This is a genomic window from Pseudomonas sp. F1_0610 (assembly GCF_047470865.1).
Lineage (GTDB): Bacteria > Pseudomonadota > Gammaproteobacteria > Pseudomonadales > Pseudomonadaceae > JAZDRH01.
The window spans coordinates 1-42,172 of record NZ_JAZDRH010000015.1; the positions used below are offsets into that span (position 1 = coordinate 1).

Consider the following 42,172-nt stretch of genomic DNA (forward strand, 5'->3'; position numbering starts at 1 on the left):
TCTAAAGGCTTCAAATAATTTTGTTGTTATTATTTCAACTAACTCCTTTATATGAAATTCATAAGTATAATAATCACGATCACGAAATTCATCCGATCCGTAATTTGGTAAACTGTCAGAATATGCTTCTAAGACAGTTGGTACATCTAACGCCCCTAAATTATTTTCAAAGTCATTCCACATTGACTCAACTGGCGATGAAGACACCGAAGGATTCAAATCATCAAAACCAAAAAACTCCTGCAAATGTTCAAAGACATCATTGTACTCATCTCTTAGAAATATGCCGAAATCTGTATATCTGGTTTTTAACCCATGGTGCAAATCAAATCCATTTCCGATTATATACAATCTCATGTTATACACCCCGTAAAAGCTTTCAAATAAAATGCATATTCGCATATTATTTGTTTATAACAAGCTCCACTGGAATTGGACCATGGGCGATGGGCTGGTAGTAACGAATTGCTTGAGCACGAGCAGTGCCTAGTTGTTGTGTTGGGTTATCCCCTTCAATTGACCACCATTTTGGCTCAATGCTAGGTAGCGTTCCCGCTTGCGTTATTTTGTACAGCCAGCCAAGCATTTCACTCGGCCGAATAGTGTCACCTATTTCAACCGCTAAATTGGCTTGAAAAGGCTTGCCGAAGTCATCAATAGCAAAGGCATACACATCACCTCCCGTCACCTTTAATTCAACGATGCCTTCTTTATCAACCGCTGAGCTTCCAGCATATCGCCACCGGTCATCTGTTGTGTTCTCAACAGCAATCACAGTGCGTTTTGAAAAGTCGCCATCAACTTTAATGACTGCATCTAGTGTTGCTTCGTTTGTTTGCTCAGCACCACCTGAACCAGCACCATCATTTAAATCAATAGAAAAATGAGTATCTTGCTGAATATAAACAGAGCGTATAGCTACATTACGTGGCGTCTGATAATCGAAAAATATCAGCGCTCTGTGACCGTCTAATTCTTGTGCTGCAGCTTTTATAGCCGCATTAATCCCATCTTTAAAAATAAAAAAAACTAATGAATTTCTGGTTAGTAGGTCATCAAAGACAACACCTACTTTTTCTGTATTCGTTATTTTTCCATTTTCAGTAATTGCAGCAGAAATATTGCGAGCAGTTGGAAGCTGGTAGCCAATGGTTTTATAACTGTAGGCGCGCTTAAACATTACCAATAATCCTCATCATCAGTGACAAAACATCCACCCCAATAACCACGATTAAATGCAATATTTATACCAACATTATGGAAATCTAAAATGTCATTAAACTGTGGATTAGTTACACCTAAATTTAACAAGCTTGTTTTCCAGCCATATCCCAAAAGCATATCGCTGTATAACAAACCTCTTAAGCGTCCGCACATACCGTTATCAAAGTGTACAAGAGCCTTTGATAGCTCTGTCTCTTCACTAAAATAGTCAAGATTTTTTGTTTCTACGACTTGTGATCTACGAGAATAAGGATAAATTTTCAAAAAAGGATTAGCTTGATCAACAACGCCCGTTTTCGGATTTCTTAAGTAACTCACCGCGTCTAAGTTATTATCAGTTGCAGAATTAATAGTATTAATAATGCCGCCTGCACAAATGAAAGCAGCTTCATCTTTAAAGTAGTCAGATGCAAACTGACCGAAATAAAGACTGCAGACCGGCTGTGAATACCCATCTGCTGCATTGATCAAAAAAATAGCAGTTTTATCATCAGCAACAACACACCATCTCACATTTTTTAAAGTTCTCAACGTTCCGTTGAACGCTAAAAGATGACGAGTTGTGATTGAATTAAAATCAGCTTTAAACTGTCCTGAACTTAAGTTGATTCCTTTAATGACAGCTGAGCTCACATCAGTAGCAGTCTCTGCAAGATAAACCACAGCAGTGGTTTGTGACTGCCCAGCTTGATTCGATGCAAAGTTAATAATGCCAATGCCGTTGGTCATAGAGAACCCTTCTGGATGCTCATGTATCATTTTCCAACCAGCAGCAGGCTTACCGGGATATCCATCCACTAAGCATCTTTTTAAAATTTGCTTGAGTTTGTTTTGAATATTGCCCGTTAATGCAACGCCCGGGCCATTGGTATCTTCAGATGTATAAATAATTGGTTTAGCCATAACAGCCTCAGACAAGCGCTCTTTCGAGCGCTATTTATTACTCGGCATCGCCGCGCACTTGGATTTTAAAACTATCTTCTTTAACGGTACCTTTACCAGGCTGAACAGTTCTGATAACCCACATATCACCAAGACAAGCATCTGTATTGAAACGAACGGCATTAGCAGGCGACCATCCATCACCCCATCCCTCTTTTTTGATTAAAAAATAAGGTGTATTTGTTGCTGGATTAATCGGTGCACAGTCAGCATTTACACTACCTTGCCCAACAACTCCCAGCTTTTCTTCTATAACATTAAAAACAGTAGAGCTCGTAAAAACTAACGCCCATTTGCCTGCAATACTTCCCATATTTGTAACAATAGGCGGGTAGTTAAGCTGGTTATATTGAGCCGTAGTTTTATCGCCCTCAGGAAAATCAGTCCAGTTGGGCTTGCCCATATTCCATGTTTTCTGGGTAAACCAACGATATAACCGTGCTTGTAGGTCACCATGCATTAATGCACTAGACACTTTTGTTTCGTTGGCAGGCATATCCCAAGGCATTGGTGAACTAATACTAATCTCACCTGTTATTTGCGCTTCTGTAACAATCGTCATATGTTCAATACGATCAAAAACAGTGAGCGGCAAAATAGCGGGTTCATTATCTTGTGTTACTAAATTAATAGGATTTGCCCACTTTAGCGTGCCCGCCTCAAGATCAACACTAAACTGCTGCTTGTTCAGATAGTTTCCGTTTGCATCTTGTACATAGATCGCTGCCTGTTCAGCGCGAGGCAACTGAATCGTATCGCCTGCTTTGGGACTGGCTACTATCAGTTCGGCGGTGTGATGAATCACAAGCATGTCACCGTCTCGATAAATCGGCACTCGCCCATCCGCAGGCAGACGAACAGGATCCAAGCCGATACGATTTGCTGAAACAGGAGTGCTGCTTTGCAGTACAGCGTTATAGCGTATAAGTGTAGAAATCACTTGAATATCGCTTTTGCCTGTCTCATCTTTTTCATCACTCGTAAAACGCACACGTACGATGCCCGCTTGATAATCAACCGTACCTTTAATAACCCCTTTGTCGATTTTGCCGTTTAGGTCAGATGTAGCTGTAATGATCTCACCAGTATCACTGCGTAACGCTGTAATCTGGATTGATGCTGGGCGAACGGGTGTCCCTGGTGTGCGAAAATAAACTTGTGATGTGCTAAAGCCTGTATCGCTGGTTAACGCAGCTAATAGCTGCATTTTATTGGGCGCGTTTTCTGGCCATGTTTGAAACTTAGCAGTACGCTTTGCATAGTCGACAGTACCAACCACTGACCCTGCATTAGTGCGGCTATCAATGTTCTTATACAGCACACCATCGCGGTCTGTATAAGTATCACCACCCCACTGCAGTAACAATGAATTAGGCAGCAAATTAGCACCGCCTGCTTTGATTAAATCAATCGTAATAGCAGCAGTAGAAATCACTTCCTTTTCATCATCAAAACCAACCGCAGCATCTTGTGCGCGAACCAACATAGTGCCTGCAAATACTTCTTTTTGTGGTGTGTTTATTTCACCTAATCGCCAGCTCTCATGACGCCAATAAACATGATAACTTTTATAGTCATACATATTCTCAGTACGTACACTAAATGCACCAGTCTGATAGTTAATAGAGCCATCAACACCAACCCAATTACCTGCGCCGTCATCACGTGCTTCATGCTTTTCTAATGATTCAGTTTGATGCTCTGTAACTGAAGCACTTCCTTTTCCAAATCCTCGTTCTGTTTCAAACTGTGGTACCACGGCTTTGCGTTTACAATCCCAGCGCAGCCATACACTACCCGGCTTAAGCGGCGCACCTTGAATTGTGCCACTGCTCATACCTGTCGCATCGGCACTCATTGAAAGTGGAAAATCAATGGTTGATCCGCTTTCATATTCAACATCTATCGCAGTACCCGGATCCAATGTCTGTTCAAAGTACAGCGTTAAAATTCCAGCAGCGCCATTGATGCTACCTTTTGCGTGAGCTGCGTTAAACTGACCACGGCTATCACTAGTCATCGTCAATACTTGCCCGCTATGAGATGATTTAACCACCACGCCGACTGGATTAATACCTTGTTGTTTGAGCTCGTGAACAACCTTAATTTGAGTCGCGTTGACCTCGGTTTCATGAATATGAAAGTTCGTTTCATTTTGCATAACGAAACTATAAATCAAAGACGTATTCACATCCGGCAAAGCTTCTAAAGTGACACTCACAGCACCCGTCTGAAAGTTAACACTCCCTGTGCCCGCGCCCGATAGCTCACCACTACCTGTATCTTGTAAGTGGTACCAACGCCCAAGCGCCCGAAAACTTAATTCAAAAGTACCAGGGCGTGGCTTGGCTTCACTTAAGTTAAATGTGTACGCATAACCTCGGTTACCTAATTTAATGGCCTCTTCGCCAGTTACTGTTTGCCCCGCTAGTAAGGTACCCACGATATATTCAACACTGGCACGTCCTGTAAATGCTGAAGCCCGAAAAACAGTGATCATGCCCATTTCATAATCAATCAGCACCCGCTCAAAGTTAGACGTATCTGTTTGTGCTTTTAATTCACCTTGGCTGTTATCACGTAATACTTCGCCATTGATGGTCAGTACGACACTGCCACGCAACGCCCCTGTACCTAAGTAACTACGACTTTGACCTGCAGAAGTGCTCACAAACGAAAGCTCTAATGTTCGTTTTTTATTAGCACAAGCCAAACTATAACGTTTACGGGCGCCGCCTGGCTGATCAGTTAATGCATGTTCTTTAATGGTGCTAGGAATAAGTTGAGCAAAAATAGAATCAACCGTTAGATTCATAGCACCTTGTGTGACTGCTGACGCTAATTTGCTAATGCCAAAGTAACGAGCTGAATCTGCAACAGCTGTCGCACGCACAGTAGCTTTAGCTTCACCGTCCAAATTGCGCTCAGTAGTGCCCAATGGATGTGCTTGACCACCGGGCATTTTATTGCGCAACGTATCAGAAATACTGATTGCCAAATAACGCCGCTGGAACTCTTGAATCTTGCCCGCCTCATCGATGTAGTAAAATGTTCTAATCTCATGCTCAACTGCAGACACACGAACAAATTGATCATACGTTTTAGTCACTAACTGAAATACATCACCAATTTCAGGGACTCGGCGTTCTTCAAACTGAAGAGCTGTAATTTGACGCTGCCCAGGATACTGATCACCTAACAAGTCAAAATCGGCAATAATTGAAGGCATCACATACCCTTCAATTAACATTGCTGCATCTTTGCGTTCATCTGTTTGACTGTTTGTGTTAAACAATAATGCATTAACTAAAGGGTCTTTAGGCGATGCACTAATGATTGTATGAGCACCCAGATAAGGTTCACTGTTTTGCGCGACAACACCAGCAAATACTTTACGTAGTGAAGTACGGCCTTCCGTTCTATCAACGCGTGAGATGTCATGAAACAAGTTCTTCATCTCATTATCAATAATCGCTTCGCCTGTTGCGCGCCCGCCGCCATCTTCTTCATCAGTTAAACGCTGGCTTTTCAGTAGTTTTACGTCATCAATTTCGATGGCCATAGTATTTCCTGTGCAATAAAAAACCCGCACTAGGCGGGTTTGAATAAAGTATTAATTTACAAAGGTGCGGAGACGCTAATCAGGCGTATCGTGACAGTGTAAAGATCAGTGTCACTTGGTCTTACTTGTCGATATAGCGGTTTGATCTCAAGTGGAGCATCCTCAGCACGATTAAAGATCACCCAAAATTGACGACCATCAGGTAACGTCAAGGGCATTTTACGGTTTGGCTGGTCACGCAAGATTTCAAGCTGACGAACAAGTGACAACGGCATCCAAACCCCATCGCCACCTTCTAACGTAATCGGGCGACCAAAGCTTTTTACTGCTTCTTGTACTAAGAACTGACCACTCACGCTGCGGTCCTGCTCTTGCCCGATAGCATCCCAATCAAACTCATCAACCCAATCAAACTGATCATCCAGTTCTAAGCTGTCTAGTTTCATCGCGTTCTTAACCCTGCTTCTTTGAGAATATCAAGCAGCTCATCACCGCCACGCTCACCATCGACTTCCACCGTTAACGGCTTTTTACCCGCCAACTCTAACTGGATAACCTGCGTTGGTTGCTTTGGTTGTTCAACAGCTGGCTCTACTGTCTGCTTTTCGCGTTCGATACGTTGCTGCTCTTGCTCGGCTTCCTTAGCCGCTTTATCACGTTCGTCTTGCTCTTTACGTGCCACTTCGTCACGCGCATTGCGGGCGCGTTGATCTTCGATTTTGCCCAATGTTTCAATCGCTTTTTGCATATTTGCAATGGCTTCTTTATCGCCACTAGCTTGTGCTTCAGCGAGCTGGCGATTGAGATCATTACGTTTTGCTTGGTCGCGCGATTGTTCAATTGCATCTTGTCGCCCTTCCAGCTGCAGTAGTTCCTCATTTAACGACTGCAGTGTTTGCTGTGTGCTTTCGTTCATCTGCGCAATACGCTGATTAGCTGCGTCCAATGCTGAGTTAAGTCCTTGCAAGTCGTTCTCGCCGAGCAGCTTCATATTTTTATTTGCAGCTGCAGCTTGTTTTTGAAATTCGACTGCAGTCATGCCGCCACGCTCATACGACTCAACTAGCCTTTCAACTTCAAGGCGCTGCTGTAAAAACTCTTTTTGAATCTGCTTAGAGTTCATCAGCGTTTTGTACTGCCAAATGTTAAAGCCATCATTGAAATGGTTAAGTGAGCGGATACGCGCAATAGACTCTTCGGTTTCTTGGAGCTTATTTTTCAGCGCATCAATGCCCGATAAATCAATATCCGTATCAACATTTTTAATGCCTTGTAGCTTATCGAACGCAGCTAAAGCCTCTTCTGACATTTGCGCCAAAGGCGTGCGAGCATTGGTTAGCACTTGATCAAACCAGTTAACTGCTGCCGCTGATTGCATCACCGAATCTGAAACATCGCCCATGCTGCCACTAAAACGGCGATTAGCTTCCATCTGGTTGCCAATGGCTTTGCGATAACTTTCAGTTGTCTGCTCAACTTCAACACGTTGCACTTGTTGATCTTCTACAAAAGAAGAGCCTGTGCTTGCACTGATAGATTTAAGTTCTGCTACTTTGCGGTTTAATGCCTCTTGTCCTCGCGTTAGCTCTTCTTGCCCAATCATGCCCTCGCGGTACATTTTATTAAGCGCGTTTTTAGCCATCGCAATATCAAGATCATTCTTAGCACTGCCAATAGCTCTTAAAATACCCTCCAGTGATTCAAGGTCTTTTCCTGCTTCAACGGCAGAACCACCTAAGTTTTTAAGCTGCTCTGATAGTGCATAGCTAAGCCCGTTAAACGCCTCTTGTGAGATTTTTCCTTCTTGATACATTTGCCAAAAAGCAGCTTTAAGCTTTTCAACTTCGGCGACACTTTTTGTCGTATCAATGGCATTAAAAATAACAGACAATTCAGTCTGCGCTTGAATCTCATCAAGTATTAGTTTGCGTCGATTTTCTGATTCTGCGGCTAATTGTTTTGTTTGTTTCTCTTGTTCTTCTTTTTGTTTTCTAGCGATTTCAGCAGCGCTCTCTGCTGCCGCTTTTTCTTGATCAGCAAACGATTGTTTAGCATCACTTGTTAACGTATCCCACGCCTTTCTAATTTCCTCTCCAGAACTATTAACACTCTCTTCGAAGTAACCATGAAAGTGATCAAGCTCTTTACGTGCGTTTTTTATGTTCTCTGCCAGTTTATCGCCGCCAAACATATCTGGCACGACTTTAGCCATTTGCTCAGCGCCTGAAAGCATCACGTCCCATAGCCAAGTAAAATACATGCCTATGGACGAGATACCCGACTTTAAGCCGTGATAGAAAATTCTAAACGGCGCTGTAAACAGCTCAAAACGATACTTAATATCATCAAGATAACCGCCAAAGTTACTGGCTAATGCAGCCGCATCTTTATCAATGGTTTTGAAATCAATTTTCAGTGTGCTTTTAACAAAGTTTTCGACCCATGTTGCACCATTTACAAACATGTCACTGATCGATGTTGCAAGCCGGGCAAGTGAGCCGTCCTGCTCCATTTCTTGCAGCTTCTTATAGAACTCATCGAGCTTATTTTTTAGAAAAGTAAAGGCCCCCGCGTCGGCTACCTTACTTTTAAAATCGTCCCACTTGTCGCCTATGCCTTTAATAGAGCCCGCCAAAGTTCCATCACGTGCAGCCTGGGCTGCTTTCCCATATGACTCTGTCATTAAGTCAATAATCATCGACTGAGCTTTAGCCATCTGGCCACTACGTTCAAGATTTTTTAGAAGCTGCTGTTGAGAAGCCGTTAGCTCAAAACCTTGCTCAGACAGAGCTTTCATAGCTTTACTTGGACGCTGTAACGCTTTACCTACCAACTCTGCAGAGCGTGTAATATCCATTCCAAAACGCTGTTGCTGATCAATAGCAATTTGTAATGCACGTGGAAACTCTTCTTTTGCAATATTGGTATACGTTAATAACGACACCTGCATTGCTGTGATGTCTTCTGTTGAGCGCATCGATGTATCGCGCATTGCAAGCGCCATCTTTTGCAGCTCTTCTGCAGTCATGCCAATTTGATTGCCCGTACTGAGCAACGCAGCATCTAACTGAGCTAATACTTGTTCAGACTCACTAGCACTTGCAAAAATTGACTTAAAGCCATCAACAACGGTTCCTGTAACCGACTTCAACGCATTATAAGCTGCTTTTAATGACAAATAACTGCCAACAAACGACCAAACCTCTTTACGAGCGGCTTTCATAGCCTCTTTGATCGTATCTGTTGATCTCGCTTGCTGCTCGGCAGCCCTAGCGGCTTTACGCTGTTCTTGTTCTAGTTGTCGTGTTTGATTGCCATTGGCTTGCAATGCTTTTTTTGCAGTGTCTAATTCAGTAGCTAAGCGTTTTTCTTCACTTGCAAGATCATGAACTTTAATGCCTGCTTCGTGCGCCTTTATGAGCAACTGGCCATTCTCAACACCGAGCTCATCTAGCTTTTTGCGCGCCTTTTCAGACTCACGTTCAACGTCACGGAGTGACTGTGCTAGCCCCTTGCTATCAGGATTAGCTTCAAGTTCAGCACGTAAGTCTTTAATTTGTCGCTCAGTGCGTACTATTGTTGCTTGAGTAACATGCGCTTCTTTAGTTAAACGCGTGATTGTATTAACTAAGCCTATATTTTCTTGTGCTTTATCCAGCTCAGTGCGCAGTGTTTCTGACTCATCACGCAGCTCTTTTAAGGCATCACGTGATTTTTTAGCGGCAGGACTCAGTAGGTCCCTCCCTTGGAGAATGACCTGTATCAACTTGTCTTTGATGCTCATTACTTTTCTCCGGGCATAAAAAAACCCGCACTAGGCGGGCTCTACAAACAATTAATCTTAGAGTTGTTTGATTGATGCTAAAGCAAATTCTTTAGCCTGAATAACTCGTTTCAACTTGGGGAACAATTGTTTGTATTCAAACTCAACTTCTTTAATTTCTTCAGTCGTGAGATTTGTAGCTATCTGCATTGCTTGATCATATTGAGATCCTTCAACTATAAAGGCTAAAAAGTCTTTACAAGTATCATATTTTTTTCGAACCTCAAGATCTACACGACAATCCCTAGCCTTTATGTTTGCGATGTCCATTAATGCTGATATTTTTGCCATCTTCCCAATTGTTGATGCTGGCAACTCCAGAGGGTCCATATATCTAGCTGTTAACTCTGGCTTTGGTATTTTAACAGCAGGACTTGACTGTACCAACTCTGAATTACCAGACAAACAAGGGGTTTGCCTAAACTCAATCTGACCTGCAGAATTAGTGCATTTATAAATTTCAGCACTTGCAAAAGATGGTACTAACAGTAAAAACAATAACAACTTATACATAACAACTCTCCTCATAATTTAAAGAGAGTGTAGCCCGAAATTCTCGGGCTACCAAATATGTAGCTATTTACCATTCTTATTTTCTGCTTTCATGTAGCAGAACTTTGAAATATTTTCAGATTGAATAAAATCATCAGCAAGCAACTCAATTGTAGCTGATAGTTTTGCATACTCTTGCCCGAATACTGCAAAATTTTGGGTCACACCAAACTTAACCTTGTATGCAATTAGCTTGTATGGCTCACCATTTTGAGCCTCATTCAATCCCTGAATTTCTAATCGCAAAGTAGGCGAATTACTTAATAACATCTCAATATCTACAGTATTGAGTGATGTATATGAAGCTTTTATACCTGCACTAGTAACTTTATTGCTACGTGTGACTATGCCGTATTTATTGATTTCATAATCTATACCAACTTTAAGCTCTGTATCATCTGGCAATTTAATAGTTACAGGCTTACTCAAATCAGGCAACGTCTCAAAACTAATTGATTCACCGATAACACCGCCAGAAGTACAGACTTCATCTTTAATTTCAACGCTATCGTGGTATTTATTAGCACCCTGAGTAACTAAAGCAATATTTTCAGGCGTTAAATCATACATACCAACTACAGCGTTTACTGACGTAATTCTTGTTAACGTATTGCGAACACCGCCTCCACCCATATAGTTAGGGTTTTTCTTGGTTTCTTGCTCATAAGTTAAGTTGAACTCATCAATGTTTCCTAAATGAATAAGCTCATCAGATGAGCCATATATTTTTGCATAAACTTTCCCAGCTCCAATAAATGAGCGGTCAACTTGCTGGACACTTCCGCCTAATGACATGGCTTATTCTCCTTTTGTATCTGCTTTTTCTGCAGCCTTTTGATTCGTTAAAAAACCATGCTTTTCAGCATGCTCAATTACTTGTTGAGTTAGTTCTTGTGTGCCTTTTTTAAAGAGCACGTTTTCACCGCCAATTCGCATAATGAACGGCGTTTTAACTGTTACTTGGGCCATATGCCCTCCTGATTAAATGGGTTGCACGTACTCGATATACAGCGGCATTACATGCAGCGAAAACACGTAGCCAGCTTGGGCGGGCATGGGGTTTTCGGTTTTGAAGTAGACTTTTTGTGTGCCTTGAAGGTTTGCCCATTTGCCTGCTAAACAGCGTTTAACTTCCAAGCGGGCTTGGCGAAGTTGGGCGGCGGCGTTGCGGTCTTTAGTGACGAGGGTGATTAGCACTGTGTGTGCTTCTATTACACTGTTGTGCATACGCTCTTTTTCTTCAGTTTCACCAGGTTGCAAGATGATGAACTGCGCAGGTAGGCTTTCGTCTTCACTGTCGACAACATGCGGCACATAGCCTTCTTGAATACTGCCTCCAAAAAGAGGCACTTCTTTTAACTTGTCGGCTAGCTGTTGTAGAAAACTGCTTTGCTTGTCTTCATTCATAGCTACACCACTTTAAAGGCAATGAGGTAGCCATCATCAAAGACTATGCCTGCTAGCTTGAGGCTGAGGCTGCCTGCTTCAAAATGACCATTGGGATCTATTTTTGATAGATCCCGTCGGTTTAATGTGATGGCTTTGGCGCGTTCGCCGTAGTTGCTTTGGTCGATATATTCTTTATCGAACTGATAGCTAATTTCGGACGCGACGATTTCCCCTTTACTGTCGTAAAGAGTGCCTGTGCCATCGTTTAGGGTTTGCATTACTGCAGTATCGAGACGTGCCAGCGATTGTTGAAAAATGCTGGGCATGGTGGGTTACTCGTTAGATTCGGTTGCTTCTACAGTGGTATCCAGATCTAAGCCTGCTTGATCCAGTTGTTCCTGATTTTCATCAGACTGATCAACGTCGTTAGTAGCAGAATTATCATCATTCTGACTCTGTTGATCCTGCGCCGTTTCAGGAATTTGCCATTGCGCATAACCAAGGCTGATTAGTTGATCAACCATGGCTTTGTTCAGCTTCGGTAGTACTTCGCCAACTTGATAAGCTTTATCTACTTGAACACAACCATCAACTACTACTAGCTGTTTAGTCGTGGCCATAACTACACCACTTTGGCAGAGATAAAGGCGTTGCCTTCAAGCAAAGCAACCAACGGTGCAGAAATTACTTGTAGCAAGCGCCTGCTTGGGTCGTTTTCTATCCATGTTTTTGGGAAGCGAGCCGTTTCAATGGCGCCTTGTTCGATTGCGCCAAGGTCTTGAATTGCACCGTATAAGCGTTTATTCGCTGACACAGTTGGTCCCATAATGACACGCCCTTCATCTAGATACGGCGTTAAATTTCCAGTTTGATCATCAATATATGAGCCATCGTAAGCATACAAATCAAGCCCCGGATCATTGAGATAACCAATGTAGGTCACGCCTTCTGGCAGTTCTTCAGGCTTGATAAAGCCTAGATCAATACGACGGGTATTGAGCTGCTCTAAAAAGCTTGGAGTTGTTAACAAAGCATCATAGGCTGCGGCGTCTAACACTGCTGTAGTGACTGAGCGACCGCTAGCTTGCTGGGCTTGACGCTTCCATTTGCGCAGGTTTTCGATAGGGTTGGCGTCCTTACTGCCCCATTGTTTTGTAGCTAAAACAATTTTGTTTTCAGCAGGCATCAAGAAGTCAATTTCATCTTTAACGCCTTCACCTTCCACCATAATTTTACCTGTGGTTAAGGCTTTAGCTGCCATCCACTCTTCGCGGTTTGTGATGCGATTGTTTAACTCTGCTAAGTCTTTACCCAGTTGTTGAGCTGCTCGCTCGGCAGCACTAACGGTTGCATAAGGATTTTGACCCGCTTGACGCTTAAAGAACTGGTCCGCAGTGGTAACGAACTTAGGTTTGACATAAGGCGGTGTATAAGTGCTTGACTTATAACCATCACGCTTTTCAGCTCCACCAGAAACTTGCGGGTTAATAAATGGGGCTAGTTTGCGACCACCTTTAACGATGTCGATATCAACCGTTTTGGTTGGGAAGGTAGCCGAGCCATTAAAGAAGGCGCGCAGCAAAAATGTGCTGGGCGCATGCATTTGCTCTACAGCTTCAAGCATGGTGCGTGTATCAAAAATATCCATTGGTGGCTCCTAGCAAACGAAAATGCTGAGTTTACGTAGATCGGCGTCTACGCTGTTAAGGGTGTGGCCTTCGCCGAGCACCAAGGCATCACCCGAGAAAGCGCCTGTTAGTGCAACGGCTGCTGGTGTTGGGCCGTCTGTGGCGTCGACGTCTTCAAACAAAATGGCGCAGGGGTTTTGTGAGCCATCGGTGGCTGCTTTTACGCTATGCACGTAGTGACCTTGGTCGTTAATGCCCAACAATGCGCCTGCAATTAGCACCTGACCTGCGGCAATAACCACGCCTTTGGTGTGAATGGGAAATGAACCTGCAACAAGGTTGCTTGGCGTAAATTCGGTAACAATTGGATTTGGCATGATGCCTCCTTATTTTTTAAGGCCTGCGCCTTTAAGCATTGCTGCAAGCACACCTTGTTTTTCGGTTTGTTTCTTGTCGGCTTCGGTAGTTGGGGTTTCGGTATCTACTTGCGTAGAGTCCGCTTTGATACCCGCTAAGCTAATGCCGCGTTCTTGGCTAGCTTTGACTAAACTTAATGCAGCGGCTTCGACGGTTAAGCCGCCGTCAATAGCGGCTTTAATTTCTGCATCAAAGCCTTCTACTGCCATCGCTTGAATGCCTGAAATACGCTCGCGTTCAGCAGTTACCGCCTCAGCTTTGGCTTTGTCGAGTTCTGCAGTGGCTGCTACGCTTTCGGCAATGGTGATGTTTTTCGGATCCTCACCAGCCGCTACTGCAGCTTGTAGTTCCGCCGTTGTTTTCACGACTGTCATTAGTGGATTACCTCGGTTTGGGTTGCTAGCAGAAGCGGCTAGTTCGCTTTTGATTTGTTCAAGTGAGCCAAGACGGTGAGCAAGCCCAGCTGTTACAGCCAGTTGACCGACTAATACACCGCCGCTGTCGCCCATTTGTGTGACTTTTTCAGGCGCTACGCCTAAGTGCATGGCGACTTGTGTTTGAAAAACAGTGCCTAAGGCGTCAATCATTTCACCGACTTTGGCGCGGCCTTCTTCGGTTTTAAGATCAGGGCGTTTGTTGGGGGCATTGTGCGAGACAATTTCCCATGTTTTTTGCCCTTCTTTTTCTTGCTGAGTAGTAACTGTGAGCACTGCGCCAATGCTACCGACCACGCCAATGGCATCGACTACTACTTCGTGCGCGGCGCTGGCAATCCAATAGGCTGCGCTGGCACCCATGCCGCCGACGTAGGCGACAATGCGTTTTTTGTTGCGCCCTTGGTACACCAAGTCGGCCAGTTCATTAATGCCACTGGCTTGACCGCCGGGGCTATCGACGTTTAACACTATGGCTTTAACTTTGGGGTCGTCTAGCGCGGTTTGAATATCAGTGGCCAGCACCTGAGTGCTGGTTGCGCCGCTAATTTCAGTGAACAAATTGGCATAGCGAAAGATGGGACCAGTGACTGGGATAACGGCTACACCGTCGCTAATCGTTACTTTTCGGGTATTTTCCAGCTTGTGCCCTAAACGAGTTTCTAGCGCATGAACATCATTCTCACGGTTTGCAATAGTGAGAATATTGTCGAGCGCATCGGGCTGAATAAGCCAAGGTTGGCTGGCAATAGTGAGTAATGCGCTCATTAGTCTTTTTCATCCTCAATTGGTGGGCTGCTGGTTGGCTTGGCTTGTGGCTCAGTATAGATGCCGTCTTGCTTAGCCTTTTGAATTTCAAGTAAGCGCTGGCTATAAATATCGGCATAGGGTTCGCCCGACATTGCCGCACATTCCATGGCTACGTTGCTCACGCCAATTTCGATTCGCTTACCTGCAGCGTTGGCTTCTTTAAGTTCATCAATAGCACCGCGTGCTGGACCAACCCATAAAGCATTTAGGTAGGCGTGGCGTTTGATTGGGTCTACATAATTAGGCAGGTTGATCATGCCCTTTGCTACGGCCTCATCGATCACTAGCTCGCGCGTGGGTTTGCAAAACTCACTGACGAGCCACCAACGGCGCAGGCTGTAATAGCGCCACGCTTGCAACATAGCAGCGCGAGCCGCTGAGTAGCTTTTGTCGTAATTCAGCAACAACTCTTCAATTGGGATTTCCAAAGCCGCGCCGATTTGTTTAACCACTGCAGTGAAGAACGGGTCGAACTGCGCATTAGGTCGGGCTGGGTTGACTGTTACAGGTTCTTCACCTTCGCCAAGGTCGACAATGGCGCCTTCACCCAGCTGAATGTCAGGAGTTCCAGTATCTTCGGTGGGTACATGAGAACCCATGGCAGCCATCGGTAGGCCGCCGTCATTAAAGCCATCCGTCTTTTTAATAAACACGGTAAAGAAGGCGCTGATTACAGCTGCCATTAATTCAGCACTGCTGTAGCGTTCAAGCTTTTGTAACGGCTCAAGCACGGGCGCGAGATAAGGCACGCCACGCTTTTGCCCCGGGCGTTCTTTTTCGTTCATTACATGCAGGGTGCGACGCCGCCCTGTGTGCTTGCCGAATGCTGGCAAACGCTGCCATTTTCGCTCGCCAAAGTTTCCGTTTATACGGTCGATTTTGTAAGTGCTGGCGATGTGGTAAGCAATGGGCGCGCCGTATTTGTCGAACTCAACACCATCGACCATGTTTTCAGTATCAAAACCGTCTGCAGGGTTACATACTCGATCAGCTTCAATCACCTGCAGTCGTGTGCCGAACTGTGTGCCTTCGCGTTTGATGTAAGGCGTGGCGACAAAGGCATCGCCATTCACCAGCGCTGAAATAAGGACCAAGCCTTGTAGTTGATAATGGTTAAGCGTGGCTTCGGCATCGCACTCAACAGGGTTAAGCGCGTACATTTCCCAAATTAGATCAAGCTGACTATTTAGCTCTTGAGCTTGTTCTGTGCTGATTCCGAGCTTTTGCGCGTTAACTTGGGCATAACACACAAGCCCTGTGCCGACGACGCTAGTGCGTTGACGCATAATCGCGGCGCGGGCAATCAGATGATTGCGCATAGCATCGCGTGAGCGCCCGACTAGCATTTGACGCTCGTTGGTTGGCAGGTCGGCAATGGCGCTGCGTACTCCCGGCAGCCAGCCAAGTAGTGAGCGTAACCCCCGCGATGCACCACGGTAGCGGGTTTCAACGCCACCGCCACCGCCTTGCGCCGTTACATTGTGGCTAGGCTGGGCGTATTGGGCGGCTTGCTTTACAATTTCGCGAATGGTTTCTTTTGATAGTTGTGTCATTAGAGCACCCCGTAATAAATACGGCTTCGGGGCGCACCACGGTTGACACGTTTCTCTAATGCGACTTCGCGCAAGTACTGCTGTTCTAGCCGATGCAATGTCGCTAAGTCGGCACGGCGTAACTCGCGCCCATCTTTACGTACTGATTGGCCGTAAGTATTCACTTCGCGGATGGCTTCACGCACATCGGCAAGGCGTTTTGCTGCTGTTTCCATGGTTGCCTCGCTTAATAAACGCCGCCCCCTCGGCTGCCGCGACGAGCTCTGGCTCGTGCAGGTACTGGGGCAACTGGTTGCGTGGATTCACTGAATAAGGTGGGTTGCATTAGCTGCTGTTCGAGTGCGTCCCACTCGTGCTCTTTGAGCAAGTGGGTTTTTAGCGAACGCGCTGCGTGCAGGGCATACACTTCAACGTCTAAGGCTTCGTTGCGGCGCCCTGCTTTTTTCTGCCAGACCATTTTGCTTGGGCTGCGCGGGTGCGGTGCTAGCACTTCATTAGTCAGCTGCTCGAAATAGTCTTCACGTATGTTTTGATACCAGTGCATGCGCCCTGGTCCTTTGCCTGTTAACCTCAGGCGTTGGTCTATCAAAGTTTTGGCTTTGTGTGTGCCAACTATCAGCACTTTAAGCCCGTATCTCGCGGCTTTTGTACCTGTTTTGGTGACCTTGCCTGAGTCGATTGAAGTGGGTGGGCGTGAGTAAATTTCACGGTCACGACTGTCAATCGATGCGCCTTTGATCGCCATAATTCCGTAGCGTTGACGGGCGCGGACGTAGGTATAAACGGCATCACTCGTGGTACCATCCGAGCTGTCAATTGATACCGCACTAACGCCTAAGTGCCCGCCGTTTTCGCGTGGGATGGGGGTGCTAATGATTTGATCAAGCGCTTTCCAAATGGGGTCATTGATGTCGATAGTGTTGCCATGAATTTCGCCCCAATAGATACGCCATGATTCTTCACCACGCCCCCATCCCACAATGACGATTGCTAATCGGTCGTGCTGTACGTCGATGCCGATGGTTAAAAGTAGAACGCCTGCAGGTGCGGTCATTTCCGTATAATCTTCTGAGCGCTCTTTTAGTTCATCAGTTTTCGGGGCGTCGCTTTCGTATTCATACGAGCGCCCTTCTGAACTGTTGATGAATGCAATAAGTGGCCCGATGTTGCCTTGTTCTGCAGCATGTTCTGCCTGTAGTTTCTTTTCCATGAGCATGGCAAAGCGTGAGCCGTAGAACGTGGCATAAAGCTCGTTTAAGTCAAACCCTGCAATGCCGCGAAACTCGGCAGTTGCTACCCAACGCCCATGTTTTAAGTTTGCATTTTTTTGGTTATCGTCCCAAATTGAGCCGCAGTGCGGGCAGGTATAAAAAGCGGTTTCTGGCCGTTTGTTGCCGTAAACAGCATGATTGACGGTTGGGTCTTCATCGCAGTGTAAGTTGTCAAAACTCAGTCGATGTTCTTGCCCGCAATCGTGGCAAGGTACTAAGCCGACGCGCTTGTCTGAAAGCTCCATCTCTGCATCGATGGCAGACAGGCCTTTAAGGGTTGGCGTGCCACCGATGATCACTTTAGGTCTGCGGAAGGTTTTTAGTCGTTCTTTAGCGAGCTTGATACTGTCGCCTTGACCACGCAGGTTGAGATTACAGTCGTCTGGCTCTTCAACAATCACTCGCGGAACGGGTGTTGATTTCACACTTGCTGGCGAGTTAGAACCAACCATCTTTAAGAAGCCGCCTGCGAATTTCTTGAAGTCTTGCCGTTGTTGTAGTTTGCGGCTACGTAGGTCGACTTTTTTCGCGAGCCTTGGCGTGGCTTCAATCATTGGCTCAAGCTTTTCGCCTACATATTGTTTAACCGCTTCGGCTTTTGGAAATAGCATTAAGATGGGCGATGGGTCAATATCAATCCACTTACCAATCGCATTACCCACAACGCCCGAGGTCCAAGCTACCTGTGCTGATTTTCGGCAACAGATTTCGCTGATATTAGGATCTTCCAAGGCTTCAAGTGGTCCATTTGGCCACGTGAGATGTGGCGTAATGCTAAAGCTGTATTTTCCTGAACGGGCAGCTTCTTCTGGTGCAAGCCAGCGGTATTTGTCAGCCCATTCGATAATTGTCATTTTCGGAGGTGGCGACCAGCGTTTGCAGATTTGCACAAGGGCAGTACTGGCGGTGTTACTCAGTATCCTCCTCAATTTCGGGTTCGTTGTAATACCCGTCTTCAGTTGCGTCATAGTTGGCCATATTCCTCAACGCCTGCTCGATGGGTTCGCGTATGTGTTGTTCGTCTATTTCTACGCCGTATCGTGCAGATAAATCGGTAGCTATTTGATCGGGGATAGTATTGAGCAGCTCGGTTTTGGCTGCTTCGATCATAGCTTCAAAGCGGCTGACAAGTTCGTCAGCAATTACGACTTCGCCCAAGTCTTTGGCTAGGGCAAGTTCTTCGCGATCTCCGCGGATTCGGTCAAGCCGATCTTTAACACTTTCTTTACCGCCGTTGGCTGCGCGGTTAGCAATCCATTCGATTACATCGGCAGTTTCGTATGTATTTTCGTTGCCGCGTCCATTGCCAATTTCAGCAACGGGCATTCCATCATTTTGCCAGCGGGATAATGTGCGCTCATCACGCCCAACAATATTGGCAAGCTGGGCCTTAGTTACACGCATTTAGATACCTCAAATAAAGACGGACACACATGCAAATTTTTCAGCTAGAGAGAAAACACGGCTCGAATTACCCGTGCGGGGTAGGGGTGGCTGAAAGTACCTTTTGATTATTTTTGCTTTAGTTACAGGTAAAAATGATTTAAATCCATTGATTTAATTAAACTCCTGCATATTCTTAGAGTTCATTTCACCAGTTAAATCCTCAGTTAACACCATCATATCTTCAAGTGATTCAGTCACTCAAGGCTGTTCTAACTGGTGAGATGGTTACAAGATGTTGACCGCTATGGAACAACTGTTGGACGTATTTATATAAAGAAAATGAATATCAACTGCTACTTTTTGAAATCTGGCGACGACTGGATGTATCCGCGATATGTCAAAGACAGTCAATTATTCAAGCTACAGGTTGAAGCTAAAGCGGCGCAGCGTGGATTGTCGAGACTGCCCGAAGGGGAGCGTGCACCGCAGTAGGTCTAGCTGCAAAAAGTTAAAAATTAAATTCTCACACAGAAAAGTTTTTTTCCTTCAACAGCATGTGCTCTTTCTGCTTATCAGGCATAAAAAGCACACGATTGTCCTTTAATGACTCCGGATACTTATTCAATCCTGTTGAAATGATAACTTGAAAATCAACTCCATAATTTTTCAACTCTTCCAATTGTTGAATACACTGTTTGAGATGATCTAATTCAATTCCAGCAGTTTCAGGTGTATCAATAAGTAAAAATCGTGGGAATCTCACGGACTCATCAGACAAGGCTAAATGCATGAGAGTAATAAAGTACATCAGCCTAATTGAAACAAGCGCGCTTGTTTCCCGATAGAGACCTTCATTAATTGAAGGCAAATAGTTGTCCAACGTAATCTTTGCAGACCTGCAATCAGGTAAAGTATTTTTCATTAACTCATCATACTTTTTACTAAACGCATTTACTTTTGAAGTTACGTCCTGCTGAGCTTCAATCTCAAGCTGTTTCCTCTTTAATCCTGCTTTTTGTGCTTTGTCGCTGGCCAAATCAAAGTCCTTTTGAAAACGCTCCAACTTTGATTCAATCTCCAATAATCGACTTAAATTCGCAACATCTTCTCTAAGTTGTAATATTTTATCATCAATATTATTTAGGCTTTCAATATCAACAGTTTCGTCAACTCGTCCAAGCATTTCATGTAGCTTTTCACGTAAATTCTGCGACTTCTTCTCTTCTGACTCAATTTCTTTTTTTATCTCTTGAACTTCAGAGTCACAATCATCATATGCAGTTTTAATTGTTGATAGCGCCTTAATCTTCGATCTCAGAATATCCTTATACTCTTTTGATGTGTAGAAAAACCTCTCATATTGTTCTTCTTCAATCGAAGCGCCACAGACACATTGCCCTTCCTCACGATTCACGTGACTTAAGCAGTATGGACAAGTATCAGACGTAAAAAGATTCAGCTGATCGTGAGAAAAAATAACTTTTTCAATGCGACTAATTTCTGAAACAGACTCATTTCTAACTACATTTAATTTGTACCGTTCATTGAAAGCAGAGACCAGATTTTCTTTTAATTGGCTTAATCTAAGTTCGCAATCAATTAATTCTGACTTGCACGAATCAATATCTTGATTAATCGTATTTGATCCAGACCGATTACGCTTGAATGCTTGTCTGGCATCATGCAGCTTGTCTATTTGCTGCTCTTTATCAGAGATTTCTTTCTGCAAGAAGCTGACATTTTTATCCTCGCCATTTTTTCGCATTTTGTCGGCTAAAAGCGTGTACTCACTCACAACTTCTCTAGCCAAATTTTTATCTCTCGTCAGTTTCTTTTCTTCGACAATAGAGTCGTAGTAATCAGAGTACGCTTTACCAACTAAAAGTTCAAAAATAGCTTTTCGAACTAACTCAGAATCAGAAACATAAGTTGAATTAGTATCTGGCTTTTTATAAATGCCCTCTGGGTTCGGCTGTTGATCGTGATAAATCAACCGCATCAAATCTGATATATTAATCTTAAATGTATTGTATCCATAAAAAAGCTCAACTACAGCTATTTCTAACTTTTCGAGAATCCAGTCGGAAAAAACGTATGCATCGCTGCTTCTCTTTATGGGATATACTTTAGTTTTACCTTCTGAAAGAACAAATTTTACCTTCTCGTCAAATAAAGTCTTTTTATCTTCTGAATAGATTTTTTCAACCACCCGCTCATAGGGAATTACTGTTACGTCATTATCTTCAAAGTAGCGCCTGAGCAAATAACTGCCATCATTGAGTGAGACATAAAGATCAACATAATTATTACTATCAGAAGTTATTTCATCGTGACGCTTATTATTATCTCTTCGAAATATTGGAACCTCACCACCTAATGCAAAATAAATCAAATTACAAAAGGTGCTTTTCCCTGTTCCATTATCACCTTCAATTAGAATGATATTTTTGTCGAACTCTTTAGACTCAAAATAATACTTGCTTCCTTCATAAACAAGCTTATTAACTCGCATTAGCCCCACGCTCTAACTCCATTTTCAACATAAATTTTACTTAACATAGTATCTAGGGTTAGTGATGCCAAACGAATGACTTTTTTTGATAATTTTTTTATATTCTGAGATTCCGACTCGAAAACATTACTGTTCAAAAAGTCATCAGGAAGATTATCCTTCGCCAAAGTCACATCAATTTCTTGTATGTTACGTCGCTTAAGAATCACATATCCTCTCTTCTCAAGGACAAACAACAACTTAAGAATTTCACTTCTTCGAATCAAGCCATTCGAATAACTGTCAAGTAAACACTCATAATCTTTAGGGTTCAGCTTTTTTCCTGAAGAATGAGAAACCACATAAACTGTTTTATCATCACTGATAATGTCAGTTAAAAAAGCCAACTTTTTATAGTCTCTAAAAAATTTTCCATCACGACAGCCTAAAGAATCCAAAATAACCAAAACTGAATAGCAATAAAGATAGAAATCTTCACCGCTTAGGTACATTAGCCTTTTCTTTGTACTTATATCACTCATCACTATGCTCATCAAAAGCTAAAAAACACCCATCAAACAAATTCCAAATAATTCCTTCTATTGTTTTATCATTAGAAATTGTATATTTGTAATCTGTCTTTAACTTAGAAATATCTTCTACTGCTTTTGATACAAGAGTTTGAAGAATAGCATCCAATTCGCCGCCGTTTTTAGGGACTACATACCCGTCACCTGAAAAATATTCTTCACAAGCTTCAAAAACACGATACTTCAAAGACAAAAAAGACTTGTCCGCTTCACGCTCTTCATACTTAGAGCCACTTGCTTTTCTTGCTAACAGTCTAATTCGACGATCTGAAATATTCTTTATTACTGAGAGCACTTTTTCTTTCAGATTTCGCTTATCGGTCACATTCTTTTCTATCTCAGCGATATAACGCCATGTAGGATCTATACTTTCGTCAGGAATTTGAGACTCTGCTTCTTTAAAAGCCAACTTTACATCTGAACTATGAACCAATTTATCGACTAAGTTTTTACTATTTTGTCTTTGACTCAGCTTTTCCATTAGCAAACAAAATATAGTATTTTCTTTGCCTATGTGTGCATTATTGTGAAGTGGTGAATTCTCAATATCCTTTAAAACTGTCTGCTTGAGAGCATCCTCATCTTCCTGACCAAAATGCCATATTATTTTCTTCCAAAACTCTTTAAACCTATCAACAGTTTCATTCTGAAGTGTTTCTAAGTTTCCTGATTTAGACTTTTCTTTATATTGGGAAGCGTACTCTTCAACAAGAATTTCTTTTACCAAATTAATAGTTTCATCTGAAACGTCATCCAACGATTGAAGAATTTCTAAAATTGGTTTTTTTGGTAGAGTTATTTCTTTACCGCTATTGAGCTTGAATTTTCTCTCCTTACCTACATCTCTCGTTGTATAAAAGCCCAAATAAACACTGTTACTAGTGCGAAACTGATCTACATAGATGTCATAAAAACTGACCAACGTATTAATAACAGGAGGGCTAAAAATTGTGAAATTCCCATTCAGGTCATAATTCTTGTCTTCTTCGAAGTAATTACTGACTTCTCCAGCTACAATAGTCTGATGGGAAACATCTTCAAAATTTTCCACTGCAGTAAAAAACACAGTATTTTGATCCTGCTGAATCGTTTGCAGCATGAGCTTTATCGCCCTGATGAGCTGTAATCTAAAGCCTTTACCAGAGTCACCAGCTTCCCTATTGATAGTCTCTGTAGTCATACAAAAGTGTCAATTTTTCGCTGAATTGCTTTTTCAGAAAACACAGTTAATCCACCTGATTTTTCAAATCAGATAGTTCTTGAATAATTTCACCATCTGCTAACTGTGGCTGACCTGTGCTCATAAATTTCCCAAATACTGACTCTTAACTATTCTATGTTAAAAATCGAAATTTTTTATTAGTACAATATTTGCATTCTAGCCAACCATTCTAAGGTGTTCAATGATCAATTCTTGCTTTTCCAAAATCTCATAACATCTTACTAATAGCCAGATCTAAATTATTCTCTAAGTTTTGATTAGCAACCTCACTTACAACCCCGAAGAAGTCTAAGCGCGGGGCATAGTTCGGTTTACGTACGAAAGCTATAACCATCTTTGATGACTTGCCAACACGTTCACCAATACCAATCGGGCGCGTTCCTTTTCGAATAACAAAGTACACAACGTCTTTAGACTTTGGATCAGGCTTTTGGCTTCTGCTTTTTATTAAGCCATCCATTATCTTTTTGACATAGCGACCATTCATGTTGCCGAACCTATCTAGCTTGGCACCTGCTGCTGGCACTATGTACATATCTGCAGGAAGTATTCCAGCTTTACGCAGCCCTATCTCACTCTTCTTACTGAAACGTTCACCACCAAATACTTGTGGTGCAAACCATTCAGCAGCCGCGAACCCTTGCCCGCCCTTGCCCTTATCATCTTTAACAAAGACTGCAGACTCAGGATCAGCCTTTTTAGCATTGATCACTCGTATAGCATTCAACGTAAAGTTAGTTGGATTAGTAAAGGAATCAGACATTGACTGCCTAAGTGCTATCCGTGCCTGATTTGCTGTATGGTTAAGCGCATCAGCCATAGCCTGATTGGCTTTAGAACCTAGACTTTCCAGCTCTTGCATGAGTTCAGCAATGCCATCAATCTTGACGCTGCTCATACTTAACCCCTGCTTTCTTAGCGATCACACGTGTATAAATAGCACCTGCAATATCGGCGCCTAGCAACCCGACAATCATGCCCAAAGCCGCGCTTAGCATTAACTTACCGCCTAACTCTTGGGCAATCATCAAAGTAGACACACCAAATAAGGCAGATGATGACCAGCGTAATAACACTCGCTTTAAGATTTCGCCAACCGTAAGCCCTGGTATATCCGCTTGTCGTAACTCACCAGCCATGCCAGCAGCAGCTACTAAAATCAAAATAATGATAGGAATATCATGCAGTAGTTGTTGCTCATCATTCATGCTTTAACGTCCTGATAAAGAAAAACCCCAGCACTGGAGTCGTAGGTCAGTACTGGGGTTTTGGAATTGAAACCGTGGTGGTGGAATCAACTCTGCACAGCGAGTGCTCGTGATTTGGCTTTACATAACAACCTCCACTGTTTAATTTGCTTTCGCGTAGGCGTCAAAACCAAAGTATGCATACTATGTTGCTCAAAAGGTGCAATGGCGTAAACCCCCTAAAAACGCCACTTGCGAATGCTTATGTTAAGTTGCGCTTATGTTGCACTTATCCTGCATCGGCAACCGACGAACGGTTAAGCCGCATCAACGTATTCTGGGAAAACTCCAGCGATAAATTCATGCAAATCACTCAACCATCGCTTATATGTACCATTACTAATACCCAACACTAACAACTGCTCATTGATCGGCACACCTACACACCGAACATACCGCACCCGTGCCAAGCGCCATAAGCTACCTGCTCGTCCCGTATTGCCCAACCCGCCCCTATCTTTATCGTTAAACATCATCAACAACGCACAGTCCACATCATCAGCCAGCCTGCTCAGCTTTAAATGCGCTGGCACAAGGCTTAAATCTTTACTACTGCTACTACGCACCCCTGTCGTCGCCAAATCCTCAGCTAAACTTCCAAGCATTGAAGGAATACTGGCTTCTAACTTCCCGTTTTTTAACTCACTTCCCCAAAACTGCAATAAAAGGTCTACGTTTTTAATCATTTCTGGCTCCTTTTTAACCAACCCTAGTCAAAACACCCCAACCCTAGTCAAACCCTAGTCAATTCAAAACTAATAAAATCAATAAGTTATAATAAATTGTCTAGGGTTCTAGGGTGTCTAGGGTTGTTTTGCCTCGCGTGTAATTTTTTTAAAAAGAAAATTCTGCATTAATTATTACGCGCGCGCGCACGCGCATTAAGGATAGCAACCCTAGCTAATGGCATATTTTTCCAATGAAAATAAGAACTTAGCTTGTCTAGGGTTGGGCTATTTAACCCTAGACATACCATAGCAACCCTAGCCATCTACGCAGCCTTCCCTTTGCGTTCAATATCCAGTGGAGCATCAAAACCGATGCATTTCTCCCACTTTTCAAGGTTCCAACCCGCAATCCATGCGGTTTTTCGCCATTCGCGTATCAACTGCCCAACGCGAGCAGCTTCAATCAAGTCGGTAGGCTTTATTTTTTCTTCATCAGCGACAAACATCATGCTTCGTCGTCGATCTTTATAATCATCAAGCCATGCGATCTGAGTAGTCGACTTTGCAATCTTGGACGATACAAAGAGACTAAATTTCGTTTCGCTGAGTGTATTCTCTTTATTGCGCGAGCACCACTCCAAATATAGATCATGCAAGTCTTGCGTACGCGCAATTGTAAATGGTACACCCAATTCACCACTGCGCCACTGTTCAATAAAGTTTTCCCAGCTTGAGCGACTCATTGCAATCAATCGCTCTTTTGCCAGCGTACGCGGGGGCTTTGTACGCAAATCAAAATCACCACAGTCATAGCTCAACAAATAGCCATAAAACGCCTCAACACCATCACTTTCAATCTCAGCGCCTACCGCAATTTGCTTTTCTCGGCTAAGCGACTGGTGAGGCCACATAACGAACATTCGACGGTCATTTTCAGAAATTGGCCAAGGCATAATCTCATTCGATAAGAACACCGCATTCATATAGTTGGCTTCTTCCCAACCATTGACGAACTTAGACTCCATTCGTACAGTTTTACCAGTGATCATATGCTTGATCTTGCCTGTTTGGTTATAACGCTTATCACGCGAAACAACCTCTTCAAACGCCGCATAAAGCTTGGCTGACTGCCAAACTGTCCAGTTACTTTCTAACTGAGCTTGACCAACTGTTGCAGCATAGGCTCCGTAAATTTTGCCCATAATATCGCTTAAAAACAGACTTTTACCCGAGCCTTCCATCGTTGAATGCAACAGCACTGCAGTATCCATTTTGGTACCTAGTTTTTGCAGTGGATAGGCAAGCCAGCAAGTCAGCCATTGCGTAGCCTCTGGGTCGTCATTGCATAAAAAAGAAATTAGTTCACGAATAGACTTGCACTTTTCATCATCATAAATTGGCTCAAGTGGCAAACCTTCAAACGTATTGATATAGATATCAGGATCTTTTTGCATAGCAGGGTCAAAAACAATATGGTCCATATCAACTACTTTTCGATCACCTGCGTTCAGCCACAGCGAATAACTATCACCTAGCATCATTTTTACCGCACCTTCTGGCACACGGCGACGTTTTGCTCTGTCCCAAATATCCTTGGTTCCATCGATATAGACATAACGCTCCACTGGCGTCATACCGTGCCAACCATCCTTTAACGCCTTGCCTTGCATCTTGCGTTGATCAACAAGCAATTGAGCCTGGTCTTTATCAATGAGTTTTTTTGCAATATTCCCCAGCCACGTTTGAGCATGTTCTTTACCTACTAAGGCTTCGAACCCACTCTTTTTCATCACTGTGAATTTGTGACCATCCCAAACGTCTGTCTTCCCTTCGACCAAGGCGAATCGAGCCAATATTTTACGGTCAATCGCGTCCTTTTTAGCTTGGATTACATCCCCCTCACCCCCGTTTTCAGCCGCAGCCGCCTCAACTTGCGCAGCCCCGCCGTTATTAGATGGGGTATGGGGAAGACTATTCTCTAACCCTTCTTCCAATTGTTTAGTAGCAACCGCAGCGCCCTCAACAATAAGTAAGTCATTCCAGTCGGCACCTTGTTGTTGTGCCTGCGGGAAAATACAAATAGCACCGTAGGCGGCTGCCGCTTGCTCTGCCTTTGTTCGCCCAGGATTACCCTCAACACTCGGGTCATCATCACCGCAAATCACTAACTGCTTATCGGCATACAGTTTATTCAGTGACTTACACACTTTAATAATATTGCCGCTATCAATTGCCACCGCTACTGGCCAGCCAGTACACATATGCACACTAGCGGCTGTGGCATAACCCTCAGCTACTGCTACCACGGCACTTGCATCAGACGCACCAATCAAGTGAAAACAACCTGACTTACGCCCAAACTTTGGGAACATCTTTTTGCCATTAGCCGAGATCACTTGTAGCGATTGAATAACGCCAGTTTCATCAACCAACGGCACAACTAACACGCCCTGCTTCATTACCAGCATGCTGATATGCGCAGGACGATCTTTATTCACTTCATTAAGCCAGCGATGAGCATCAGGACCATGCCAAATCTGGCAGCGTTGATTTAAGCTATCAATTTCAATCACGATCAGCTTATTAACGTAGCGCGTGCCATAACTTAGAACTTTTTTATTTTCTAGGTATTGGCTAGCACCTGCTGCGTGGCAGTGCTTCTCAAATACTTCTTGGCATGCCAATGCAACCTGTTCACGCATAATGCGTAGTTGCTCTTCATCGGCTTCTAATTCAGCTTCACGCTTGGCACGTAACTGTTCAAACTCAGCTTTGCGTTGTGCCTTTTCTTGCGCAGTCAGCTCACGTTTTTCAGGTCGCCAGCCATTGTCTTGTGCTAGCTTCACAACAGTGGCAATACTAATACCATCACCATGAAACGAGCGCCAAACGGCACGACAATCAGCTGCTTTGTAGCTAGAGCCGCTTTGGCTCCAGCTATCAAACAAATCAAACGCTAAATCACCGAAAAAGGCTTTTAAGCCCATTCCGACCTGAATCCAAATATCACGTTGTTCAGCACTGATAAATGGCAATAATGAACGGGCTTCGTCTAGCGTTAAATCCTGCTTATCATTAGTTGTCATTCGCACACCCTTTGTCGATGTACGGTAGGTAACACATATCTTCAATACGGCGCGTAGCTGCAGAGATAATTTCGGGGATATAACGCATAGGAATCCGCGACATATAAGCGGCTATTTGGTTGTCCTTAAGTAGATTCGCATCCATATCTATGGCTTGAGTGGTAAACCCATCAAAGCCATCAGACTGTGTTAATAGCCTCATACCACCAAGCACTAAACTGCTGCGGTCTTGCAACCTATCATCAACTAACTGCTCAGCACGTTCGCTAATTTCCTTCCGCTGCAAGGCATATTCATCTGTCATTGTCAGTGACATTGCATGCTCATAAACAGCTTCCATATAAGCATAAGGGTCTGAAATATACTGACCCACAGGTTTCTTACAGTGGCTATCTAACACATCCAGCACCCACTTACGAAACTCCTTGGCACGTTTGGTGCGAGCAAACATGGCGATTAGGTGGGCACCTCGGAGTGAGAAAATACGGGTATCATTTTTTAAATTACCCGAGCCCCCCAAATTGGGGGTCAATGTCATTTCAGAAGTAAACTCATCTGCGTTTCGAGTGTAAATTTTGCCTGCTGCATCTTCTCGGGCATAACCAAGAGCGCGAGAAATATCACTGGCAGATAACCAAATCTCACCCTGCTGATTAATTACTGTTAATTCAGCATCATGAAATGAAATAGTAGTAGGAAGGGAAATTACAGACGGATTTGTGTTAGTCATGATGAAGCTCCTTCTTGAATTGGGAGCTACCACGATCACTGCGAAATGATAAGGTGGCAGCTATACGCGGGTTCGCAGACCGGTCAAAAAGGAAACCGGCAGACGCAGGGCGTCTCCCACGCATAACCGCCATAACATTTAGCAGACGTAAAAAAACGCCTGCTATAGGTAGAGCGGCGCTTATGCGCCTTTTTGATTTCAGACTGCGACATCCGACTGTTGAATTTGCAACAGTGGCTAAACTATAAGCCAAACCTAAAGCGCGGGTCAATACATTAACGCGAGCCATAGCGCACCTCCAAAAGCTGCTGACAATCCACACAAGTTCGACAGCTAGGTAAAGCTTGGCGACGTGCTTCGGGAATTACCTCCCCGCATTCATCGCACTCCAAACTGCCTGCTTGCACTGCATTACGTTGTGCTTGCTTGGCTAATGCGTGCTCTAAAAATAGTTGTGATACTTCGCTGCCGTTATCTGCAAAATCAGCCATGGTTTTCCTCCAGTGCTTGCTCTGCTCCAGCAATAATGCCTAGCACTTTATTAATAACTCGCTCACCATGTTTACGCAGATCATCAACCTCATGATCTTGCCAAACGCCATCAGCCAAGCCATCAGCCAAGCTTTTAACGTAATCAGAAACCGCAGTAAGTACTTTTGCCGCATCATTTAATGACGCATCAGAAGCATTAATTTCTTTTGGCGTAAACACGACTGCACCGGCAGGACGCACCAGTGCATTAAGCAAGCGCTGGTCTTTGGTGGCTGCAACTATTTCTTCTATTAATTCAGGCTTGAGCAAGCGCTCATCACTTGGGTTTAAGCGCTTACTTAAATCAGAAGGGTCAATCCCAATGGTGAGCGCTAAAGCAGTCTGCCCACCCTTAAAATCTCGGGAAGCACGGTAAAGTGCTTGTCTTAAATTAAAAGGGGCATAAACCCCTTCAACTAAGTTTTTACGACTCATTGGCGTTAATCTTCCTATAACGCCGTTGATCAACAACATAATTCTAAGTAGTATTGATCACGGCAACATATTTGCATGTGTAGCCAGTTGGCAGGGAGGTGACCGTGGTGGGTCCCCTGCCAACAACCTACGCAACCTTTAATGGATCTTCTTTTTCTAAAACCTGTTCTAAATAAAGCATCTCAATTTTTCTCCCAACACTGTAAAAGACTTGCCTACCTTTGCTTGCACGGTTAATTGTTGGCTGATTTGTACCAATCTGCCGCGCTATTTCACTTTGACTCATTCCTGTCTTCTGCAGAGCAGAAATCATGCCTTGTAATTTCATGTCCTCACCTATACGCATATGTATTCACAATACAATACACACATGGATTGATTCAGTCAATACACTAATGAGTAATTCAAGGAGGTATTGAATCATGAACTTCTCAACTAAACGCATAGCCCAACTTTTTAGTGAAAGAGCTAACGAGTTAGGTTGGTCTGAAGCAGAAGTTGCGAGGCGGGCAGGCTTAAAACAGCCAACTGTTCATCGTATTTTTAAAGCTGAATCAAATAACCCACACATAGATAACTTGTATAGTATTGCGCGGGTATTGAATTTAAATATCGCCGCAGTGCTAGGCATCAAAGCTAGCACTGTTGCTAATAGTAACATTGACCATGAACCTATAGATTTATATGGAAAAGTCCCTCTAATCTCATGGGTTCAAGCAGGAGCATTCTCAGAAGCGATGGATTATCCTGAACCTGAACAATGGCTAGACTGCCCTTTCAAACACTCTGACAGGGCATTTTGTTTGCGGGTAACTGGCAAAAGTATGGTGCCTGAATACCGTGAAGGTGAATTATTATTAGTAGACCCTGAAGTTGATCCAAGACATGGTCGCGACGTTGTAGTGCGCACACCTGACGGCATGGTTACTTTTAAACGCTACCTTAACAGTGAAGATGGAATACACCTCCAAGCCCTTAATCCAGACTTCGAACCCCAATATCTAGAAATACCTGAAAATACCATCATTGTTGGCACTGTAATTGGTAGCTGGATTAAACGCGGATAAAATTATATTCATTTACGTATTGACCTGATTAATACGCACATGTATTGTACTCCTAACCCACCAAGGTTTAGGAGTCATTCACATGCAACTAGTAAAGCCAGTACATGCACAGCCTTACGCTGTGTATGTACACCCTTCCTGTTCTACCGATATTCGTTTAATACGTGACTTAGAAAAGCGTACTAATAGCACTGTTGTTATTAGCCAACGCGGTCAAGCTGTGCTCAAAAATAAAAACGATTTTGAGCCTGAACCTCCATTTGGAGGGTTCGCAGCATGAAATCGATTAACGATAAAATACTGGAAATTACTGCTCTTGCGCTCTACATCAACCAAAACAGTAAGATACATGTTGGAATTGATCTCACCCACTACTCACTCTTCTTGTATGTCGGCACTATTGATGCAGATGGGAAACACCAAGGGATTGAGGCTGCAAAAGCTTGGTTAGCAAACCAAGATTCTGCTCGTCAAGTGGCTGAAACTCAGGAAGAGCTTGACCATATCACGCAAAAACTTACACAACTAAAACAGCGGCTACAATCTGCTATGGCGGTGACTTTATGAATCAGTCTAACGCCATCGCTACCTGTTCAGAATGCAACTATAACTTTCCAGCAGTGAAAGTTCAGAACATTAAGCACTGTCCAAACTGCTCTACACCCGCTATTAGCGCTAATGATGATGCAAAACCTAGTGAGCCCAAGCTACGAATAATAGGGTTGGCAGGGAAAGCTCGCACAGGAAAAAGTACTGTAGCTGATCAACTTAAAAAACTACTGCCAAATACTGAGTATTACAGCTTTGCCAAGCCGCTAAAAACAGCTATCAGTTCATTATTCCACGTTCCTTTATCTGTACTTGAAACTGACGAAAAAGATCAAATAATGCCTGAGTTTGGCTTTTCACTACGCCATGCAATGCAAACATTAGGTACGGAATGGGGTCGGGAAATGCTCCACCCTGATATCTGGGTGAAGGTAGCCAAATCACAACTAGATCCAAGCATGCTGTGGATTATTTCGGACGTTCGTTATGAGAATGAAGCCGCTTTTATCCGTGAAAACGGCGTGCTAATTCATCTCTACCGCGACGATGCACCACAAGTTAAAGCTCATAGTTCAGAAAATGGCGTATCTGTCTATCCGGGCGATTTTTGGATATACAACAACGGCTCACTAGAAGATTTAGATCAATCAGTAGCCGAACTAGTACCTCAAATAACTCAAATACTTGCTGCGCAGGAGGACGCTTATGCATAGAGACGTCAATTCCGCAGCTGCAGTACTCGGCTTAAAGCCTAGTGTCTTGCGCAAAAAGCTGCGCGAACTAGGCGTTATATCAAACAACAATGAGCTGCAATGCAAGTTCAGGGGAAGCCCTTATTTCTTTACTGATACTCGCCAACGCTGGAATGAATATATTCAAGCATACAGCTACTACGGCGTAATCATGGTGACTGAAAAAGGCATCGCTTGGATTGCTAAAAAAATGATTATCAACATTAAAAAAAATGAGGCTGCGTAGTGACCACGCTAGAGCAACTTCAGAAGAAGTACAGCTGCAACTTTATAACGCTGGAACATTTTCGAGAGCAGTTTATGCCGCATATCGAAAACCAACGGCACTTAATCCTGCAGCTAAATGAGGATGCAATTCGGCTACCTATCAACAAGCTGAATAGCAGCCGTAAAGCACCAAAAATTATTTATCTACGTGATCTTGCCAAGTGGCTAGATCAAAAAGAAGCCGCAGCATACAAAGCTGCTTAACAAAAGGAAGCAACAGCATGAAAGCAACAAACACAACTGCATTTATCAACAACTTAAATGCTGGCGTATTTACTGAGCAAGTGGGCCGCGCGCTTAGCGACGTAGCTGCGGGCGTAATTGATCACGGCAAGAAAGGCACAGTTTCAGTGACGTTTGACTTCACTCAGATCGGTGAGACTAATCAAGTCAAAGTCACTCACAAACTCAAATATACACAGCCAACGAAGCGTGGCAGCAAAAGTGAAGATACAGCATTAGATACACCTATGTATGTATCTGAACAGGGCGTAACAATCGAAAACCCAGCACCAAACGGCAATCTTTTCTCTGTAGTCGATGCGCCTATAGTTGCACGTGAAGCTTAATTTAACTAACAACCACCACATTTATTAACTAAGTAAGAGTAATACACATGCAAAACACAGACTTAACAAATGCGATCGCACAAGTATCTGCACTAGCTATAACAGCTGATACTGAAACGAATAAATATATTGCAAACATGGCGGATGGCATTATCGCGCTGCCTGAAAATATTCTGGTAAATGATCTAGAAAATTACATGCCGCAACGCCGCAGTTTCCGTGGCAACTTCAACACCAGCAGCATTGAAAACTTTGCGTATTACGTTAATCAGCAAGACACAGCTACCGTCTTTATTGACTTAGAAAGTCCAACTCTAAATGCCAAAGCTATTTTTGATTTAGGCGATGTTGAAGAGCCTGGTCATTGCCGCCACACATCCCAACTTTCACTTAAACCAACAGCAGTATTTGCAGCTGTACAGCAAATTAACGGTAACCCTGTTAACCAACAGAAACTAGCTGAGTTTCTTGAAGACTGGCAGGACCATATTCAAGCTGTGGCAGACGGTGAAGAGGTCAATATTTACAAAGCTTTAGCCGCTGTTCGCAATGTCACTATCGAAAAAATCAACAAATCCGATTTTATTGAGCGTGATTTTGGACAAACAACATCAGCCATGGATCAGATTGAAGCGAAAAGCATTGAACGCCTTCCTGGTTATTTACATGTTCGCCTAACACCGCACGAAGGACTAGCTGAGATCGTAATCAAATTACGTGTAGGCATTCAAACCAACGCTGAAAAGCCTACGTTTGTGCTGCGCTGGATGCAAGAAGATGCGGTGCGCGAGGCTATTGGCCAAGACCTCAAACGTGTTCTTCATGAACGCATTGAGGGTAAAGACATGCTTATTGGCACATTCAACTCTAAATAACTAAAACTGCAGCTAGTAGCACCACCTGCTAGCTGCTTCTATAAAAACAGCGAGGCTTACACATGCAACTTACAACATTAGATCATATCGGAATATTCACCTTTGTAGCCTTCTTAATTGGCTACGGCTGGCTGGCTTATAAATTCGGACGACATGACCAGTCTATATACGCGAATAAGTTCAAATGCTTAGCTGAAGAACAGGCAGAAACCATTCGCAATCTTGAAAGCACCCTTCGTAAATCTATCAGTAATAACGAACATACAATGAAGAACTATATGAAAAGCGCTGGCGAGCTAATTGAAACTCGTAAAAAGCTTTCAGTACTCGAAGATAGCTTACGAGAAACTATTAATGAGCAAGTATTAAAAATCAACACACTGACTGATCGCGAACTCAGGACAGAAGAACTTAATACCCTGTGGGACGTTGTACGCACACTAAATAGCAACAGTAGTGTTATTGAAGTATTGAAAATTCCGCTCGAAGCAAAACGTCAGTTAAAGCTTGCCAAAACAGTAGAGCAACTGATCTTAAAACGACAAACAGAAAAAGCAGTGGCGTAATGAGTACTAAACAGCACAGCGAGCTACTTAATACTCTGATTAAAAAATTCGCGTTTGATGAGCTGCTCGGACAACACCTTAAACGCACCGCAGAACAAGTTCAGTTCGATTTGCAACACATAGCAGGCATTAACGTATCAGTCCTGCAAGTTAAACAAAGCGCCCTGCAAATCGGCATTAGTTTATAAGTGGTGGAAGCAATGAAAAAACGTAATAACCCTATTCAGTTACAACATCAATCTCGATTAGCTAAATTAGCTTTGGCCAACATTATTCTCGTTCGTCACAGCGCATTCAATGATGACGAGTTACGCGTTATCAACTGGAAAACTTGCAATGACATCCAAACAAATGGCTTGCAGGCCAGCAGCATCATGCACGAAAAGCTCCTCTGGAATGCCCTGCTATGTGTGTTCATTGAAGACGAAAACGGCCAAGACTGGATCTATGAGCAAGTAGAAGCAGAGTGCCCATGTTTACAAGAAGAACTTGTCGAAATTTTTAACGAACGTCATAACCAGCTAATCGCACAAGTCGACTCAAATTCAATCATTGGTATGGGCTGGATTTATAGCCCTATTCCGCGGGACATCACAGATCAAAAAGCACTGGCAATTTTTGATCAATGCATTAACCAACCACTCATCCGCGCATAACACTGGTAAAAAAACTCATGTTAAATAAAGACACCCTCGCTTCACTTCTTAAAAAACCACAAAACTTGGCAATTCTAGATACTGAAACCACTGGGTTAGATGAAGATGCTCAAATCATTGAAATATCAATAATCGATGGCAATGGTAAAGTTTTAATGGATCAACTGGTTAAACCAACAACATCAATTCCAGCTGAAACATCAAAAATACATGGCCTTTACGATAAAAACGTTCGTAACGCGCCATCCTTTGCAGAAGTTGCTAAACAATTAGAAGACATCATCAATGGCCGCGTGCTGATTATTTGGAACTCTGAATATGATTTACGCTTAATCAAACAATCGGCGCAAGTACACAATATTGAATGCAACTTAACACCATCAGCAATCTATTGTGCTCAAACTGCATACGCAAAATTCAATGGCAAAAGACTATCACTAGTTAATGCTGCGGCTAAACATGGAATTGATCACAGCAATGCTCACAGAGCGCTTGCAGATGTTCAAACCACATTAGAAATTCTTAAGGTGATGACTAATGAGCACGTTTAGAACTCAGTATTCATTGCCGATACACCAATGGCAGCAATCGCTCGCGCCAATAACTACTGGCGAGAAACTAAAGAACAAATAGCAGCTTAGGAGAACATCATGAACACTAACAAAGATCCTTTCTGTGAAATTTTATCTGAAAGTGAAGTCGCTGAGTTAACTGGCTTTAAAACATCAGTAAAGCAACAAGATTGGCTGCACAATAACGGGTGGGCATACCACCTAAATGGAGCGCGCCGCCCTATTATTGGGCGCTTATACGCACGCATGAAAATGGCAGGTAATCACAAAATAGACGAAGAGCCAGCATACACTGGCTGGAAATTTGATTTGAGTAAAGTGTCTTAAATGGCAAAGAAAGACTTACCACCGCGCATGCTTAAACGTGTGCGCACGTTAAAAAGCGGGAAACGCTGGATAGGATATTACTATGATGGAAGAGATGAATTCGGCAAAAGAAAAGAGTACCCATTAGGCACCGACCTTGCTGAAGCTCGGCTTAAATGGGCAGAAATGGAAGGTATTAAAATTGAACCGAACATAAAAACTATGGGGTTTATTTTTGATAGATATGAACGCGAGATAATTCCAACAAAAAAACCACGCACGCAAAAAGATAATCTTGCAGAACTAAAACAACTACGCAAAGTACTCGACACTGCGCCAATTGATGCAATAACGCCTCATGTTATTGCCCAATATCGTGATGCAAGAACTGCAAAAACCCGCGGAAATAGAGAAATAGCTTTGTTATCACATGTTTTTAACATTGCAAGAGAATGGGGCTATACAGAAAAAGAAAACCCATGCACTGGTGTTCGACGCAATAAAGAAGTTGCTCGAGATTTTTATGCACGGCAAGAAGTCTGGGATGCCGTTTATGAAGCTGCCGTAGCTGAGCTTAAACAAGCCATGCTTTTAGCTTACTTAACAGGTCAACGACCAGCCGACGTTCTAAAATTTCGTGTAAGTGATGCTACTGAAGAATACTTATTACTTAGCCAAAATAAAACATCTAAAAAAATAAGAATTAAACTTTTCAATAACAATGGTACACCGAGTCAACTTGCACAGCTGCTTCGTGAGATAAAAGTTCAGCGAAAGCTTACACAATCAGAATTTTTACTTTGCAATAATGAGGGCTTAAGACTAAGCCAACATATGCTACGTTATAGATGGGATGAAGCACGTTCAAAAGCAGCAAACACAGCTAAAAAAAATAAACTTTTTGAACTAGCACATGAAATTGAGCAATTTCAATTCAGAGATATTAGACCTAAAGCAGCCAGTGAGATAGAGGATTTAACAGAGGCAAGTAAACTGCTAGGACACTCAAATGAACAAATAACTCAAACAGTGTACCGACGCGTCGGAGAAGTAGTAAGCCCTACAAAATAACCATTTATCATTTCCGCATTCAAGTTTTAGGGTATTGATTTATAAAGATAAATTACCTACTTAAATATGAATATGCGGAAATTTTTTATAATTAACCTGCTGATTTATATAGAAAATTTAAAGGATTCAAAATCCGCCGTTGGTAACAACGTGAGAGTTCGAGTCTCTCCCGAGGCACCATTTTAAAACAACTTGCATTTCTACCTCGCAAGTTCGTTTCATCCAGCTATAGGGGCGTCGCCAAGCGGTAAGGCACCAGGTTTTGATCCTGGCATGCGTTGGTTCGAATCCAGCCGCCCCTGCCATTTTAAAATATAATTTTCTTATGAGTCCCGCATGTTTAGTGCGGAAGTCCCGCATTACTTCCTTTCCATGACACTAAATAGCTAATCCTTGTAGTCTCAGCATGCCATCGCTTTTCTGCTCCTGAGGCATACTAGACCAACAGTCTCAATGTAAAAGCATTACTCATTAAAAACTAAAAACAGCCCCTACTTTACCAACCCCAAACACACAAAGCTTAAATTAGAAACACCAAACCTATTGTCCTATACCCCTACAAAAGACAATGGTTAGCAATTATTTTGCTAGCGTCCTAGCAAAAGATTTCATTAGTAGCCCAGCCCTATTAATTCTAGGCTACAGCCTTATTTTGCGTGTTTTCCAAAGATAAGGAGAGGCGTAGCCGTTTACGCCAAATAATGATGAAATCTGACAACTCTAAACACTACAATTACCAGGTAGTAAAGCAGTTTACCCTTGCTACTATTATCTGGGGCATTATAGGTATGAGCCTTGGCGCACTATTAGCTGCTCAACTGGTTTGGCCTCAGCTAAACTTTGATTTACCTTGGACAAGCTTTGGTCGAATTCGCCCCGCCCATACCAACTTTATGATCTTTGCCTTTGGTGCAAACGCGTTATTTGCCAGCTCATTTTATGTTGTACAACGTACTTGCTATGTCGCACTTCCCACCCCAAGCTTAGCAAAATTCTTCTTCTGGGGATGGCAGGCTGCGCTTATTGTAATGGGCGCTAGCTATGTATTAGGTATTACATCCACCAAAGAATATGCCGAATTTGAATGGCCCATCGCCCTTGCTCTGGTTATTTTATGGTGCATATATGCTTATCTCTATTTTTACTGCTTGATTCAGAGAAATATTAAGCACATCTATGTAGCTAACTGGTTTTATGCTGCTTTTATTGTTGTAACCGGCATGATCATTCTCGTTAATAAAACCTCTATACCCTATTCATTTTGGCATTCTTATTCTATGTATTCAGGCGCTACAGACGCTATGATTCAGTGGTGGTATGGGCATAGCGTTGTTGGCTTTATCCTTTCTGTGGCATTTCTTGGAATGATGTACTACTTTGTGCCTAAACAAGTAGAACAACCTGTTTATTCCTACCGCATTTCTATTGTGCACTTTTGGGCAATTATTACTATTTATATCTGGGCTGGCCCTCATCACCTGCATTACACAGCACTACCTGACTGGGCGCAAAGTGTTGGCATGGCAATGTCTATTATCCTGCTAGCACCTAGCTGGGGTGGTATGATTAACGGCATGATGACACTTTCTGGCGCTTGGCATAAGCTTCGCTCCGATCCTATTTTACGCTTTATGGTGGTATCTCTTGCGTTTTATGGAATGTCAACATTTGAAGGCCCTATGATGGCCATCAAAACTGTTAACGCCCTATCTCACTATACTGATTGGACGATAGGACATGTACACGCTGGCGCACTAGGCTGGGTAGCCATGATGACGATTGGCACCTTGTATTTTCTAATTCCCCGCCTCTGGAACTGCGAAAAAATGTATAGTGAAAGTCTCATTAGTTTACATTTTTGGCTCGCAACCATAGGCACAGTGCTGTACATTGCAGCTATGTGGGTAAACGGTATTAGCCAAGGTTTAATGTGGCGCGCAGTAAACAAAGATGGAACTTTAACTTACTCTTTTGTTGAAGCACTTGAAGCCAGTCATTACGGCTATATTGTTCGATTTATTGGCGGCAGCTTATTTACATTAGGCATGGCGATTCTGGCAATCAACACTTTACTTACCATTGTAAAAAGCAAACAAAAGAATACATTGGAGTACAAATATGCTTAGTCTAATCATGCTTTTCATTGCTGTTGTTTTAGTCAAACAGCTCGTCAAATACAACAAAGCAGAAAGCCTACAAGCCAGTCAGGTTATTTTTCAAGATGAAGCTATTCATCAGCATTCTATAGCCAGAATAAATGCTTTTAGTCGATCATTCTAACTATCCACACCAGCTAAGAGGAAACGTTTAGCTGGTGTAGCTAAGCATGATTTTGACAGAAATCAGGAATTGACTTGTGCTTTAAAATGGACAAGGCACTAAGCAACCCATTACTCAACATTTTATCCGCATAAATTGCATAAACTGGCAGCAAAAACTCAGGCGCCCCTTCAACTACTCTTGCAATCCCCCTATCAATATAAGGCTGCGCTGTGCGACTACGAAAATACCCACGCCCACCTAGAGATGACAAGGTTTCAAGTGCTAAAGGCCCCATATTTGAAGTAAACTTATCAATATCAATTTCTGGATAGACCAGCCGATGCTGCTTAGCAAAAGACTCTCCCCAATCAATATAAATATAGGGTTCTGACTTACCTCTAGCTTCAATAAGAACTAATTTCTCTTCTAATACCATTTCCACGCTTAAATATCCTGAACGACAAGGAGCATTCAGCAGCAAAATATCCACCTCACCCTGCTCTAACATGCGTAATAAGTCAGCTCGATCACTGACATAGGTTGCTAAACGTGCCTGCGGAAGATTTTGTTTTAAATCTATGACCCATTGATGAAAAATAGAACTCCATAGACTAGTTTCAGCCGCCACACGAACAACCAGCTCTTGAGGTTGGGATAAAATCTCACGCTGAGCCATCTCCCACGTTGCTAGCAGGCTTTGCGCATAACCTACAAAATGCCGCCCCTGCTCAGTTAAACTCGCACCTTGCGATGTACGCAAAAAAAGCCGACTCTTTAGCTGCTCTTCAAGATTCTTAATACGCGCAGTCACTGTTGTTTGCGTTACATGCAACTGTTGCGAGGCTGCAATAAAACTCCCCTTATCAGCCACTGCCAGAAAGGTGCGCGCCAACTCTAAATCCATAGCACTCTCCTCACCATAAGACCATTAGTTTAATCATCATCATGCAAACTCCTGTTATACCTAGAATTATTTATGATAACCAGCAGCAGTCAAATAAGAATCCATGGAAGCAGAGATTGCTTTATCTATCAAAAAGAAGAACAATATCTCAGTTTAAAGCATGGCGAACTCGCATTTACATCCATATTTAACTATTCTAAGAGTAGTTTATTTTTTATTAAAATATTATTTTTTAAAGTATTATATCAAATTAAACCTTATGGATAGATTAATACATTTACCATTAATAAAATTCTTTACAATAGTAGCCATTCTATGGCTTGCTTATTTGAATATCTGGGAAAACCTTGAAAATAGCACCCTATTCTCTAACAGCCTTAATATCAGCTACCTAAGCCAATACCTGTATAAACTAGAAATACTACATCATTCACTAATATATCTAGCGGTAGTTAGCAATCTACTTTTTGCCGCCAGCCTACACGCTTCAGGATTAACTCCTCAAGGAAAAATCGCGGCAGGCATTATTCTATTTGGCTGGCAAGTAACCGTTGTAATGCGCCTTAGCGATCCTTTTATAGAGTTTGCCTCACTCAGCTGGATACAAGAATTAATCTGCCTTTTTCTTTGGGGCACTTTTTGCATTTTATTTGCTTCGCGCTGGAGAAAGAACAGCCAACGCAAGCACCTTTGGGTTTACGCTCTATTAATTATTGGTGCAACTGTACAACAGGTATCTGAAACCACATTAGCGGCGGCTTTTGAAGCCAGTTATATACTGTATCATTCAGGTGATTATTTTTTACTCGCAGCTTTATTAGGACTCCTTTACCTTAATCTAGGCAAAAAAACGCAACAGCTTAACATTCTAGCCAATCCTAGCTGGCGTTTTATTTTATTAGCCGCCTTCTTTTTAGCCGCTAAAATTTTTTCAAGTATCATTGAAGATCCATCCATCAAGAGCAACAGTTATCTAGTAGGCAATCATTGGCTAACATTATTTTCTATTGGCTTTATTTATTATTTAACACCTCTTGTCTTTTATAAAACCCAAATGCACAGCCGGTTCTTAATGGAGCTTCATTTTCTATTGGTTCTTATCGGCTATAGCTTAATCATTATCGGGCATTATCTGACTCCTATAAACTCGGCAAGCCTGCTAGCCGATAACGAATGGGAAAATATTTTTCTAAATCCTGCGATCTCCCCCTTCTTTGATGCTTTAAAACAAGCTCATTTAACCTACTATTCTGGAACACTTTTATTAACTATAGGTATCTTACTTCTTTTAGCTAACGCTCTTTTAACTCTAGTAAAATCACCCCCATCCAAACAAAAAACAAACTACGTTAAAAATAATAGGCAAAAAAAAACCCAGTCATGATGACTGGGCTTAAATAACTGGAGCGGGAAACGAGACTCGAACTCGCGACCCCAACCTTGGCAAGGTTGTGCTCTACCAACTGAGCTATTCCCGCAGTGGCGTCCCCTAGGGGACTCGAACCCCTGTTACCGCCGTGAAAGGGCGGTGTCCTAGGCCACTAGACGAAGGGGACGCAGCCTAGAAACTTATAACAGCTTCTAAAGATTCAGCTTTCGCTGAGATTAAAATTAGTCCGCCACTGAACTAATTTTAAAAACTGGAGCGGGAAACGAGACTCGAACTCGCGACCCCAACCTTGGCAAGGTTGTGCTCTACCAACTGAGCTATTCCCGCAGTGGCGTCCCCTAGGGGACTCGAACCCCTGTTACCGCCGTGAAAGGG

Annotated in this window: 49 protein-coding genes and 4 tRNA genes; 19 read left to right on the top strand and 34 right to left on the bottom strand. The window is 43.0% G+C overall.

Features of this window, described 5'->3' with window-relative positions:
• From VQ643_RS09460 to VQ643_RS09550, 19 genes are all read right to left on the bottom strand, one after another.
• On the bottom strand, positions 1-357 hold a 357-nt coding region (locus VQ643_RS09460; protein ID WP_414199524.1), incomplete at its 3' end, for an AbiH family protein.
• A 46-nt stretch (positions 358-403) separates the two neighbouring features.
• Positions 404-1,180, bottom strand: coding sequence for a hypothetical protein (locus VQ643_RS09465; RefSeq protein WP_414199525.1), 777 nt, complete (start codon positions 1,178-1,180; stop codon positions 404-406).
• Positions 1,180-2,127, bottom strand: a complete 948-nt coding sequence (locus VQ643_RS09470; RefSeq protein WP_414199526.1) for a hypothetical protein — start codon at positions 2,125-2,127, stop codon at positions 1,180-1,182. Before VQ643_RS09470 ends, VQ643_RS09465 begins: the two co-directional genes overlap by 1 nt.
• Positions 2,128-2,164: 37 nt before the next feature.
• Complete coding sequence (locus tag VQ643_RS09475; protein WP_414199528.1) at positions 2,165-5,728, bottom strand: hypothetical protein; 3,564 nt, start codon at positions 5,726-5,728, stop codon at positions 2,165-2,167.
• A gap of 56 nt (positions 5,729-5,784) precedes the next feature.
• Complete coding sequence (locus VQ643_RS09480) at positions 5,785-6,174, bottom strand: hypothetical protein (protein WP_414199529.1); 390 nt, start codon at positions 6,172-6,174, stop codon at positions 5,785-5,787.
• A complete protein-coding gene (locus VQ643_RS09485; protein ID WP_414199530.1) occupies positions 6,171-9,512 on the bottom strand; it encodes a phage tail length tape measure family protein in 3,342 nt (1,113 codons plus the stop codon). Before VQ643_RS09485 ends, VQ643_RS09480 begins: the two co-directional genes overlap by 4 nt.
• Before the next feature lie 57 nt (positions 9,513-9,569).
• A complete protein-coding gene (locus VQ643_RS09490; protein WP_414199531.1) occupies positions 9,570-10,064 on the bottom strand; it encodes a DUF4124 domain-containing protein in 495 nt (164 codons plus the stop codon).
• Between the two features lie 63 nt (positions 10,065-10,127).
• A complete protein-coding gene (locus VQ643_RS09495) occupies positions 10,128-10,898 on the bottom strand; it encodes a hypothetical protein (protein WP_414199532.1) in 771 nt (256 codons plus the stop codon).
• A 3-nt stretch (positions 10,899-10,901) separates the two neighbouring features.
• Entirely contained in the window at positions 10,902-11,072 is a 171-nt protein-coding gene (locus VQ643_RS09500) for a hypothetical protein (RefSeq protein WP_414199533.1), read from the bottom strand.
• A gap of 12 nt (positions 11,073-11,084) precedes the next feature.
• A complete protein-coding gene (locus VQ643_RS09505; RefSeq protein WP_414199534.1) occupies positions 11,085-11,510 on the bottom strand; it encodes a hypothetical protein in 426 nt (141 codons plus the stop codon).
• 2 nt (positions 11,511-11,512) lie between these two features.
• Positions 11,513-11,818: a hypothetical protein gene (locus VQ643_RS09510; protein WP_414199535.1), complete on the bottom strand. Its 306-nt coding sequence runs from the start codon at positions 11,816-11,818 to the stop codon at positions 11,513-11,515.
• A gap of 6 nt (positions 11,819-11,824) precedes the next feature.
• On the bottom strand, positions 11,825-12,112 hold the full coding sequence (locus VQ643_RS09515; RefSeq protein ID WP_414199536.1) for a hypothetical protein: 288 nt from the start codon (positions 12,110-12,112) through the stop codon (positions 11,825-11,827).
• Positions 12,113-12,114: 2 nt separating this feature from the next.
• Entirely contained in the window at positions 12,115-13,140 is a 1,026-nt protein-coding gene (locus VQ643_RS09520; RefSeq protein WP_414199537.1) for a major capsid protein, read from the bottom strand.
• Between the two features lie 9 nt (positions 13,141-13,149).
• The gene (locus VQ643_RS09525; RefSeq protein ID WP_414199538.1) at positions 13,150-13,497 is read right to left on the bottom strand and encodes a head decoration protein; all 348 of its coding nucleotides are present in this window, start codon (positions 13,495-13,497) and stop codon (positions 13,150-13,152) included.
• A gap of 9 nt (positions 13,498-13,506) precedes the next feature.
• Entirely contained in the window at positions 13,507-14,739 is a 1,233-nt protein-coding gene (locus VQ643_RS09530) for a S49 family peptidase (RefSeq protein WP_414199539.1), read from the bottom strand.
• On the bottom strand, positions 14,739-16,334 hold the full coding sequence (locus VQ643_RS09535) for a phage portal protein (protein ID WP_414199540.1): 1,596 nt from the start codon (positions 16,332-16,334) through the stop codon (positions 14,739-14,741). Before VQ643_RS09535 ends, VQ643_RS09530 begins: the two co-directional genes overlap by 1 nt.
• Complete coding sequence (locus VQ643_RS09540; RefSeq protein WP_414199541.1) at positions 16,334-16,549, bottom strand: hypothetical protein; 216 nt, start codon at positions 16,547-16,549, stop codon at positions 16,334-16,336. Before VQ643_RS09540 ends, VQ643_RS09535 begins: the two co-directional genes overlap by 1 nt.
• A gap of 11 nt (positions 16,550-16,560) precedes the next feature.
• Positions 16,561-18,573, bottom strand: coding sequence for a phage terminase large subunit family protein (locus tag VQ643_RS09545; RefSeq protein WP_414199542.1), 2,013 nt, complete (start codon positions 18,571-18,573; stop codon positions 16,561-16,563).
• Positions 18,515-19,009, bottom strand: a complete 495-nt coding sequence (locus VQ643_RS09550) for a terminase small subunit (RefSeq protein WP_414199543.1) — start codon at positions 19,007-19,009, stop codon at positions 18,515-18,517. The genes VQ643_RS09545 and VQ643_RS09550 overlap by 59 nt, the downstream gene beginning before the upstream one ends.
• 258 nt (positions 19,010-19,267) lie before the next feature.
• Here VQ643_RS09550 and VQ643_RS09555 point away from each other — a divergent pair, with 258 nt between their 5' ends.
• Complete coding sequence (locus VQ643_RS09555; RefSeq protein ID WP_414199544.1) at positions 19,268-19,483, top strand: thermonuclease family protein; 216 nt, start codon at positions 19,268-19,270, stop codon at positions 19,481-19,483.
• A gap of 31 nt (positions 19,484-19,514) precedes the next feature.
• Here VQ643_RS09555 and VQ643_RS09560 read toward each other — a convergent pair whose 3' ends face one another.
• The 11 genes from VQ643_RS09560 to VQ643_RS09610 all read right to left on the bottom strand — a co-directional run bounded on the left by VQ643_RS09560 (position 19,515) and on the right by VQ643_RS09610 (position 30,319).
• Entirely contained in the window at positions 19,515-21,512 is a 1,998-nt protein-coding gene (locus tag VQ643_RS09560) for a hypothetical protein (protein ID WP_414199545.1), read from the bottom strand.
• A complete protein-coding gene (locus VQ643_RS09565) occupies positions 21,503-22,024 on the bottom strand; it encodes a hypothetical protein (RefSeq protein ID WP_414199546.1) in 522 nt (173 codons plus the stop codon). The genes VQ643_RS09560 and VQ643_RS09565 overlap by 10 nt, the downstream gene beginning before the upstream one ends.
• Positions 22,017-23,252 (bottom strand): hypothetical protein, encoded by a 1,236-nt coding sequence (locus VQ643_RS09570; RefSeq protein WP_414199547.1) that lies wholly within the window; start codon positions 23,250-23,252, stop codon positions 22,017-22,019. Before VQ643_RS09570 ends, VQ643_RS09565 begins: the two co-directional genes overlap by 8 nt.
• Positions 23,253-23,502: 250 nt before the next feature.
• Positions 23,503-24,192: a hypothetical protein gene (locus tag VQ643_RS09575; protein ID WP_414199548.1), complete on the bottom strand. Its 690-nt coding sequence runs from the start codon at positions 24,190-24,192 to the stop codon at positions 23,503-23,505.
• Complete coding sequence (locus VQ643_RS09580) at positions 24,173-24,502, bottom strand: phage holin family protein (RefSeq protein ID WP_414199549.1); 330 nt, start codon at positions 24,500-24,502, stop codon at positions 24,173-24,175. Before VQ643_RS09580 ends, VQ643_RS09575 begins: the two co-directional genes overlap by 20 nt.
• 296 nt (positions 24,503-24,798) lie before the next feature.
• Entirely contained in the window at positions 24,799-25,227 is a 429-nt protein-coding gene (locus VQ643_RS09585) for a hypothetical protein (RefSeq protein WP_414199550.1), read from the bottom strand.
• A 305-nt stretch (positions 25,228-25,532) separates the two neighbouring features.
• Positions 25,533-28,295, bottom strand: coding sequence for a DUF5906 domain-containing protein (locus VQ643_RS09590; RefSeq protein WP_414199551.1), 2,763 nt, complete (start codon positions 28,293-28,295; stop codon positions 25,533-25,535).
• On the bottom strand, positions 28,285-29,025 hold the full coding sequence (locus VQ643_RS09595) for a Bro-N domain-containing protein (RefSeq protein ID WP_414199552.1): 741 nt from the start codon (positions 29,023-29,025) through the stop codon (positions 28,285-28,287). Before VQ643_RS09595 ends, VQ643_RS09590 begins: the two co-directional genes overlap by 11 nt.
• A gap of 275 nt (positions 29,026-29,300) precedes the next feature.
• Positions 29,301-29,516: a TraR/DksA family transcriptional regulator gene (locus VQ643_RS09600; RefSeq protein ID WP_414199553.1), complete on the bottom strand. Its 216-nt coding sequence runs from the start codon at positions 29,514-29,516 to the stop codon at positions 29,301-29,303.
• A complete protein-coding gene (locus VQ643_RS09605) occupies positions 29,509-29,991 on the bottom strand; it encodes a phage regulatory CII family protein (RefSeq protein ID WP_414199554.1) in 483 nt (160 codons plus the stop codon). Before VQ643_RS09605 ends, VQ643_RS09600 begins: the two co-directional genes overlap by 8 nt.
• Positions 29,992-30,118: 127 nt before the next feature.
• Entirely contained in the window at positions 30,119-30,319 is a 201-nt protein-coding gene (locus VQ643_RS09610; RefSeq protein ID WP_414199555.1) for a hypothetical protein, read from the bottom strand.
• Positions 30,320-30,413: 94 nt separating this feature from the next.
• Between VQ643_RS09610 and VQ643_RS09615 the strand changes: the two genes are divergently transcribed.
• The 17 genes from VQ643_RS09615 (at position 30,414) to VQ643_RS09695 (ending at position 39,521) form a co-directional block, all read left to right on the top strand.
• Complete coding sequence (locus VQ643_RS09615; protein ID WP_414199556.1) at positions 30,414-31,058, top strand: LexA family protein; 645 nt, start codon at positions 30,414-30,416, stop codon at positions 31,056-31,058.
• An 82-nt stretch (positions 31,059-31,140) separates the two neighbouring features.
• Positions 31,141-31,338, top strand: coding sequence for a hypothetical protein (locus tag VQ643_RS09620; protein WP_414199557.1), 198 nt, complete (start codon positions 31,141-31,143; stop codon positions 31,336-31,338).
• Positions 31,335-31,625, top strand: coding sequence for a hypothetical protein (locus VQ643_RS09625; protein WP_414199558.1), 291 nt, complete (start codon positions 31,335-31,337; stop codon positions 31,623-31,625). Before VQ643_RS09620 ends, VQ643_RS09625 begins: the two co-directional genes overlap by 4 nt.
• Positions 31,622-32,320, top strand: coding sequence for a deoxynucleotide monophosphate kinase (locus VQ643_RS09630; RefSeq protein ID WP_414199559.1), 699 nt, complete (start codon positions 31,622-31,624; stop codon positions 32,318-32,320). Before VQ643_RS09625 ends, VQ643_RS09630 begins: the two co-directional genes overlap by 4 nt.
• On the top strand, positions 32,313-32,585 hold the full coding sequence (locus tag VQ643_RS09635) for a hypothetical protein (RefSeq protein WP_414199560.1): 273 nt from the start codon (positions 32,313-32,315) through the stop codon (positions 32,583-32,585). Before VQ643_RS09630 ends, VQ643_RS09635 begins: the two co-directional genes overlap by 8 nt.
• A complete protein-coding gene (locus tag VQ643_RS09640) occupies positions 32,585-32,830 on the top strand; it encodes a pyocin activator PrtN family protein (protein ID WP_414199561.1) in 246 nt (81 codons plus the stop codon). Before VQ643_RS09635 ends, VQ643_RS09640 begins: the two co-directional genes overlap by 1 nt.
• Before the next feature lie 17 nt (positions 32,831-32,847).
• Positions 32,848-33,195 carry a hypothetical protein gene (locus VQ643_RS09645; RefSeq protein WP_414199562.1) on the top strand — a complete coding sequence of 116 codons (348 nt, stop codon included), beginning with the start codon at positions 32,848-32,850 and terminating at the stop codon, positions 33,193-33,195.
• Positions 33,196-33,242: 47 nt separating this feature from the next.
• Positions 33,243-34,070, top strand: a complete 828-nt coding sequence (locus VQ643_RS09650; protein ID WP_414199563.1) for a DUF2303 family protein — start codon at positions 33,243-33,245, stop codon at positions 34,068-34,070.
• Between the two features lie 62 nt (positions 34,071-34,132).
• The gene (locus tag VQ643_RS09655; RefSeq protein ID WP_414199564.1) at positions 34,133-34,636 is read left to right on the top strand and encodes a hypothetical protein; all 504 of its coding nucleotides are present in this window, start codon (positions 34,133-34,135) and stop codon (positions 34,634-34,636) included.
• Positions 34,636-34,824, top strand: coding sequence for a hypothetical protein (locus VQ643_RS09660; protein ID WP_414199565.1), 189 nt, complete (start codon positions 34,636-34,638; stop codon positions 34,822-34,824). The genes VQ643_RS09655 and VQ643_RS09660 overlap by 1 nt, the downstream gene beginning before the upstream one ends.
• Positions 34,825-34,836: 12 nt before the next feature.
• On the top strand, positions 34,837-35,292 hold the full coding sequence (locus tag VQ643_RS09665) for a hypothetical protein (protein WP_414199566.1): 456 nt from the start codon (positions 34,837-34,839) through the stop codon (positions 35,290-35,292).
• A gap of 17 nt (positions 35,293-35,309) precedes the next feature.
• Complete coding sequence (locus VQ643_RS09670) at positions 35,310-35,843, top strand: exonuclease domain-containing protein (protein WP_414199567.1); 534 nt, start codon at positions 35,310-35,312, stop codon at positions 35,841-35,843.
• A 99-nt stretch (positions 35,844-35,942) separates the two neighbouring features.
• Positions 35,943-36,191: a DUF4224 domain-containing protein gene (locus tag VQ643_RS09675; RefSeq protein WP_414199568.1), complete on the top strand. Its 249-nt coding sequence runs from the start codon at positions 35,943-35,945 to the stop codon at positions 36,189-36,191.
• On the top strand, positions 36,192-37,241 hold the full coding sequence (locus VQ643_RS09680; protein WP_414199569.1) for a tyrosine-type recombinase/integrase: 1,050 nt from the start codon (positions 36,192-36,194) through the stop codon (positions 37,239-37,241). It abuts the gene before it with no gap.
• Between the two features lie 230 nt (positions 37,242-37,471).
• A tRNA-Gln gene (locus VQ643_RS09685) sits at positions 37,472-37,546 on the top strand.
• Between the two features lie 396 nt (positions 37,547-37,942).
• A complete protein-coding gene (ccoN, locus tag VQ643_RS09690) occupies positions 37,943-39,367 on the top strand; it encodes a cytochrome-c oxidase, cbb3-type subunit I (protein WP_414199570.1) in 1,425 nt (474 codons plus the stop codon).
• Positions 39,360-39,521 carry a hypothetical protein gene (locus tag VQ643_RS09695; RefSeq protein WP_414199571.1) on the top strand — a complete coding sequence of 54 codons (162 nt, stop codon included), beginning with the start codon at positions 39,360-39,362 and terminating at the stop codon, positions 39,519-39,521. Before ccoN ends, VQ643_RS09695 begins: the two co-directional genes overlap by 8 nt.
• A gap of 40 nt (positions 39,522-39,561) precedes the next feature.
• Here VQ643_RS09695 and VQ643_RS09700 read toward each other — a convergent pair whose 3' ends face one another.
• Positions 39,562-40,407 carry a LysR family transcriptional regulator gene (locus VQ643_RS09700; protein WP_414199572.1) on the bottom strand — a complete coding sequence of 282 codons (846 nt, stop codon included), beginning with the start codon at positions 40,405-40,407 and terminating at the stop codon, positions 39,562-39,564.
• A gap of 328 nt (positions 40,408-40,735) precedes the next feature.
• On the opposite strand from VQ643_RS09700, the gene VQ643_RS09705 reads away from it, so the two are divergent.
• Complete coding sequence (locus VQ643_RS09705; protein ID WP_414199573.1) at positions 40,736-41,791, top strand: hypothetical protein; 1,056 nt, start codon at positions 40,736-40,738, stop codon at positions 41,789-41,791.
• A gap of 18 nt (positions 41,792-41,809) precedes the next feature.
• Here the strand turns inward: VQ643_RS09705 and VQ643_RS09710 are convergent.
• The 3 genes from VQ643_RS09710 to VQ643_RS09720 all read right to left on the bottom strand — a co-directional run bounded on the left by VQ643_RS09710 (position 41,810) and on the right by VQ643_RS09720 (position 42,124).
• A tRNA-Gly gene (locus tag VQ643_RS09710) sits at positions 41,810-41,885 on the bottom strand.
• 2 nt (positions 41,886-41,887) lie between these two features.
• Positions 41,888-41,963: transfer RNA gene (locus tag VQ643_RS09715), tRNA-Glu, on the bottom strand.
• Positions 41,964-42,048: 85 nt separating this feature from the next.
• Positions 42,049-42,124 (bottom strand) — tRNA-Gly (locus VQ643_RS09720).
• Between the last annotated feature and the right edge of the window lie 48 nt (positions 42,125-42,172).

Coding starts and splice junctions, on each gene's coding strand:
- VQ643_RS09530 (WP_414199539.1), bottom strand. CDS start 14,739: ATGAGCGCATTACTCACTATTGCCAGCCAACCTTGGCTTATTCAGCCC.
- VQ643_RS09645 (WP_414199562.1), top strand. CDS start 32,848: ATGAAAGCAACAAACACAACTGCATTTATCAACAACTTAAATGCTGGC.
- VQ643_RS09490 (WP_414199531.1), bottom strand. CDS start 10,064: ATGTATAAGTTGTTATTGTTTTTACTGTTAGTACCATCTTTTGCAAGT.
- VQ643_RS09630 (WP_414199559.1), top strand. CDS start 31,622: ATGAATCAGTCTAACGCCATCGCTACCTGTTCAGAATGCAACTATAAC.
- VQ643_RS09600 (WP_414199553.1), bottom strand. CDS start 29,516: ATGGCTGATTTTGCAGATAACGGCAGCGAAGTATCACAACTATTTTTA.
- VQ643_RS09510 (WP_414199535.1), bottom strand. CDS start 11,818: ATGCCCAGCATTTTTCAACAATCGCTGGCACGTCTCGATACTGCAGTA.
- VQ643_RS09650 (WP_414199563.1), top strand. CDS start 33,243: ATGCAAAACACAGACTTAACAAATGCGATCGCACAAGTATCTGCACTA.
- VQ643_RS09695 (WP_414199571.1), top strand. CDS start 39,360: ATGCTTAGTCTAATCATGCTTTTCATTGCTGTTGTTTTAGTCAAACAG.
- VQ643_RS09660 (WP_414199565.1), top strand. CDS start 34,636: ATGAGTACTAAACAGCACAGCGAGCTACTTAATACTCTGATTAAAAAA.
- VQ643_RS09520 (WP_414199537.1), bottom strand. CDS start 13,140: ATGGATATTTTTGATACACGCACCATGCTTGAAGCTGTAGAGCAAATG.
- VQ643_RS09540 (WP_414199541.1), bottom strand. CDS start 16,549: ATGGAAACAGCAGCAAAACGCCTTGCCGATGTGCGTGAAGCCATCCGC.
- VQ643_RS09635 (WP_414199560.1), top strand. CDS start 32,313: ATGCATAGAGACGTCAATTCCGCAGCTGCAGTACTCGGCTTAAAGCCT.
- VQ643_RS09500 (WP_414199533.1), bottom strand. CDS start 11,072: ATGGCCCAAGTAACAGTTAAAACGCCGTTCATTATGCGAATTGGCGGT.
- VQ643_RS09505 (WP_414199534.1), bottom strand. CDS start 11,510: ATGAATGAAGACAAGCAAAGCAGTTTTCTACAACAGCTAGCCGACAAG.
- VQ643_RS09680 (WP_414199569.1), top strand. CDS start 36,192: ATGGCAAAGAAAGACTTACCACCGCGCATGCTTAAACGTGTGCGCACG.
- VQ643_RS09475 (WP_414199528.1), bottom strand. CDS start 5,728: ATGGCCATCGAAATTGATGACGTAAAACTACTGAAAAGCCAGCGTTTA.
- ccoN (WP_414199570.1), top strand. CDS start 37,943: ATGATGAAATCTGACAACTCTAAACACTACAATTACCAGGTAGTAAAG.
- VQ643_RS09470 (WP_414199526.1), bottom strand. CDS start 2,127: ATGGCTAAACCAATTATTTATACATCTGAAGATACCAATGGCCCGGGC.
- VQ643_RS09515 (WP_414199536.1), bottom strand. CDS start 12,112: ATGGCCACGACTAAACAGCTAGTAGTAGTTGATGGTTGTGTTCAAGTA.
- VQ643_RS09565 (WP_414199546.1), bottom strand. CDS start 22,024: ATGAGTGATATAAGTACAAAGAAAAGGCTAATGTACCTAAGCGGTGAA.
- VQ643_RS09625 (WP_414199558.1), top strand. CDS start 31,335: ATGAAATCGATTAACGATAAAATACTGGAAATTACTGCTCTTGCGCTC.
- VQ643_RS09610 (WP_414199555.1), bottom strand. CDS start 30,319: ATGAAATTACAAGGCATGATTTCTGCTCTGCAGAAGACAGGAATGAGT.
- VQ643_RS09550 (WP_414199543.1), bottom strand. CDS start 19,009: ATGCGTGTAACTAAGGCCCAGCTTGCCAATATTGTTGGGCGTGATGAG.
- VQ643_RS09595 (WP_414199552.1), bottom strand. CDS start 29,025: ATGACTAACACAAATCCGTCTGTAATTTCCCTTCCTACTACTATTTCA.
- VQ643_RS09525 (WP_414199538.1), bottom strand. CDS start 13,497: ATGCCAAATCCAATTGTTACCGAATTTACGCCAAGCAACCTTGTTGCA.
- VQ643_RS09620 (WP_414199557.1), top strand. CDS start 31,141: ATGCAACTAGTAAAGCCAGTACATGCACAGCCTTACGCTGTGTATGTA.
- VQ643_RS09675 (WP_414199568.1), top strand. CDS start 35,943: ATGAACACTAACAAAGATCCTTTCTGTGAAATTTTATCTGAAAGTGAA.
- VQ643_RS09590 (WP_414199551.1), bottom strand. CDS start 28,295: ATGACAACTAATGATAAGCAGGATTTAACGCTAGACGAAGCCCGTTCA.
- VQ643_RS09485 (WP_414199530.1), bottom strand. CDS start 9,512: ATGAGCATCAAAGACAAGTTGATACAGGTCATTCTCCAAGGGAGGGAC.
- VQ643_RS09580 (WP_414199549.1), bottom strand. CDS start 24,502: ATGAATGATGAGCAACAACTACTGCATGATATTCCTATCATTATTTTG.
- VQ643_RS09495 (WP_414199532.1), bottom strand. CDS start 10,898: ATGTCATTAGGCGGAAGTGTCCAGCAAGTTGACCGCTCATTTATTGGA.
- VQ643_RS09605 (WP_414199554.1), bottom strand. CDS start 29,991: ATGAGTCGTAAAAACTTAGTTGAAGGGGTTTATGCCCCTTTTAATTTA.
- VQ643_RS09575 (WP_414199548.1), bottom strand. CDS start 24,192: ATGAGCAGCGTCAAGATTGATGGCATTGCTGAACTCATGCAAGAGCTG.
- VQ643_RS09665 (WP_414199566.1), top strand. CDS start 34,837: ATGAAAAAACGTAATAACCCTATTCAGTTACAACATCAATCTCGATTA.
- VQ643_RS09545 (WP_414199542.1), bottom strand. CDS start 18,573: ATGACGCAACTGAAGACGGGTATTACAACGAACCCGAAATTGAGGAGG.
- VQ643_RS09465 (WP_414199525.1), bottom strand. CDS start 1,180: ATGTTTAAGCGCGCCTACAGTTATAAAACCATTGGCTACCAGCTTCCA.
- VQ643_RS09585 (WP_414199550.1), bottom strand. CDS start 25,227: ATGATTAAAAACGTAGACCTTTTATTGCAGTTTTGGGGAAGTGAGTTA.
- VQ643_RS09535 (WP_414199540.1), bottom strand. CDS start 16,334: ATGACACAACTATCAAAAGAAACCATTCGCGAAATTGTAAAGCAAGCC.
- VQ643_RS09700 (WP_414199572.1), bottom strand. CDS start 40,407: ATGGATTTAGAGTTGGCGCGCACCTTTCTGGCAGTGGCTGATAAGGGG.
- VQ643_RS09570 (WP_414199547.1), bottom strand. CDS start 23,252: ATGACTACAGAGACTATCAATAGGGAAGCTGGTGACTCTGGTAAAGGC.
- VQ643_RS09670 (WP_414199567.1), top strand. CDS start 35,310: ATGTTAAATAAAGACACCCTCGCTTCACTTCTTAAAAAACCACAAAAC.
- VQ643_RS09480 (WP_414199529.1), bottom strand. CDS start 6,174: ATGAAACTAGACAGCTTAGAACTGGATGATCAGTTTGATTGGGTTGAT.
- VQ643_RS09655 (WP_414199564.1), top strand. CDS start 34,133: ATGCAACTTACAACATTAGATCATATCGGAATATTCACCTTTGTAGCC.
- VQ643_RS09615 (WP_414199556.1), top strand. CDS start 30,414: ATGAACTTCTCAACTAAACGCATAGCCCAACTTTTTAGTGAAAGAGCT.